The following is a 56365-nucleotide window of genomic DNA, read 5'->3' as shown; positions in this document are numbered from 1 at the left end:
TTTTTCCAGAAGATGGAAGTTATCGCCGGACTGCATTCCGCGACCACCGGAAATTACAATTTTCGCAGAGGTCAGTTCAGGGCGTTCAGACTCGGAAAGTTCTGCTCCGACAAAAGTAGAGAGACCGGCATCCGCAGCAGCACTCGCCGCCTCCACACTAGCCGACCCGCTTGTCGCATCAGCAGCGGCGAAATTAGTAGAACGAACCGTAATCACCTTCTTGGCATCGCTAGACTGAACGGTTGCCATAGCATTACCGGCATAGATCGGCCGCACGAAGGTATCCGGTGAGACAATTTCAACAATCTCGGAAATCTGCGCTACATCAAGGAGTGCAGCAACACGCGGCAAAATATTTTTGCCGGATGTCGTTGCCGCCGCCAAAATAGCATCATAACCATCTGCAAGAGAGACGATCAACGCCGCCATATTCTCAGCCAGAGAATCCGCATAAATGGCGTCTTCCACCAACAATACCTTAGCAACACCTGCGACTTTTGCCGCTTCATCTGCAACTCCGGCACATCCGTTACCAGCAACCAAAACATGGACATCACCGCCCAGTTCAGTCGCAGCGGTGACAGCATTCAATGTGGCAACGCCCAGTGCTTCATTGTCATGATCGGCAAGTACAAGAACAGACATTAGATTACCCCCGCTTCATTTTTCAACTTGTCGACCAGTTCCGCGACAGATTCTACCATTACGCCGGCTTCACGTTTTGCCGGTTCTTCCACTTTCAACGTCGTCAGACGCTGTGCGATATCAACACCAAGATCTTCTGGTGTCTTTTCATCAATAGGCTTTTTCTTGGCTTTCATGATGTTCGGCAAGGACGCATAACGTGGCTCGTTAAGGCGGAGGTCCGTTGTCACAACTGTTGGCATTTTCAAGTCAATCGTCTGCAGTCCGCCATCAACTTCACGTGTGACTTTTGCAGTGCCATTCTCAAGGTTCACCTTGGAGGCAAATGTCCCTTGTGACCAGCCAAGTAATGCGGCCAGCATCTGACCAGTCTGGTTGGAGTCATCATCAATTGCCTGCTTCCCGACAATGATAAGATCCGGTTTTTCTTCTTCCGCAATAGCCTTCATCAGCTTTGCAACACCGAGCGGCTCCACCGTCTCGTCTGTTTTAACCAGGATGCCCCGATCAGCTCCCATGGCGAGTGCCGTACGCAATGTTTCCTGCGCAGCTTGCGGCCCGACGGACATGGCGACAACTTCCGTTGCCACGCCGGCTTCACGCAGGCGAAGCCCTTCTTCGACGGCGATTTCATCAAAAGGGTTCATGGACATTTTGACGTTTGCGAGGTCTACACCAGTTTTGTCCGCTTTAACACGGATCTTAACGTTGTAGTCCACGACACGTTTAACAGCGACGAGAACTTTCATGGGTTGGTCTACTCCCGGGTCATAAATTCATCACATCCGGCGAAAACCCGTTTTCCGACGGCGTGAATTTCAGGTTATAAGATACTTAAATTCGGCAGTGCACAATAAATAGCTAATGACTATCTGTCAATTCGCCGACGCAGGACATTTTAACGCGGTTCAAAGGCCCTGTTATTGGCCAAAAAACTGGCCTTAAACTATCATCTGTTGGCGCCTGGCACCCAAAGAACGTCCTCCGCCCCCTTGTTATTGAGGTAACGGCCCAGAACAAACAGAAAATCAGAGAGCCGGTTAATATAAGCGATAGCATCGGGATTGATAGTATCCGAATCGCCAAGAACAATCATCCGCCGCTCGGCCCGCCGACAAACTGTCCGCGCCAGGTGAAGATAAGCCGATGCTTGTGAGCCGCCCGGCAGGATAAAAGAGTTAAGCGGAGACAATTCCGAATTGAGGCGGTCAATCTCCTCCTCTAGCCACACCACCTGCTCCTTTGTAACTCGAAGAGGTGGATACTTCGGATTTTCCTGTTCCGGCGTGCAGAGATCTGCCCCAAGGTCAAAAAGATCATTCTGGATACGCGCCAGCGTCTCATCCGCCTCCCCCGATACATTTAATCGGACCAGGCCAATCACCGCGTTGGTTTCATCCACATCGCCATAGGCTTCAACTCGCGCATCGGCTTTACTTACCCGCGCGCCATTACCAAGGGAGGTTTTTCCTTTGTCTCCGCCGCGTGTATAGATTTTTGTCAGCTTTACCATGAGGAGCCTATGCCTTTAACGTCTAATTGCCGGAACTCGCAACCCATAAACCAATCATGATGAGGACAACCGCAATTGCCTGCATCAAAATGCGTAGGCGCATCAGCTTGTTACCGTAACGACGGTTAAAGTCGCCGCCGCGCGCAAAAGTCAGCACCCCAACTAACAGGACAAGAGCAGTTGCGATGACGGCGGCGATAATGAAATAATTGATCATAAACGGTCCGATCTGTCATAAAGGATGCAGCCTCCAACGCTACATCGTAACACCATATATGGACAGGAATTTTCATGGAAGCAACCCGGGATGTTGTAATTGTTGGCGGAGGTGTTATTGGCTCCTCCATTGCCTACTTCCTCAAGGCTACGCCCGGGTTTTCCGGAACGGTTACTGTCCTTGAACGGGACCCAAGTTATGAATTTGGGTCGACGGCGCGATCCTGGGGTGGGATCCGGCAGCAATTTTCAACGCCGGAAAACATTCTTGTATCCAGATTTACACAAGAGTTTCTGGGCCAGATCACGCGGTACCTTGGGGTGGATGATGTGCCAGTGGATGTCAGCTACCATGAGCAGGGCTATCTCTTCTTAGCGGAAGACCGCCATATTCCTAGGCTCTACAGCAATAACGCCATCCAACGAAGCCTTGGCGTCAATGTCGGCCTGCTGGACCCGGACGATCTTGCGAGGGGGTTCCCCTGGATGAATGTCGCCGATCTCGCCGGGGGCTCCTTGGGCCTTTCCGGGGAAGGCTGGCTGGATGCCTATAGCCTCAATCAGGCCTTTCGCAAAAAAGCGATTTCTCTCGGAGTCTCCTATCTGGCGAGAGAAGCCGTTGGGTTTGAGTGTGACAGGAACCGGGTATCAGCCGTCCTGCTCGACGACGGCACACGGCTAGGCGCGGGTCATGTCGTGAATGCAGCAGGTCCAGCCGCCGCCATAGTTGCAAGATGGGCAGGCATTGATTTACCAGTTCGGCCGCGGAAAAGATTTGCCTATTCCTTTAGCTGTCGAACGGAAATTACCGGTTGCCCGCTGGTCATTGATCCGAGTGGTGTGCATTTCCGCCCCGAAGGACGGCAGTTTCTGGCGGGTTGCTCCCCCGATCCTAACAACGACCCCGACTGCACGGATTTCGAGATAGATTACGGTTGGTTCGAGGAGCATATCTGGCCAATCCTGGCCCATCGCGTTCCTGCCTTCGAGGCCATTAAACTCGAAAATGCTTGGGCGGGGCACTACGCCTACAATACCTTGGATCAGAATGCCGTTTTGGGACCACATCCGGAGATCAGGAATTTCTATTTCGCCAATGGATTTTCAGGTCATGGCTTGCAACAATCCCCCGCCGTCGGGCGCGCCATTGCCGAGTTGATTACTTATGGTCAATATCGCAGCCTCGATCTCAGCCGATTTTCATTTGACCGGATGGTGACAGGGGACGCCATATCAGAGCATAATATCGTTTAATCAACCAAGAAGGACAGAGAATGCCGATAGTAAGAGTAGAAATGTTCGAAGGACGTGACCGGGAAACCAAGCAGAAGCTCGTTAAATCACTCACTGCGGAAATGGCAAGGGTCACCGGTTGCAGCGAAGCCAGCGTTCATGTGGTCATCACGGATGTCTCCAAAGAAGACTGGGGCATCGGCGGTGAACTCGCCGCAACGAAATTCCCTGACTAGGACGTATAACGTGGGAGTCGAGGTGCAGAAGATTTTCATTGTCGCACTGCTGGGCCGGATCTGGCACCATTTCAAGGATCAGCATTGCCTGCGTATGGCGACAGCGCTCAGTTATCAAACCCTGCTCGCCATTGTGCCTCTGGCGGCCGTTGTCTTTGCCCTCTTCACCGCAATCCCGGCATTCACTCACCTGAAGCAGAAACTGACAACACTGTTGTTCGATAACTTGCTGCCGTCCAAAATATCGACGGTGGACGCCGCCCTTAGTGACTTTGCCGTCAATGCAAGCCAGCTAACCTATTTTGGCCTTGCGGGCATCGCGATTACCGCGCTTATGCTGATGTCCAGTATCGAGGAGATTTTCAGCCAGATCTGGCAAGTCGCCGCCACGCGGAACCCTTTCAAACGATTGATTACCTACATTGTTATCACTCTAATAGGACCAATTGCGGTCGGCACCAGCCTCACGCTCGTAAACTGGATTGTCGATATCAGCGAAGAAGCGACTGGTTTTGAAGTGACCGGAGCGGTGGCGCTGCTAAGTTTTATTATGCCCTTTCTGCTTCCGTTCGCGATATTGTTCATTCTATTTCGCATTGTACCGGCCTGCGATGTGAAGTGGCGTCACGCCTTTATCGGTGCCGCCGTGGCGACCGCACTGTTCCTTCTAGGTAAGCATATGTTCAGGCTCTATCTTGAATATTTCCCGTCTTATGAGGTGGTCTATGGCACCATGGCCGCCATTCCTCTGTTTTTAATCTGGCTCTATGTGAGCTGGGGAATCGTTCTGTTCGGCGCAACCATTGCCGCTGTGCTCGGATTCGAATTCACCGCCGACATGGAGAAAAGATAGGGAATATAAAGGTGATCATCAGTCCGGAAGCTTGACGGCGCCCGACTCATCGATTTCAAATCCGGGGTTCCAAGCGACTTCCCAAAGGTGGCTGTCAAGATCACGAAAGTAGCCAGAATATCCGCCCCAGAAGACTTCTTCCGCTGGTTTGACAATTTTCGCGCCCAAATATTGAACCTGTTTCAGGACCTCATCCACCTCGTCCTTGCTCCGGGCATTATAGGCGAGTGAAAACCCTTCAAAACCGGTACCTTCTTCAGAAATGCCCGCATCTTTGGCAAGGTTACCACGCGGGAAAAGACCTATGGCCATCGAGCCGCACTGAAAAAAGGAAACGCCGGAAGCGTCCTTCACAGAACGCTTCCAGCCGAGAGATTCAAAGAAGGTTGTGCTCCGCGCCAGATCCCGAACGCCGAGCGTTATAAGCGAAATCCGCTGTTCCACCTTCAAGCCTCTTGTTAGTTTGCACCCTCTAGCAGGCGGCGTGCAATTACCTGTGCCTGAATTTCACCGGCGCCCTCAAAAATATTGAGAATACGCGCATCGCACAAAACCCGGCTGATTGGATATTCGAGCGCGAACCCGTTACCGCCGTGAATTTGCAGGGCGTTATCTGCCGTACTCCAGGCTACGCGGGCCCCAAGCAGTTTGGCCATCCCGGCCTCCAGATCGCAACGGCGACCTTCGTCCTTTGCCCGCGCAGACGCATAGGTAAGCTGGCGCGCCATCATGATTTCAACAGCCATCCAGGCGAGCTTGCCGGCAACACGCGGGAATTTGATAATGGGGCGGGCAAACTGAACGCGATCCAATGCATAGCGAAGTCCGAGCTCCATTGCGTTCTGCGCAACACCGAGCGCGCGAGCCGCTGTCTGGATACGGGCACTCTCGAATGTCTGCATCAGCTGCTTGAAACCGTTACCTTCTTCTTCGCCGAGAAGATTTTCCGCCTTGATCTCGAAGTTATCGAAGCCAAGCTCATATTCCTTCATTCCGCGATAGCCAAGAACCTCGATCTCCCCGCCGGTCATACCGTCGGCCGGAAAATCTTCTTCTTCGGTCATATGAGGTTTTTCCGCGAGGAACATGGAAAGACCCTTGTATCCCGGCTCATCCGGATTGGTCCGCACCAGCATGGTCATAACATCGGCGCGTGCCGCATGGGTGATCCATGTCTTGTTGCCTGTCACCTTGTAAACATCACCGTCCTTAACCGCCCGGGTTCTCAGCGATGCAAGGTCTGAACCGGTATTCGGCTCCGTGAAGACAGCAGTCGGCAGGATCTGGCCGGTCGCAATAGGGGAAAGCCATTTTTCCTTCTGTGCCTCGGTTCCACCGGTCAGGATCAACTCCGCTGCAATTTCTGAACGTGTGCCGAGCGACCCCACGCCGATATAACCACGCGAAAGTTCTTCGGACACCACGCACATGGACATCTTACCAAGACCCAACCCGTCGTATTCTTCCGGAACCGTAAGACCGAAAACGCCAAGTTCTGACATTTTCTCGACAACCGGCATGGGAATCAGCTCGTCCTTCAAATGCCACTCATGGGCATAGGGCATAACTTCTTCATTGGCGAAGCGGCGGAACTGATCCCGAATCATCGAGAAGGTCTCATCCAGTCCCGGATCACCGAAATGTCCGGTATCCATTCCTTCTGCAACCAGCTCGGCAATCCGCTCCTTAACCTCTGCGCTGTACCCCGCCTCAATAAGAGCTACAACTTCCTTGGTTTTGAACTTGGCGATTGCCGCGTCATCCAGCCCAAGGTCCTGGGGACGGATAATCTCACCAAGAGACATGGGGATGCCGCCAGTGATCTGGTTGAGATATTCACCGAAACCGGCCTGCAGCATTAACTGCTCCAACTCACCATATTTGCCTTCTGTGGCAAGGTGGCGCGACCAATTCAGTGTTTCGCGCAAAGCTTCTACATAAGTCGCAAGCCAGGCAAGACCATGCGTTGCATATTGATTGGCCTCGACCAGTTCCGCGCTGATCCGTCCATTACTGCCGCGGGTCAGATCCGCGACGGCCATAATCGCCTGTTGCTTGAAAGATTCGGCCGCGCCAAGCGCAGATTCACAAAGGCCGTCCAGGCCATCCAACAGAATTGTGCCGGGCGCCTCAACCATTTCAGACATTGTCATTATTATTCTTTCCTTATTTGATTACGGCTTCTTCTTACTCGTTGCCGGCTTCAATTGCATCCTCGATTGTTCTCATACCCGGATACTTTGCAGAAACCAATACGGCCATGTTGCCTGGTTTATGCTGGTTATTCATCATTTTTGTATGAGCGCGCGGAATATCATCCCAAGAGAAAACCTCTGACATGCAAGGATCAATACGCCGTTCAACAACCAGGTTATTTGCCTGTGACGCCTGTTTCAGATTGGCGAAATGGCTGCCCTGAATACGTTTCTGGCGCATCCAGACAAACCGCGCATCCATGGTCAGGTTGAAACCTGTCGTCCCCGCGCAGAACACCACCATACCGCCGCGCTTTACCACATTGCAGGAAACCGGGAAGGTCTGCTCACCTGGATGCTCAAACACGAAGTCAACATCGTTGCCCTTACCGGTAATTTCCCAAATAGCCTTCCCGAATTCGCGCGTCTTCTTCATATACTCGCCAAACCCTTCGCCATTCACTGTCGGCAGCTGGCCCCAACAATCGAAATCCTTGCGGTTGAGAACGCCTTTTGCACCGAGCGACATGACAAACTCGCGCTTACTCTCATCAGAAATAACACCGATGGCATTGGCACCGGCCGCAGCACAAATCTGGATAGCCATGGAACCAAGACCGCCCGATGCGCCCCAGATCAGAACATTATGGCCAGGACGGAGAATATGCGGCCGATGGCCAAATAACATGCGATAAGCAGTCGCGAGGGTCAGCGTGTAACAGGCGCTTTCTTCCCAGGTTAGATGTTTCGGGCGCGGCATCAATTGACGGTCCTGCACGCGGGCAAACTGCGCAAAGGATCCATCCGGTGTTTCATAACCCCAGATGCGCTGGCTCGTCGAGAACATGGGGTCGCCGCCGTTACATTCCTCATCATCACCATCATCCTGGTTACAATGAACAACAACCTCATCGCCGATTTTGAATCTCTTCACCTTGTTACCCACGGCATAAACGACGCCGGAAGCATCGGAACCCGCGATATGAAAGGGCTGTTTATGATAATCAAAAGGAGAAATGGGCTCGCCGAGAGCCGCCCAGACCCCATTATAGTTGACGCCAGCAGCCATCACCAGAATCAGGACATCATGGCTATCGAGTTCCGGTGTATCAACGACTTCCACCTGCATCGCCTTTTCCGGCTCTCCATGGCGTTCACGGCGGATGGCCCAAGCATACATTTTGGAAGGAACATGACCGAGAGGAGGAATCTCTCCCACTTCATACAGGTCCTTAATTTCGCCAGCAGGCAGTTCGTTTTCCACTTCGGACATCGCAGCAGCTTGCGTATTTGACATCGAAAATATCCTTCGTATTTGGCATGATCCCTATTTTACGGGACGCCTGTCTTTAAAAATCATAAATTCCCGTTTCCCGCCTTCTTATATCGCATTGCATCAAAAAACGAAACGGAGAGCTTTACATTAGTCTAATTTGTGAGAAGATTACTGACCTTTGTTCAGATAACAAGTTTTTTTTGCACCGCAACACAAAGTTATGTTATTACGTGTGGCATCAAGACTACGAAACAACCAATCTTAATTGACTGAGAATACGAAAGAAAATTATGGCAAAAGACAAGACGGAAGCCGTAAAATCCGGCGCCCCGAAGAAAGATCGCCCCTGGTTATTCCGTACTTATTCAGGCCATTCTTCCGCCAAGGCGTCGAATGAACTTTATAAAACGAACCTTGCCCGCGGACAGACCGGCTTATCCGTCGCCTTCGACCTTCCAACCCAAACAGGCTATGACTCAGATCATGTTCTGGCTCGTGGCGAGGTCGGCAAGGTCGGCGTCCCGATTTGCCATCTTGGGGATATGCGAACTCTTTTCGATGATATTCCGCTTGAAAAAATGAATACCTCGATGACGATCAACGCTACATCCGCTTGGCTGCTCGCGCTCTATGTCGCTGTCGCGGAAGAGCAGGGCGCGGATGTAACCGCCCTGCAAGGCACCGTGCAGAACGATATCATCAAAGAGTATCTATCGCGAGGAACCTACATCTTCCCGCCAAAGCCAAGCATGAAGCTTATTACCGACGTGGTAAGCTATACTTACCAGCAAATGCCAAAATGGAATCCGACCAACGTCTGCTCCTATCATCTACAGGAAGCTGGCGCGACACCTGTTCAGGAACTTTCCTTTGCATTGGCAACGGCAATCGCTGTTTTGGATGCGGTCAAGGAAGGGGGACAAATCAGTGCCGAGGATTTTCCCGCGGCAACGGGGCGAATCAGCTTCTTCGTTAATGCCGGCATCCGCTTTATTACCGAGATGTGCAAAATGCGCGCTTTCGTCGATCTCTGGGATGAAATACTGCGCGACCGTTACGGTGTTGAAGATGAAAAATTCCGCCGGTTCCGCTATGGCGTGCAGGTTAATTCGCTTGGCCTGACGGAACAGCAGCCGGAGAATAATGTCTACCGGATTTTGCTAGAAATGCTAGCCGTAGTCCTTTCCAAGAAAGCTCGGGCTCGCGCCGTGCAACTGCCTGCCTGGAACGAGGCTCTGGGCCTTCCCCGCCCGTGGGATCAGCAATGGTCTCTCCGCCTGCAACAGATTGTTGCCTTTGAGACTGACCTCCTCGAGTTTGGAGATATATTTGAAGGCTCGGTCGAGATTGACCGCAAGGTTGAGGAGTTGAAAGAAGCCGCGCGTGAGGAACTTAAACTTATTGAGGAAATGGGTGGCGCCATCGCGGCCGTCGATACGGGATATTTAAAAGAAAGCCTGGTTAATTCCAATACGAACCGTGTTCAGGCGGTAATTGCGGGCGATCTACCGGTCATCGGAGTGAATAAATTCACCGAATCTACGCCCTCTCCACTTACCCAGGAAGCCGACGGGGGAATCATGACGGTCGATCCCGCTGCAGAAGCGGAACAGATTGAACGGTTGCAAGCCTGGCGCGCGAGCCGCGATGAAACGGTCGTGAAAAAGGCACTTGAAGCCCTGGCAAAGGCCGCGAAGGAAGGGCGCAATATCATGCCCTCTTCAATTGCTGCCGCCAAGGCCGGCGTAACCACGGGCGAATGGTCTGAGGCGCTACGTCAGGTATATGGGGAATATCGGGCACCAACCGGTGTCAGCTCCGCTGTTTCCAATGCCGAGAACGATATTCTGGAACCCGCGCGCGAGAAGGTCGCAACAGCGGCTCAGGCACTTGGACGACCCCTCAAAGTCCTTGTTGGCAAGCCGGGACTCGATGGACATTCTAACGGCGCGGAGCAAATTGCCGTGGCCGCCCGCGACAGTGGCATGCAGGTGGTTTATGAAGGCATCCGCCTCACGCCTGATCAGATTGTCAACGCTGCGCGTAACGGCACCGTGGACCTTGTTGGCCTTTCCATCCTGTCTGGCTCGCACGTGCCGCTCGCGACTGAGGTTTGCGAGAAGTTGAGGGCCGCCGGCATTGGCAATATTCCGGTCGTGGTTGGCGGAATTATTCCGCCAGAAGATGCGGACAAACTCAGGAAAGCGGGCGTCAGCGCGATCTATACACCCAAGGATTTCGATATGGCGGGTATCGTTATCGACATGGTCGACATGATCATGAAATATGAGGATGTGGCCTGATCACCAGAGCGGAGAAAGATTCGCGGAAAACTGCCGGAAATTAACCATAATCGATCATTTTCCGCACCTCTTCGGGCTGGTAACCATATTCTCTTAAGGATTTGATTGTTGCATCCTTATCACGTTTTGACAGGCGACGCCCTTTCGCATCCGAGATCAAGCCGTGGTGATAATAGGACGGTGTTGGCAGGTCGAGCAGCGCCTGTAAAAGCCGGTGAATATGTGTCGATGCAAACAGGTCCTGACCCCGGATAACATGGTTAACGCCCTGAATTGCATCATCAAACGTAACCGCGAGGTGGTAGCTGGTCGATATCTCTTTTCGAGCAAGAACGATGTCACCAAAAGGTGCCGGGTTACACTGAATATACCCTTTTCCAACTTCCTGAAACTGCAGCTTGGATACCACTACCCTGGCAAGAGCTTTAACCATATTCAGGCGAAGTGCATAGCCATCGCCACGCGCAAATCTCTCCTGTCGCTCGCTCTCGGTCATATCGCGGCAAGTCCCCGGATATACGGGGCCTTCCGGCCCGTGCGGTGCGGAGTTGCTGCGATTTACTTCAGCTGCAATCTCCTTTCGGGTGCAAAAGCAAGGGTAGATCAAATCCCGGTCACTGAGTTTTTCAAGTAGGGCAGTATAGTCATCAAAATGATCGCTCTGGCGGCGTACCGGCGGGTCCCAGTCCAAACCCAGCCATGCCAGATCTTCATAGACCGCTTCCTCAAATTCCGGACGGCATCTGGTTAGGTCAATATCCTCCATACGGAGCAAGAACTGGCCACCGCTTTCCCTCGCCGCGTGCCAGGCAAGAGAAGCGGAATAAGCATGTCCTAGATGAAGAAGTCCAGTTGGGCTCGGCGCGAAACGGGTTATGGTTTGCATATAGTTAACACGGAAGAGGTTCCGAAAAAAAATATTCAATTACGCTTAAAATTTTATCTGTTTTTCTTGTAAGCCACGGAGTGTGGCGCTAGCCTTTGTTAATAATTTATTAATTATAAAAATTGTCAACGGGCGAGACGAATGTTTAGAAGAATATTGATCGCGTTGAATATATTAATGCTGGTAACGGCTTGTGCGATCCCGATTACCCGAAACCATGATGTCGTTTCGGCAATGGAACGTTATGAGGCTGCATATCGTGAAACCGTCAAGGACGACCCCAGAATGGCCGAGAACATCAGCGTCATGGCCGATGTACTTCAGACTGTGGACCAGCGGTATGTCGATGATGTCAATCCTGAAGATTTGATCGATAAGGCGATTGAAGGCCTGAAATCTGTCCCGATAGAGGGAAAAGGGGAAACCGATCCAACAACACGTGCGCTGAATATGATGCTTGCCTCGATGGACCGCTACACCGGCTATATGGCTCCACAGCGCTTTTCTTCCTACCGTGAAAGCCTGGAAGGCCATTTTGTCGGCCTCGGCATTCATATCAGAATGATTGACGATAATCTCACAATCATGAACCTTCTGCGTGGCTCCGGCGCGGAAGAGGCCGGCCTGCAGGAAAAAGACATCATCACCCATGTTGATGGCACCCCGATCAAGGGCCTTACGCTTTCGCAGGCGCGCGACAAGCTGCGCGGACCAGAGCATACGATCACAACCTTAACATTACAGCGGGAAAATACGCCCTCTCCCTTGCAGGTTGATGTAGTCCGTCGTGATGTGGAGGTAACCGCAGTAGAACACCATATTGACGGCAATATCGGCTATATTCGCATCTTCTCCTTTACCCGGAAGACCGGCCCGGGCGTAGCTACGGCGTTGAAGGACTTTCAATATTCCCTTGGCTCCAACCTTTGCGGCATCGTCCTTGATATGCGAAATAATCCCGGCGGCCTGGTCTCGGCGGCCGAGATTGTCGCGGATGCCTTTCTCGACGGCGGTAATATCTACTCTGTCAGTAATCGTGGCCAGGAAATGATTTCACGAGAGGCGGACCTCGGGGATGAAGTTAAAGGTGCACCGATTGTCGTTATGCTGAACAAAAAATCTGCGTCCTCCTCCGAAATTGTGGCAGGTGCACTGAAATACCAGGCCCGCGCAAAGCTCTTCGGCGAGAAAAGTTTCGGCAAGGGCCTGATGCAGTCACTGATGCCGCTCAGCAACGGCGGAGGTCTCCGCCTGACGACGGGCCGGTTCACAACGGGAGGAGGCCCCACCTTTAATGGGGTTGGGTTGACGCCGGATATTCCCTATACCGGGCAGGAAGGCGAAAGTGATGATGCACAGATCGCCCTTGCCGCGAAAAGCCTGAATTGTTCAACGAATATAAAGACCGCACTTGTCACCACCGAATGAAGAATGACGGGAACATCACGGCTGCCCTTGAATTTATCCGGACCCAGGACCCGGATTTCGCCCATGCACTCACACTGATCCAGCCTCTGCCAGAACGACGGCGCCCGGCGGGATTTGAACATCTGACCAAGATTATCATCGAACAACAGGTATCCCTGGCCAGCGCCGAAGCGATCTGGCAACGACTTTCTGGCGCCGTGACGCCGTTTGTCCCGGAACGGATGCTCGCGCATTCAGAGGAAGCGTTACGCGCCCTTGGCCTAAGTCGTCAAAAAGCACGATATTGTCGGGCTCTTGCGGAAGAAATCCAGAGCAACCGCCTCCTGTTAAAGACTCTTCATGAGCGAGATGACGAGGAAGTTCTCTCTCAGCTGACCTGTGTGAAGGGAATCGGCCGCTGGACTGCGGAGATCTATATGATCTCCTGCCTTGGTCGGACGGATATCTGGCCCGCCGGTGATGTCGCGCTTCAAACCGCTTTTGGCCACCTCAAAAGACTTCCAACACGGCCCGATGCGGCGAAAATGGACGAACTGGCAGAACCGCTTCGGCCCTATCGCACTGTCGCAGCGCGCATTTTATGGCGATACTATGCGGATGTGGTTCAGGCGCCAACCAGGAAAAAAGCTCCAAATAAAGATTAAAATTTTTCGCAAACGCGAGACAAGCGGCTTAGGGCCCTATATTCCTTAAAGAGAATAAATTTGGCATCACGACGCCCCTCAAGATGAGGTGGTGTCATATTTTTTTCACACAAAATACTGTATTAGGATTTGCAATTTGAAGAGCAAAAGGTCAAACTTTCAACGATAACTTCCTGTTTGGAGACAGATTGAGCCTTGCAAACATCTGTGGAAAAATACCCGGCACTGGTTTTAAACGCCGATTACAGGCCCCTTAGCTATTTCCCCTTATCGCTTTGGTCCTGGCAGGATACTCTTAAATCGGTTTTTCTGGAACGGGTCAACATCGTCTCAGAATATGATCGCGTCGTTCGATCTCCGAGCTTCGAAATGCGCATGCCCAGCGTCATCTGCCTTAAGCGCTATGTCAAGCAGAGCAAACAGCCTGCCTTCACCCGGTTCAATGTCTTCCTGCGTGACGGATTTCGGTGCCAGTATTGCGGCTCTCCGGAGGAATTGACCTTCGATCATGTACTGCCGCGCCGTCTCGGTGGCCAGACAAACTGGGAAAATATCACAACCGCCTGCGCACCCTGCAATATGAAAAAAGGGGGCAGGCTTACCCGGGAAGTGAGTATGTTTCCGGAAATCCGCCCTTATATCCCCACGCCACAAATGCTTAACCATCAAGGGCGTTCCTTCCCTCCCAACTATCTTCATAAAAGCTGGCGCGACTACCTCTATTGGGATACCGAGTTGGAAGAATAAACGAAATTCCCCGCCCCCACTTGCCTTTCTCACGTTTCGGCGTCTATATAGAAACAAATTTTTAATCATTCTTTTATTGCTGAAAATGTGACGCACAATGAGTTATGGCCTTGGTCTTTCAGAGAAAAAGCAGGCGCGGCAACGTCGCACCCGATTTTTCAAGTTCGTTTTGTATATTGCGTTGCTCGCTGGTGCCGGTGTTTACGGATACTATGAAGGCCAAGCAAATGCCGAACGGCGAATTGCCGATATCGAGGGACAGGTCATCGTCCTGACCAGTGAAAACGATCGGCTTAACGATCAGGCACGCGCAGCCTTGGACAAACAGAGCGCCGCCCTGGCGGAAGCCCGCCAATGGCGCGACAAGTTCGAGAATGAAATACCGAGCGGTCCAACGCGTGAAATCCTCGACCTTGTGCAAACGCGAATGAAGGAAGGCCTGGAGCCTGAACGCTTGCTTTCCTTGATTACACTCGCCCAGAACAGCCAAAATTGTGACGCAGCGCCGGAAACGAAACGCTTCATCGTCAACACGCCGATCTTCTCGAGCCCTGGAAACTCAATCAGTCTTGGAAATGGCACAATCACGGTTACGGGGAATGGAAAATCAGTCGTCAATTCAGAAGGTAAAGTAGAAGCCTGGTACGACCCTGAACAGCCAGTTGAAATCACCTTCACGCAGCTTGGCGGCCAGAAGGAACTGCTGACAGGCGTTCTGCCACTTCACAAAAGTGTGGTGTTTGGCGCCAATGAATATCGATTCAGTATTCTGGCGGGGAAGCAGAGCTTCGCCACTATTTCCGCAACACGTTGCGATTTTCCGTAAAATAAATCCTGCTCAAATTCGGGAAGAGAGCCAGATCGCCATTTTTGAACCCGCTTTAACAGCGGAGGTGAGAATTTCATAGCCCGGTGCGTCACTCGCCCCTTCTTCACGGGCAATATCGCGATGCTCGATCTCCTCATCGCGAAAATCGGAAATCGTTTCTTTCAGCTCCGCCTCTTCCTCACCGAGGGTCTCGAGTTGATCGCGGTAATGTTCGTCTATAACTTCCTCGACGGCTTCAGTGCAGGCCATCGCTGCCTCTTTCCCCAGCATTGCCGTTCCCGCACCAAGCGCAAACCCGGCGACATGCCAAAGTGGGCTTAACAGGGTCGGGCGAACACGGCGATCTTTGAGAAGTTCTTCAAATTTCTTTTTATGAACCTCTTCCTGCTCCTTCATATGCTGAAGCGTTTCCGCTGACTCGGTTTCTTTCAAAACGGCCAGCTGCCCTTCATATATCCGAACGGCACCAAACTCCCCGGCATGGTCAACACGGATTATTCTCTCCAGTTGCTCACGCGGGCTCAGGTCGCCGGGCTGACGACCGAAGGAAGGTTTCTCATCGTTGGATTTTTTTTTGTCTGGCATCGCCAATCCTTACTTGTTCTTGAAAGAACTTAGTGCAGCAAACAATGAAAAAACAGATAGAATCACCGCAGCAATGACATTATAGCCCGCCATGGAGATGCCAAATAGCGACCATGCGACGTCATTGCAGCGAACAATGGGCGTTGACATGATTTTGGCCTTTAAATCCTGCAGACTGCTGGCTTGGGCAGTATTCCCAACACATTCCGCAGTGCCTTCCCACCATCCCTGCTCAACACCCACATGATAACCGCCGATTGCCGCTGTCACCGCGAAGCCAACCGCACAAAGCATAAGAAACGGACCGGCGCCATAGCGCTTCCTGAAAGCAAGGCCGGCAAGAGAGATGACAATGACGGCGGCATAGGGCCAGCGCTGGTAAAGACAAAGGACGCAGGGCCAGAGGTCAAACACATATTGCGCAATAAACACGGTGCCGAGTGCACCAACACTCGCCAGCAGGGTCAACCACAACGCATTTCTCGTCAGGTAAGTCATCCGGGCTCGCCCTTTCGCATACCCTAGAGCATATACTTAATGGCGACAAATCCGCCAATCAACAGTACGAAAAAGAGCAGGGTCAACAGGCCGAGATATTTCTCGATAAATATCTGGATCGGTGCGCCAAATTTCCACAGCAAACCTGCTACCAGAAAGAACCTCAGGCTTCGCGAAAGAACAGAGGCAACAATAAACACAAGAAGATCGAGATGAGTCACTCCGCTCGCGATCGTGATAACCTTATAGGGAAAAGGCGTGAGACCAAAAAAGGCGACGATCCACCCGCCCCACTCATTATATGCATCGGTAAAGTTGACAAATTTATCCGTATAGCCATAAAAATCGATAATCGGCGCCCCGACCAGATCGAAAAAAAGATACCCGACAAGATAACCGAACAGTCCGCCAACCACAGAAGTAAGGCTGCAAATAAAGGCAAGCCGCCAAGCTTCGCGGCGGTTGGCAAGCACCATCGGTATTAAAAGGACATCTGGCGGAATAGGAAAGAAGGAGCTCTCCGCAAAGGAAATGCCCCCCAGAAACCATTTTGCCCGCGGTTTTGCCGCCAGTCCCATGGTGAAATCATACAAACGTCGCAACATAGAGCGGGCCAGAACCTGAGTAAAAACCAAAAAAAGACAAATCTTTCTTACCCGGTTTTATCAGCCGCCTCAATCTTTATCATTATTTTCATAACTGGTATGCACAAGCCCAGAACACCTATTGACCCGCTCACATTCATCGCTATAGTGCGGATTTTCAACCGCAGCCCCTGTGGCGGAATTGGTAGACGCGACAGATTCAAAATCTGTTGTCCATTGGGCGTGCCTGTTCGAGTCAGGCCAGGGGCACCATTCATAGTTCACCCTCTCCTACAAAGTCAGCGCGACAGACTTCCTTAACCATATGCTAATAACTACTGGTTACGATCTGAACCAGTCTTTAGCTTCGCCATGAGAGAGTGTGTAAAATGCCTGTCCTGATGATGTCGGCCGGTGGCCTGGTACTTCTTGCGGCAATTTGGGATGTATTTTCCCGCAAGATCCCAAATTTTCTGCCGCTGATTATTGCCGCACTATACCTGTTGCAAGCCGTTGTTGTCGGTGACTGGTCGGCGCTTCCCTGGCATCTGCTTTGCGGCGCAGGCGTTCTTGTTGTCGGAATTGTGATTTTCGCGATGGGCTGGCTGGGTGGCGGTGATGTGAAACTACTGGCCGCACTCGCGCTCTGGGCCGGGCCGGATCACCTTACCCTTCTTTTGTTAATGACCTGTCTGGCAGGCGGTGCCCTTGCTGCTATCTATGTCTTACCGATCATATTGACCCGTAATCCGCTAATATCGAACTTCGTCGACTGGTTTTTTATGAAAATATTGAGAAAACCAGCACCCCTTATACAAACAAGCAAGACACTAGGCCTGCAACTTCCCTATGGCGTTGCCATTGCCATTGCCGGTTTCGTCGTGTTCTACCAATTCTTCCGCGTTCTGTAATTTTCAGGCGGCCCTGGCCAGCCAGATACCGAAAATGATACAAACTGTACCAGCGAGAAATCGTAAACTCAGCGGTTCCTTCAGAAAAATATAACTCATGACCGGCACCAGGATAAAGCTGAGGCCCATGAAGAGATATGCCCGGCTGAGTGGAAAATGTTTGAGGATATAAACCCAGAGCAAGGTGGCCAGGCCATAAAGGATCACCGCCATTATGAAATAGGCGTTGACGGATAGTTTAAGCAGGGACTGATGATCAAAAGCGACCACATCCCGGCTGGCAATCTTGAACAGGACCTGACCGGCCGAGATAACGAAAGGCATAATGAGGATAAGGATATCTTTGCTCATTCTATATTTTGTGCCCGAATAGAGGCCGGACCGGCAATGGAGAGATAAGATAGACGTTTTCTTTCGCGACGTCCGCGGGTCACGGAATCCAGAATAAATCCACAAACCAGCAACAAAAATGCCAGCAGCATACAGGCACTTGCCAGAATTACGGTTGGAAACCGCGGTACGAGGCCGGTGTCAAGAAATGTCAGCACCACCGGGATCGCCAGAACAATTGATATGATCGCCAGAATTAGAAACAAGCAACCAAAGAAGGTCATTGGCCGCTCATCTTTTAACAACTTCACAATTAGCTTGGTTATTTTCAATCCGTCCGAGAAGGTGTTGAGCTTACTGTCCGACCCTTCTGGGCGCTTCATATAGGTGCTGGCTATTTCGGCGGCCGGCATGTTCAGCTCAAGGGCGTGGATCGTGAGTTCGGTCTCTATCTCGAATCCCTCCGAAAGGATCGGGAAGGATTTGACGAACCGGCGGGAAAAGACCCGGTATCCCGTCAGAATATCTTCAAACCGACGACCGAATACACTCGCGACAATTTTTGAGAACAGGCGGTTACCCAAAACATGCCCCTTGCGATATGCCGCCTGACCCTTGGCAACACGTTTGGCACAGACCATATCCAGCCGGTTCTGCAAAAGGTGATCAACCAGTGACGGTGCAAGAGAAGCTTCATATGTCGCGTCGCCATCCACCATCAAATATATATCTGCCTCAATATCAGAGAACAGACGACGGATTGCGTTGCCCTTGCCTGGCATATCCTCATAAATGACTTCCGCTCCCGCAGCAGCGGCAACATCGGCTGTTTTATCTGTCGAGGCGTTGTCACACACGACAATTCGCGCCTCAGGCAACGCCAAGTGAAACTCCCGAATAACAGTGCCAATCGTGAGTTCCTCATTAAGGCAAGGTATCATGACGGCAATGGAACCGGTTAGCGGAGTGCTTGGTTCCTCCCGCGTCACGCTTGGCTTATTGATGGACTCGCTCTGGTTCATCTGAATTATTCCTAACCGCGAACAATTTCCATGAAGACGGCACATCAACCTCTACTATGTCATCCGGAAAATTTCCGTCAACTAGGCGATTATAGAGGATATCCGACGCCTTTGACTCCTGAAAATAGGATATTGTCGAAGCATTGGGACATATTAGAATATAGTCAATCCCATATTTTTCGAGAATTTTCCGACTGTGCGAAATATCGGTCGCAGTTAAGAGCGCATGTGTATCGAAAATTGTCTCGCCATTGCGGTGAAAGGGAACAGCAAGAAAATGATGTGGTGTGCGGTAAATAAGTTCTGGGCCAAAATCGAGATTATTGGCAAATCTAAGCATACCACGCTCGCGGATAAACTCTTCATCACTCAGTACGGCAGCAATTTCCGGTATGCTGCACTTCACCGCCTTCGTCCTGGTGGCAGCGATCGCTTCCGAAGACTTCGGGCCATCTGAAATGGTGCCAACCAACAATGCCAGAATGAACGGGCCCAGGACAACGCCAGCACGCACGAACAACCCCGTCGCGCTTTTTCTCCACCCGATGTAATGCAGATTCACGACATTCAATAGATCTTCCAAAAGGGGGCCCGCGGCAATCACACCGGCAACAGCAAGATAAAGCGCGGCACGAACATGAAATAGCGCGAGGGCGCCCGTGCAGATCAATACCAGCACCAGCCAGACCCACATTTGGCGACGTTCCGGATGGTCAGTGCAAAAGACAACAAATCCGCCATAGGCGATGCCAATAAAAGGCAAAAGACAATAAAGAATTGTTCGGCGCGGGCTATCCAGCAAAGGGAGCATTTCGATCACCTTGTCATGCCAGATGGTCCCGATACGTGGATCTGCCTCGGCCAGTGGCCCAACCAAAAGGTCCGGATAATACCGGAGGATCAGGCCAAGACAAAGCAACGAGAATAGTCCGGCCCCGGCAATCCGGAAAAGTATCTTGTCCCCACGATCAAGAAGTCCGCAGAGAACAGACCAGAAGAAAACCGGGCACCCAATCAAGAATATCTGCGCGATAGAAATCCGGTCATAGCGCGCAATCAGCCAGCTCTCGGGGGCGACATCAACAGCTATTGCCGCCAGGCAAACCGAAAAGGCCCCCAATACAAACCCGCGGTTAATGCAGCGCCATTCATCACCCCAGAAAAGCCAGCAAAGACCAAGGCCCACGGTAACGGGAGCAAAGACAATCAGATATTCAAGACTGACCCATAAAGCGAGGCCGCTGATCATCCCGGCAATCAGAGCGAGCCGAGATTTTTTATTGTGGGGGTTAAGCCGGATCAAACAGCCCAGAACGGTGGCGGTTAATACGCCCAGGACCATGTGGTGATCCGCCTGCCCGATGTGGAAATATTTCTGAATGACGGGTTGAACGGCCAATAGGATAGCAATGGAAAATAAATTCCTGGGCTGCATTAAAGGTCTTGCCGCCCAAATACAGACTAGAACAAGCAATAGTGACATTAATGCTGGCAAGGTCACCCCTGCCATTTCAATCGCTTTGGAAGTATCCATAAAGGGCATTAATGGTGCCGCAGCGCCGAGGATCAGCAGATCCATCGGTCGCGTCCAGTGAATATCCGCTCCGTCTGCACCTCCAGCTCGAGCGATATGGCCCTCATACCAGTCCCCGGTCTGCACCAGTGTGTTGACCCGTTCCAGACGCATAAAGGCATCCGGGCCTTCCGGTTGAAGGACATTGGGGCTCGATATGAGCTGCGTCGGCAGGATCACAAAACAGGTCAGCCACAGCAGAAAGAACATAACAACGCGTTCGGCGGTCACGAAAAATCCCCAAAAGTAATCAGCAATTGCGCTTCAATTCTGTTGAAAACTAGCGCAAAAACCTTAACAAAAGGAAGAAAGCCCGAAATATCGACCAATTCCCGCGTTGTCGCATTTCTCAGATAATAGGGAGGGTAACCAAGAAGCTATTTCCTAGGCCGAAGCCCCTCATCCTTGGTCGTTACAGGTCTTAAAACCGTCCGGTCGGTTGCCAGTGCTTCAGAGACTTTTTCGCAAATCTCGTCAAGCGTAAAAGGCTTGGCGATAACATCATGGATCAGCATCTCAAGATTATAGGCTCTCTGCCTCTCAGCGGCGTAGCCCGTCATCATCAATATTTTAAGATTGGGAATGTCCTTGGTCACTTTAAGCGCGAGTGCAATGCCATCCATTACCGGCATCACAATATCGGTGAGCAATAGATCGAACGACTCTCCCTTTTCCAGAGCCGCAAGAGCGTCAGCACCATCTTCCACAGCAACAACTTCGTGACCATGATGGATCAAGGCGCGGCTAATGAATTCCCGAAGGGCAGCCTCATCTTCTGCAATCAAAATCCGCGCCATCTATACCTTCCGTTCAATCCTTGACGATATAGCCTATATAAGGAAGTTCCCTGTAATAATGAGCATAATCAAGGCCATACCCGACAACAAACAAATCGGGACAATCGAAGCCCACAAAGTCTGCTTCGAAGTCCGAAACCCTTTTTCCCTTCTTATCCAGCATCAGGCAGGTCTTCACAATCTCTGCCCCACGATCCAGAAGCTCTTGCTGCGCAAAGGCCATCGTCCTGCCGGATTCGAGAATATCATCAATCAGCAGCACCTTGCGGCCCTTGACCGTGTCCACGATATCACGGGTAATCAGAACATTGCCGCTGCTCACGGTTTTATCGCCGTAGGAGGAAAGCGCCATAAAATCAATTTGCGGCTTCACACCTGCATGATGTAGCGCACGAATCAGGTCTGCGGCAAAAACGAAGCTCCCCTTCAGGACCGCAATGACCAGAATATCCGATCCCATGGTGTTGGCAATTTCTTCCGCCAATTCCTCATTGCGTTTAGCAATATCGGCGCTCGGAAATAAGATTTTGATATTTGATTTCGCCTCGGCGATATTCATTCTAGGCCTTTCAATAAAACTGGTAAATTTCCGCCGATCACTTCCTTGATTGAAGTCGGCGGATCTAATTCTCGGGATCGATCAGGTCAACCTTGACATTCTTTGCGTCTTCAGGCGGTTGATTCATGCTGCTTGAGAACTCCATCTGGCTCAAAGGCTCAATCTCCGGCTCCTCCACCGACGTGGTCCAGCTATAGACGCTTTGCCCCCTATCGTCGAGGAGCGCAATCTTAATCCGTGGCAAGGGTTGCCTAACATCGGTAATGTTCTTGATAAGGCCCGAAACTGTCAGGGTGGTCACACCGTTTTGCAAAACCGACTTTGTTTTCAGATCATGTATTTCGAGCCCAATTAAATTCTCTGTTTCCACATCGATCTGAAGGTACTGGTAGGCTGTCGCAGAGCCGGGCCAGATCTGCACAACATAATTACGGCCAAGATACGCGCCAAAAACAAGTGCCACTAAAACCAGGAGGAGGAGAAGCCAGGCAATCCAACGTCGCTGTTTAACTGAATTACCTGCACTCGGCGGAGCCACCTGCGCGGCTGTCATCTGTTCAATACTCATCCCCTGATCGGGGCCGGCAGAAACCGCTTCCACCACCGGTTTTTCCGGGGGAGTATCAACGACAACTTTCTTCGGCGTATCCTCTGGAGGAAGTTCGCGCCACTTGTGGCCGCACTTGGCGCATTTCACTGCGCGGCCTTCCGGACCAATTGTCGCCGGATCAATTGAATAACGGGTTCCGCAACTTGAACATGTCAAAATCATTGGCCAGGATCACCAGCTCACGAATTAAAGTTTCTTTTTTATAGGCGTTTGCTTGGACATGCACAAGACTGGCTGATAAATCTATCATAGTTTATCTTCTGTCGCGTAATTTTGGGAGGATGGTTTGGTCAGGTTTGAGAATGTCGGGATGCGTTATGGGCTGGGGCCTGAAGTATTGCGCGATATCAGTTTTAACCTGCTCCCCGGCTCCTTTCATTTTTTAACGGGGCCAACCGGCGCCGGGAAGAGTTCCCTGCTAAAATTACTTGCCCTGTCGCATCGGCCAAGCCGCGGGCTGATTACCCTTTTTAACAAGGAAGTCTCCTCCCTCGCCCGCGACGACCTGCCCGCGATGCGACGAAAAATTGGTGTTGTCTATCAGGATTTCCGCCTGCTGGATCATCTCTCCGCACTTGATAACGTCGCGCTGCCGCTCAAACTCGCGGGTGCGAAAAATGACCAGATTTACCAACATGTGGCTGAGTTACTGGAGTGGGTAGGGCTTGGAAGGCAAGTTGACGCGAAACCGCCAACGCTTTCAGGCGGTGAAAAACAGAGGGTTGCTATTGCCCGCGCCGTCATCAACCGGCCACAGCTCCTGATCGCTGATGAGCCAACCGGCAGTATGGACGCAGAAATGGGGCTTCGTCTCATGTATCTGTTACAAGAACTCAACAAAATCGGGACAACGGTCGTCGTTGCGACCCATGATCTCGAGCTTATTAGCCGGTTTGGTAATCCAGTCATGTATCTCAAGGACGGATTACTGACGACCCGCGCCCAGGACAATCCGCCCCCAAAAGAAAGCAAGGATCCGGCATGATACAGTTTTTCGGAAAATCCGCAGAATTGCAGCTGGAAAAGGATGTATCAACCCGCTACCTACCGGTTGTGATCTCGGCAATGATATTTCTTGCCGCCCTATCCATCGGGGGATTATTTTCCTTGAGCAAGGCAATAAGTGATTGGTCGGAAACCCTGACGGGCAACCTGACCGTTGAGATTGCCTTTGATCCCACCGCTGATCTCGATAAGAAAGTCACAGACGCCGTTGAACTGCTTTCGGCAACACCGGGCGTTGCCGCCGCACGGGCAATCGAGCAAGAGGAGACCCTGAAACTTCTGGAGCCATTCCTGGGAAAAAATGCAGCCTTAGGGGAACTGCCTGTCCCACGCCTTATCGAGGTCATCATTGCCGAAGACAGCGCTATCGATCTTGCCGCCCTGAATAAGAAACTGGTGGAAGCTGTTCCGGCCGCGCGGCTCGATATCCATCGACCTTGGCTCGACAAGATGGTTCTTCTCGGTCGCTCCATTCAGCTTCTGGCCGCCGGAATCATGCTGCTGATCGGCTGTGTAACCGTGATTATTGTGATCTTTGCCGTCCGCACTGGATTGATCATGCATTCGGAGGTTATCCAGGTTCTGCACCTGATTGGCGCACGGGATAATTATATTGCCGAACAATTCCAGAATTATTTTTCCCGCCTCAGTTTTCTGGGTGCCTTACCGGGCCTTATCGTTGCCATCATTGTCATGTTTATTTTCAATTTTCTTGTTAGTTCACTGGAGGCGTCGATGCTCCCCCCGCTCTCCGTTGGCATTGAAGGAGCTATTGCATTATTGTTGCTGCCTGTTCTGGTTGCCTTGCTGACGAAATACACGGTGCGGCAGGTCGTCTTAAAGTCACTTCGCCGGATGATGTAAAATGCTTGTATTGCTGGATAGAGACGGCGTGATCAATGAAGACCGGGCAGATTTCGTAAAATCCCCGGCGGAACTGGTTTTCATCCCGAAAGCGCTAGAGGCGATTGCCCGGCTAAACGCCCATGGGCATAAACTGGTAATTGCAACCAATCAATCCTGTATCGGGCGCGGCATTATCAATGAAGAGCAACTGGCGGAAATTCATGGCAAGCTTAAGGATAGCCTGGCAAAACTGTCCGGCCGCTTGGATGATATCCTTGTCGCCCCGGATGCGCCATGGACAGCAACGGACAGGCGCAAACCCGGCGCGGGGATGCTGATCGAGGCGATGCGAAAGTTTAACGTAACGGCACATGAAACAGTTTTTATCGGGGACAGTGCGCGGGATATCGAAGCGGCTAACTCTGCCAACTGCCACCGCATACTCGTCCAGACTGGCAAAGGTAAAAAGACATTGGCTGAGGGAGTCGCGCGGCATCTGATGCCCGTTCATATCGCCAAAGACCTTGACGAAGCGGCCAGTTTTATTCTTGACGGAAGGTTCTGAAACATGCCCTTTCGCTGGAAAATTATTGCGGCCGCAGTCTTTATCTTTCTGTGTCTCTGGACAGGGGCGTTCCTCACTTTCATGGCGGAGGTTGAAAACAGGCTGCCCGCATTGCCCCACGAAATCAACGGGATTGTCGTCCTGACTGGCACGCCAGCGCGGTTGACAGCAGGATTTGACCTTTTGAAAGAGAATGTCGGGGCGCGGCTGCTGGTGTCCGGTGTAAACTCAAAGGTGACGCGCGAGACCTTACGTCAAGCCACCGGGCAAAGCGCGGAATTGATGGATTGCTGCGTTGATCTTGGCCGCCTTGCCCGCAATACAGAAGGCAATGCCTATGAAACCTCTTTATGGGCGAAATCCAATGATTTTAGCAGCCTCGCCATCGTTACCAGTGCCTATCACATGCCACGCAGTCTTGTAGAGCTAAAGCGACAGATGCCCGACATTAATCTAATTGCCTATCCCGTGGCGAGTGATACGCTTGAACTGACAGGCTGGTGGAAAAACCCGAGGGCCTTTATGGTGGTTGCCGGAGAGTTCAATAAATATGTCTTCAGTCTTGTCCGTGCCCGGCTTGACGATTAGGCGCTGAAAGAGAGTCGCGTGACGCAATTAAGATCCCTAGCCTTCTTTATCGGCTTTTTTGTCTGGTCGGTGATCATGAACCTGGCCTTTCTTCCCTTTCTTGCCTTTGACCGGAAGTGGATTGTCCTCGGGCAGCGAATCTGGTCGCGAGGAATTGTCGTTCTCTTGCGCAGCATCTGCGGTCTGCATCTAGAAATCCGGGGAAAGGAATATCTCCCGAGCGGAGCCGCTATTGTCGCTGCCAAGCATCAATCTGCGTTTGAGACCATGATCTTTCACCTGATCACCGACGATCCGGCGATAATCCTGAAAAAGGAACTTCTCAGTATTCCCGTCTATGGCTGGTACTGCCGTAAGACGAAGATGATCGCAGTGGATCGCAAAGGTCATGCGGCGGCGCTGAAATCCATGTTATCGCAAGCTCGGCAAGCCATGGACGATCAACGTCCGATCATTATTTTCCCTGAAGGGACCCGCTCCCCTCTTGATGAGGATCTCCCCTTTCAGCCCGGAATCGCCGCAATCTATACTAAATTGCAGCAGCCAGTGATACCCGTCGCGCTCAACACAGGTCTTTTCTGGCCAAGAAGAAGTTTTTTCTGCCGACCGGGCGTTATGGTGATTGAGTTTCTGCCGCCAATCGAGGCTGGAATGGACCGAAAAGCGTTCATGAAGGAGCTGAAATCCCGAATTGAGACCAAAACCGAGGCTTTGGTCACTGAGGGTCGCACAAAATACATCTCCTGACCGCTGCAGCAGATATTAAATTTTACGTAAGACCCCTTTGTTACTATATTCAGTGGTACATGCTTTTTCGAGAATGAAGGTGTCCAATGTCGCCTGTCGCCCCGATATCGCAGCAGATATGGGATATGAAATACCGCTTCAAATCCGCCGATGATAGCGTCAAGGAACGCTCTATCGAGGATAGCTGGCGGCGTGTTGCCCGCGCCACAGCAGAAGCGGAAGCGGAACAGGACCGAGAAAAATGGGAAGAGCGTTTCTACGCACTGCTTGACGATTATAAATTCCTGCCTGCGGGTCGAATCTTATCCGGCGCCGGTACAAAACGACAGGTCACGCTTTTTAACTGTTTCGTCATGGGTGACATCGGCGATGACATGTCATCGATCTTCGATAACCTGAAGGAAGCCGCCCTCACCATGCAACAGGGCGGTGGGATCGGTTATAATTTCTCCACTCTCCGGCCAAAAGGCGCGCCAGTCCATGGCATGGGCTCCGATGCCTCTGGTCCGCTCAGCTTTATGGATGTCTGGGACAGCATGTGCCGCACGATCATGAGCGCAGGATCGCGCCGGGGCGCCATGATGGCAACCATGCGCTGTGATCATCCGGACATTCTCGATTTCATTAAGGCGAAGCAGGATGCGGGGCGTCTTCGGATGTTCAACCTTTCCGTCCTTGTCTCTGACGCCTTTATGGAGGCCGTCCGAAAGGACGATGCGTGGGAACTTCGTTTCGACGGAACTCTCTATAAGACCGTGCAGGCACGCGAACTGTGGGACGAAATCATGCGATCGACCTACGCCTATGCGGAACCAGGGGTTATCTTTATCGATCGCATCAATGCCCGCAACAACCTCTATTATGTGGAGACCATCACGGGCACCAATCCCTGCGGTGAACAGCCTTTGCCAGCGTATGGGGCCTGCTTGCTGGGTTCCGTTAATCTCACCAAGATGGTTGTCCATCCGTTTGAGAAGAAGGCGGCCGTCGACCTCAAAAAGCTTGATGGCGTGGTGCGTGACGCAATCCGCCTGATGGATAATGTCGTCGATATTTCCGGTTACCCCCTGCCGGAACAGGCGAACGAAGCGCGCGCAAAACGACGCATTGGCCTCGGCATTACCGGTCTTGCCGATGCGTTGATCATGTGCGGCGTGCGATATGGATCAGACAAGGCGCTTGCACTCACACGTAAATGGATGGCGCAGATCCAGCGCTCCGCCTATCTCGCCTCCACCGACCTTGCCGCGGAAAAGGGTACCTTTCCCCTGTTTGATAAGGAAAAGTATCTTGCTGGAGAGACGATCCGTGCGCTGGATAAGGATATCCGTGACGCAATCGCTGAAAAAGGTATCCGCAATGCGCTTGTTACATCCGTGGCTCCGACGGGCACGATTTCACTGCTCGCGGATAATATCTCAAGCGGGATCGAGCCGGTGTTCAGCTTTTCCTACACCCGCAATGTGCTGATGCCTGACGATACCCGCAAATCCGAAGAGGTAACCGATTATGCGCTGCGGCTATTCCGCCGACTAAAGGGCGCCGATACGCCCCTTCCCGACTATTTCGTCGATGCGCAGGTGCTGACCCCGCCAGATCATGTGCGGATGCAAGCAGTGGTTCAGGAATATATCGATAGCTCTATCTCGAAGACCATCAACTGCCCGGAAGATATCAGTTTCGAGAATTTCAAGGATATCTATCTGCAGGCCTATGAACAGGGCTGCAAGGGATGCACGACCTATCGTCCCAACGATGTCACGGGCGCGGTATTGGAAGTGAAGAAGGATACTGCGGCGGAGGAACAGCCCGCTTTGCCCTTGCAGGAACCTTTTACGAAACCTTCTGACAGTTTCGAGGCAGGTGGTATTGTCTATATGACGAAACCGCTCGACCGGCCCGGCACTTTGCCCGGCCAGACCTATAAACTCCGCTGGCCGGAGAGTAACCACGCCATATATATAACGCTCAACGATATCATTCAGGATGGCCGCCGTCGCCCGTTTGAGATCTTCATAAATTCGAAAAATGTTGAGCATTTCGCCTGGACTGTCGCGCTGACGCGCATGATCTCCGCCGTTTTCCGTCGCGGCGGAGATGTCAGTTTCGTGGTAGGCGAGTTGAAGGCCGTCTTCGATCCGCGCGGCGGCGCCTGGGTGAAAGGGAAATATGTCCCCTCCCTCCTCGCGGCAATCGGGGAAGTGATCGAAACCCATATGATCCAGATCGGCTTCCTGCCACCTCCAAAAGACAAGCAGGATGAGACGAACGAGGCGGTTTCGAAAGTGGTCGTGGGCGGGGAGAGCAAGCCGAAGGAAGGGCTGCTCCGGCAGTGCCCACAATGTGGGGAGGCCGGACTCCTTCGGATAGAAGGTTGCGATACCTGCACCACCTGCGGCTATTCCAAATGCAGCTAACTGACCCATTCACATTGGGGATATCGGTCCAGAATCCGCTTTCAAGAGAAGGCAAAAAGCGCTACTAACGTCTCATATTCTGCGATGGAGACAGCTATGACAGAACAAACCATCTTTCCATTTCATCTGGCCTTTCCCGTCGATGATCTGGAAGCGGCACGCGATTTTTATAAAGGCTTTCTGGGTTGTGCAGAAGGCCGTAGTTCCAGCGATTGGGTCGATTTCGATTTCCATGGTCATCAGATTGTCGCCCATCTCGCTCCAGAGGAACTTGGTAAAGCAAAAACCAGCAAAGTGGATGGCCATGGCATTCCCTGCCGTCATTTCGGGCTGGTCATGTCGATGGAGAAATGGCAGGAAGCCGCCGACAGGTTAACTGCCGCTGGGATAGATTTCATTATCGAGCCTTATATCCGCTTCAAAGGTGAAGTGGGCGAGCAGGCGACAATGTTCTTCACAGATCCCGCCGGAAACGCCATTGAACTAAAGGCATTCAAGAATATGGATCAGCTATTCGCGAGTTAGTCGCCCTTTTCGATCAGCTCCATGATACGGTGGAGCGGTCCATCGGCGATGCCAAACTCATCCAGATGCGTAAGCGTGCTTTTCAGATACTCCACATTGGGACCGCCCCGCCCATGGGCGCGGGCAATGATCCGCGCGGCCTCCTCCAGTGACGGCTTGCCACAATATTGCTCATGCGCCGGATCCGCGACAAAGGTCAGGGCGGGCGCCATGACGCCATCTTCGAGAAGCCTGACCCGCACCATCCTTGGCTGGTAAACACTGGTCACCATTTCCCGCCGATAGAGATAATCGATCACCGGCTCACGAATATCTGCGGGGCAAAGAATGCCCTTTCCCCGGCAGGACCCACCACGGTCAAGCCCCAACACCAGGCCCGGATTTTCGGCCGTTCCCCGATGAACGACCGACGTCACACAAAAAGCGCGGTGATATCCGTAGAGCTGGGCATCCTGAACGCCGAGATGATCAAACCCCGGCCGCCACATCAAGGAGCCATAGCCGAAGATCCAGAGATCCTCATCAGGTGGCAGCTTTGGGAGTGGATAATCCACAGACGGCAGGTCCGGCTCCAGTATCAAATCAAACTTTCGCGTCATGTGCTTCCTGCCTTCTTGAACCGGTAATTTACAAGAGCCACGCCAGCCACGGCAATTCCCATCCCGATAAGGGCAAGTGCACCAAGCGTCTCATCAAACAGGAAATAGGCGACGACAGCCGTACAGGGCGGCGTCAGGTAAAAGAGGCTGGAGACGTTCGCCGCGGCCCCTTTCCGCAAGAGCATATAAAGCAGCGTCATGGCGCCAAGCGATAAAATAATGACGAGCCAGAGCAGTGCGAAAACCAGCTCTCCTGACCAAATAACCTCCCCCGTCTCAAACAGGAGCGACATCAGATAGAAATAAGCTCCAGCGACGACGAACTGGATAAGGTTCCCACTTTTAATATTCATATGGGAGCAGAATTTTTTCTGATAGAGGGTGCCTGCAGAAATGCTGATCAGCGCGATAAAGGAAAAGCTCATGCCAAAAAGCGTTCCTTCCCCCACCGAAAGCTTGTTAAAGACAACGAGAAAAACGCCAGCAAGCCCCAGCAAAAGCCCGATCCATTTTTGCAAGGATACATTTTCCTTCAGCAAAACCCCCGCCAGCGCCGCCACGATAAGAGGCTGTATCCCGACAATAAGCGAGGAAATACCTGCCGGCGTTCCTTTTGATATAGATAGGAAAACAAACCCCAAATAGCCGCCATGCATCAAGAGCCCACCAATCGAAATATGAAAATAATCGATCCTGCGCGTGGGCCAGCGGGTCCGGGTCATCAAGACAAATGGCACCATAAATAAAATGCAAACGCCAAATCGTAATGCAAGAAATGTCATCGGCTCGACATAGGGCAGGCCCATTTTCGCACCAATAAAGCCCGTGCTCCATAAAAAGACGAAGATGATCGGCATCGACTTTATGATCAGGGTTTCGGACGATTGTACGGAGTTTTCTGTCATTACACCTATGGGACCCAATTCAGGATTATCTGTAATTACTGCAATTCTTTCTATATAGAGTGCTAAAGCGTTTCACAAGCAATCAACCCGGACCGTCCATGCGTATTCTATTTGGTGGCATATTGGCCCTTATTATCGTTGTCGGCGGCTATATCTTCTGGTGGCATCAAGTTGCGGACCAGTTGGTGGAAGCTGCTGACAGATGGCGAGAAACCCGGATCAGCGAAGGGTATGAAATCAGTCATAATCCACTGATCACTTCTGGATTCCCCTATCGGGTAAAGGTAACAGCGGAGGCGCTTTCGATCGCCAACCCGAACCATATTCGCCAGCCCCACATTGAAATCCCCGTTTTCTGGGCCGTTGTGCAACCATGGCGTATCAATCATGTCATTTTCGGTATAGAGGGTGCGGGCCAGGCTAACTGGACAGAGAAATACGAGCAAAGAACTCTTGATTTTAAGGCTTCCAACGCCCTTGGCAGCGCAACTTTCAGCACCCAGGGCCGGATACGCACCGTCGCCATTGATATCACGGAGTTTGAGGCGAAGCCTTCCTGGAGACCGCCCGTTAAGGCAGGGCGACTACAGCTTCATGGCCGTCCGAACCCGCAAGAAAGTTCCGACAAAAATGCCGAACAAAAGCAAATAGAAGGGCAACAAATTGCGGTTCGTGCCAATAACATGATTATTGAGGGTATGGACGATTTCCCGCTCGGAAAGCAGATCGAGGATTTCGCCCTCTCCTCCATTCTCTATGGGACAATCCGAAATCTGCCCGCCTCTGACACACTCTCCGAATGGCGCGATGCCGGCGGTTTTGTAGATATTGAGGCGCTTAACATTGACTGGGGCCACGGCAGTATTTCAGGCAAAGGGGCACTGACACTAGATGATCGGATGCGGCCCTTGGGTGAGATGAATACCCGCATTTCAGGATATGAGAATATTCTGGAGGCGTTGACCAGTACGCGGCAAATTGATGTAAACGCCGCCCGCACTATCGGGTTCGGGCTTGGGTTACTGGCGAAAGACGGCGAAGATGGAAAACGCTATATCGCGCTGCCCCTCTCGGCACAGGAGGGCGGGGTTTATCTTGGCCCTATCTATTTGATGCGCCTTGGCTCCATAATCGGGAGCAATTAATCCCGTCAGGACTTTGTCGATGTATCGTCCGCTGTATGAACACGGCCAAAATCGGGCTCTGGCGTTTCCTGTCCCGCATCAATAATCTGTCGGCGGATTGCCCGCGTGCGTGAGAAGATATTGAAAAGGGTTTCTCCATCATCCCGTCGGATCGCCCGCTGCAACGCCGTCAGGTCCTCGGTGAAGCGGCCTAGCATTTCTAATACCGCGTCCTTATTGTGCAAGAACACATCACGCCACATGGTCGGATCTGACGCGGCAATACGCGTAAAGTCTCGAAAACCACCTGCGGAGTATTTTATGACTTCTGACTGGGTCACATCCTCCAAATCATCCGCTGTGCCGACAATATTATAAGCGATTAAATGCGGAATATGCGAAGTGATGGCAAGGACAAGGTCATGATGCTCCGCATCCATGATCTCCACTTTGCTGCCCATCGCTGTCCAGAATGCCGTGAGTTTTTCCACCGCCGCATCGCTTGCCTGCCCGCAAGGCGTCAGGATTTGCCAGCGATTGATAAAGAGTTCCGCAAAGCCCGCGGCAGGGCCCGATTTCTCCGTTCCCGCCACTGGATGACCCGGGATAAAATCGACATCCTTTGGCATATGGGGGCCAATAGCTTCGATCACCGCGCTTTTAACCGAGCCGACGTCGGTGACAATGGTACCTTTTTCAAGCGCCGGCGCCGTCTGTTCCGCCAGCTTGCCATAGGTGCCGATGGGCGTGCAGAAAATCACAAGATCCGCGCCCTTGACCGCATCGATCGGGCTCTCAAAAGCCGCATCGACAATGCCGAGTTCCTTGGCAACGCGGCGACTGTCCGCCGTACGCGCCGCACACACAATCTCTTCTGCGAGTTGATGCTGCCGCACGGCGCGTGCGATTGATGATCCGATGAGCCCGATACCGATCAATGCCAGCCGTTTGAATTTCACTTCCGTCATACTCTATTTGCCAAGGAATTCCCTCAGCGCCTCTATCACTGCGTGGTTTTCGTCATCCCGACCGATCGTCATTCGCAAGCAAGTTGGCAGGCCATATCCTGCAACTGCCCGAAGCAACAAGCCTTTTCCCGCAAGATACTGCTCCGCTTCTGCCGCCGGTTTTCCACTTTCCTCAAAATCAATCAGCAGAAAATTTCCAACACTTGGCGTCACGCCCAGCCCCATTCCCCGGAAATTCTGGGTCAGGATGGGTAGCCATTTATCGTTATGCTCACGCGCCTTATCGATATGCGCCTGGTCGCGTACCGCCTCGACACCGCCCGCCTGCGCAAGCGCGTTGACGTTAAAGGGGCCGCGCACTCGATTAAGCACATCGACAACTGCCGGCGGACAATACGCCCAGCCAAGACGCAATGCAGCGAATCCATAAATCTTCGAAAAAGTACGGGTCATAACGACATTGTCATGCGCTTCGACCATTTCCGCGCCCGCGCTATAATCATCGCGGGTCACATACTCGGCATAGGCGGCATCAAGGACGAGCAGGATATCGTCGCGTAATCCGGCGCGCAGGCGCTCAACCTCCGAATGCGGCAGATAAGTACCTGTCGGATTATTTGGATTCGCTAGAAAAACAATCTTCGTCTTATCCGTGACCAACTTCAGCAGGTTATCGACATCAGCCGTACGATCAATTTCCGGCGCCTTCACCGGTGTCGCCCCGGCGGCAGTCGAGGAGATGGCATACATTAAAAAGCCATGCTCGGTGAAAAGAACTTCGTCACCTGAACCCACATAGGCCGTATTCAGCAAGGAAATAAGCTCATCCGATCCATTTCCGCAAACAATGCGCGCCTCATCCAGCTTGTTCATCTCTGCAATGGCCGCTATCAAAAGCTGCGATCCACCCTCGGGATATCGATGCGCATCCGTCAAAACGGCTTCCATCGCGGCAACTGCCTTGGGGCTTGGGCCGAGAGGTGATTCATTCGACGAGAGTTTGGCGACTTTTTGATTCTCGCCGGCCTTGGATTTACCACCGACATATGGCGAGATAGTCATAATACCTGGCTGTGGAACCGGTGTTGTCATGAGACTGCTTTCAACTCAGATAGTATAAGGGCTATTTTATGGGAACGGCGTAGGCGCCAAGAATAACAACTTTAATAAAGCTTTCTCCACTAATCTCACCAAGTTTTACAAGGCGTGGATCAGTTTCCGCAACGAATTCCGGCATCTCAATAAGATGAAGCCAATCACTGTCCCCTGAATCAGGAGACCGCGAGTCTGCGCAATATCCGCTCAAGCCTGCCTTCACGAGATTCTCGTTCAGCCGGGCCCGGCTCACCTCATCACTGGTGGCGAGTGCCATCAAGGTTACATCATCACCGGATGGCTCAGGCTCCGCCTGACCAATCACGAGGGAATTCAGATCTTCAAATTCACCGGATGGGTTATCGAGGAATGGAAGTGCCGCAAGAATCTTCGGTACATTTTCACCGCCCTGGGCAAGGTGCGTCCACCAGGTATCACGCTCCCGCGTCAACCAGGGAAGAACACCCAGGGTCGACGGGTTTTCATAAACCTCCCGCAGAACGACTGACGGCAGTTGATGCAACTTCATTGGCGTCGCGGAGCCAAAATGAAACCGCGCCAAATCCCAGTAACCTACGGATTTATCGGGCGCGGTTATAGAAACCGAGTAGGGCTTTTGCATCCAGCCGACAGCAGCAATCAATTCCCGCCATATTGCCGCAATGACCGTGTCGGGCAACTTACTGGAATGCACTTCGAGTATTTTACGCAGAATGGAGGCTTCCCTGCCCGGACGAAAGGCGAGCGCCTTGCCATCCACTTTTTTTGCTGCAGCTATATCCTCGACGATCGCGATCCTTTTTTCCAGAACCGACAAAAGCTCCGCATCCAGCCGGTCGATTTCAGCCCTCAACGCATCAAGTTTTGTATTTTTTATTGTCACAATAGTTACCTGAACAAACAGACTGTTTCGTCAAAATTGGACCACAAAGCCCGGCATTTGGCAAAGAATATATTGACAGACCTTGCCCCGCCGCACTAGCTAACAGCAAAGTCGTCCAAAACAAAGATTTTTCTAATCCAATAGCGCGAAAAGAGAAGTAAAAGTGTCCATAAATCCTCCAATATCGGATAATCAGACCGTTATCCTCGGAAAGGAGACGCCACTCAAGCTCGATTGCGGGGTGACACTAGAGGCTATCAATATGGCTTATTGCACCTATGGGACACTGAATGCAGACAAATCTAATGCGATTTTGATCTGTCATGCCTTAACCGGTGACCAGTTCGCCGCAAGCCGCCAGCCGGTCACGGGAAAGAACGGGTGGTGGGAAATAATGATTGGTCCAGGAAAGGTTCTGGACACAGACAAATATTTCATTGTTTGCAGCAATGTTCTGGGTGGATGTATGGGAACAACAGGACCATCGGATATTGACCCGAAGACGGGCAAGCCCTATGGCCTGAAATTTCCGATCATCACCATTGGCGATATGGTCCGTGCGCAGGCAATGCTACAGGATTATCTCGAGATCGAAAGCTGGTTCAGCGTAATCGGCGGATCCATGGGCGGGATGCAGACATTGCAATGGGCGAGCGCCTATCCAGAGCGGGTTTTCAGTGCCATTCCAATTGCTTGTGCCGCGCGTCACTCTGCGCAGAATATTGCCTTTCACGAAGTCGGACGTCAGGCCGTAATGGCCGATCCCAATTGGTTAGGCGGCGATTACTACGCGAGTGATAAGAAGCCGACTGCCGGCCTTGCAGTCGCGCGCATGGCCGCACATGTGACCTATCTCTCCGAAGCGGCGTTGCACCGCAAGTTCGGGCGCAATCTGCAGGATCGCGATAACCTGACCTACGGCTTTGATGCAGATTTCCAGGTCGAGAGCTATTTGCGGTATCAAGGGATTAATTTCGTCGACCGTTTTGATGCCAACTCCTATCTCTATATAACCCGGGCGATGGATTATTTTGATCTGGTAGAGGATCATGGCGGCGCCCTCGCAAAAGCGTTCGAGGGAGCGAAAACCCGCTTCTGTGTTGTTTCCTTTACCAGTGACTGGCTGTTCCCCACGTCGGAAAACAAGGATATCGTCCAGGCGCTGATTGCTGCGGCCGCGAACGTAAGCTTTGTTGAGGTAGAAACCGATAAAGGCCATGACGCCTTTCTACTGGATACACCGGAAATGTTCAAAACCATCAACGGCTTCCTGCAATCTAGCGCAAAGAGCCGAGGGCTTCTGTCATGAGCGAACCCATCAAATTTGTACCTAAGCGGGATATTCGCGTTGATTGGCAACTAATTGCGGAAATGATCGAGCCCGGTAGCAGTGTCCTTGATGTCGGCTGTGATGACGGGCAACTTCTTGCCCATCTTACCGAGACAAAAAATGTCGAAGGGCGCGGGCTGGAGCTGAGCCAGCATGGCGTGAATATCTGCGTCGCCAACGGGCTTTCGGTCGTCCAGGGCAATGCGGATACGGACCTTGTCTATTATCCAGATGACAGCTTCGATTACGCGATTTTAAGTAAAACCCTCCAGACCACCCATCAGCCGCATGTCGTACTGGAACAGCTTCTTCGGATCGGTCGGCGAGCAATTGTGTCTTTTCCAAATTTTGCCTATTGGCGTTGCCGGACATATCTTGCGTTCACAGGCCGTATGCCGATGACCAACTCACTGGATATTCCGTGGTACGAAACGCCGAATATCCATTTCTGCACGCTCAAGGATTTCACGGCCTTGTGCGAGAAGATGGAGGTCAAGATCGAGCAATCGGTGATCGTCAAGGCGTCGGGTGAAGTCATGACCCGATCGACCTACGGCAGTTTCGCCAATTTTTTCGGCGCGGACTGCATTTTTATGCTTTCCAAAAAAACCTAGGTTTTTTCCTTGAGTTGCCGAGACTGCCTTCCCGCAATTACAGGGCGAGCCGCCGGCAGGATGACGGGTCTCCGTCGTGTTTTACGCTCCGGCTGTTCGGTTAGGGCATAGACCTGCTTCTCTGCCTCCATAATCCGGACGCCACTGAAATGACTCCACCATTTTTCACCGATATTCTCCCATGCCCGGGCGAGCTTTAAGTTTACGCGCCATTTGCTGGGCGGCATATAAAGAGCCCCCTGCCGGTCTCCTGGTGTAAACATATTGTCTCTTAGCAGGCGGTTAAGCTGCTTATCGCTATACGGATGCCCGTAGCCAAATGGGGTATTCTCCGTTCGAGCCCAAAGACCACGCCGACTTGGCACCACGACCATCAACTTCCCCGTTGACGTCAGAACACGCCAGATCTCCTGGATCGTCGGATCGACATCAGTCGTGTTTTCAAGTCCATGCACCCAAATAATCCGATCGATGGAAGAATCAGGCAGCGGCAACATACGCTCGTCGACAAGGCTGACCAGACTTCTGCTATCGCGCGGCCACTGGATCACTCCCTGCTCTAATGGCATGAAGGAAATAACCCGCTCGGCTTCCGCCCGGAAGGGGTTTAGGTAAGGGGTTGCATAGCCGATACCAAGGACACGAAAATTTTCAAGATCTGGCCACATCAGCCTGATTTTACGGCCAATCGTTCGCCGAACTACCTGTCCGAGAGAGCTGTGATAAAAATTTCGTAAATCAATAACATCAGGTCTGAGCATAATGCTATACTGCCATAAATTATGAGAATGGACACTTAACAAAAAACGGAATGCCGAAAGATCAGCCGATGAGCAAGCTAGAAATTCACCAAATTCCAGTCCTGAGCGACAATTATGTCTATTTGTTCCGGGACGCCAATAGTGGCCTGGTTGGCGTCGTTGATCCGGCGGTTGCCGGTCCGGTCCTCGATAAACTGCAAGAGCTCAACTGGACCCTGACCCATATCATCAACACACACCATCATCCGGACCATACTGGTGCCAACCTGGAACTGAAAGAGAAGACAGGCTGCACGATAGTCGGCGCAAAGAACGATGCATCGCGCATTCCCGGGATTGATATCAAGGTAGAGGAAGGCGATATTTTCGACTTCGGCAGTCAGAGCGCAAAAGTCTTTGAAGTTCCGGGCCATACGGTTGGCCATATCGCCTACTGGTTCGAGGAATCAGACGCGCTTTTCTGCGGCGATACACTGTTTGCTCTTGGTTGCGGCCGCCTGTTTGAGGGTACGCCCGGCCAGATGTGGCACAGTATCAGTAAATTCCGCGACCTACCCGATCAGACGAAAGTCTACTGCGCCCATGAATATACGGAAGCAAACGGTCGTTTTGCCGTCTCGGTAAACCCTGGCAATGATGCCTTAAAAAAGCGCTTTGCAGAAATTGTCGCGATGCGAAAGAAAAAACTGCCAACCGTTCCCTCTACCCTTGGCGAGGAGAAGGAGACTAACCCCTTCATGCGCGCGGATGATCCCGGACTTGCCGCCGAACTTGCCCTTAGCGGCGCTGATCCGGTGGAAGTTTTCGCCGAAACACGTCGCCGCAAGGATAGCTTCTAGACAATGACCCTTTCTGCTGCCGATATCATCCAGTGCCTCAAAATGCAGCCCCATCCCGAGGGCGGCTACTTTGTCGAGACCTTTCGCGATGACCTGACCCTTACGGGTACGAAACGCGCTGTCTCCACGGCTATCTACTACCTGCTTGAAAGAGGTGACCGGTCCCATTGGCACCGTGTCGATGCAATTGAGATCTGGCATCATTACGCGGGAGCGCCGCTCACCCTCTCAATGGCAGCGGACGGCGCCCCTGCCGAAGATTGGATATTGGGGACTGATATTCTTAAAGAGGAGCGACCACAGATCGTCATTCCACGCGGATACTGGCAGGCGGCCCATTCAAACGGGGACTGGACGCTCGTCGGTTGCACTGTCGCGCCAGGCTTTGAGTTTGAAGGCTTTGAGATGGCACCGAAGGACTGGGTTCCGACGATTTAGCCAGGTTATGCGGGCCTCAACAACACACGCAGTATTTTCAGGGAACCTACAAGAGCTCCAGCCGTGATCAGGAGACAGCCAAAAAGCAGTGGCCAGGAAAAGCTCGCCACCCCCACAACCAGCAGGATTAATGTGGAAAGCAGCGGCGAGAGATAGGAAAGCACGCCCAACGTCTGGATATCACCATGCTTCATCCCACGATCCCAGAGGAAAAATGCAGCGCCGACAGGGCCGAGACCTAGACCCAGAACGGCCAGCCATTGCAAAATGTTTTGCGGCCAGAGCGTCACTTCAAAGAACAGGTGACAGCCGAGTGACAGGAGAGCGGTTATTCCGCAGAAAAGTCCGATCACATCGGAAGAAACTGCTGAATATCTCCGGCTTAGAACTGAATAGCTTGACCAGATAAAGGCACAGCAAATGGCCGCGAGATAACCTGTACTGTATTCCGGATTGAAATCAAACGCCGCACCCTTGGTTATCAGCAAACCAGCGCCCAGCAGGCTGATCACCCCACCGACCAGATGGAACCAGTAAAACCGTTCCCCTGGCAATAGCGTCGAGAAAAGGACAATCAGCAGCGGCCAAAGATAGGCAATCAGGCCCGCTTCCGCGGCAGGGGCATTTTTGAGTGCCAGAAAATAGAAGAAGTGATAGCCGAACAGACCCGCAACGCCAAGCACCCAAGCGCCCACCGGTATCTTGAAGTAAGGCCGAACGTCCTGACGATAGAGCAACCATTTCAAGGACACGCCGACGAAGGCAATTGCGAACGTCATGGCGGTGAGCTGAAATGGTGGTATCTCGGCGGTTCCCGTCGTAAACAGGGCGAGAAGCGCCCAGAGCAGAATTGCGCCAAGCCCGCAAAGACTCGCTAACGTTTGTCCTGTCGCCATCTGGCTGTTCACTCGTTTGTGGAATTACCTGAAAAAGAAAATGGCATGACGCCGGTCACCCAACATCATGCCACCTTCAATATTAGCCGTAAAGTTCAGATGATCAGTACATGTGCTGACCGCCGTTAATCGAGAGAGTCGAGCCTGTAATGAAGCCCGCGTCATCCGCTGCGAGGAAGCAAACACCGCGGGCAATTTCAGAGGCTTTTCCAAGACGTCCGACCGGAATGCCGGCAACGATCTTTGCCAGCACATTTTCCGGCACCGCTGCCACCATATCGGTGTCGATATAGCCCGGCGCAATGGCGTTCACCGTGATGCCCTGGCCCGCGCCTTCCTGAGCCATTGCCTTGGTAAAACCATGAATACCGGATTTTGCCGCGGCGTAGTTGACCTGACCATATTGACCCGCCTGACCATTGATCGACCCGATATTGATGACACGGCCGAACTTTGCGGCGCGCATATCATCGATTGTTGCCCGGCACATGTTGAAACAGGAGCCAAGATTGGTATCGATCACCTTCTGCCAGCTATCTTGATCCATCCGGTGCAGCGTCCCATCACGGGTGATTCCGGCATTATTGACTACTATCTCGACCGGACCGAGGTCTGCCTTTACTTTGGCCACCCCTTTGGTGCAAGCGTCAAAATCCGACACATCCCATTTATAGGTGGAAATGCCAGTGCGGTCCGAAAACTCCTTCGCGCGTTCGTCATTTCCGCCATAGTTTGCCGCAACCTTGTAACCTTTTTCATGCAGCATGATGGAAATGGCTTCTCCAATTCCACGGGTCCCACCCGTTACAATCGCTACTCTCGACATTTTCTGCTCCCTTTACGTCATTGGCTTGTTATCTTTCAACACACATCGCGATACCCATACCGCCACCGATACACAATGTTGCCAGTCCCTTATGCGCATCACGTTTCTGCATTTCATGTAGCAACGTGACCAGCACGCGGGCACCCGATGCACCGATCGGATGACCAATGGCAATGGCACCACCGTTCACATTGACCTTACTGGTATCCCAGCCAAGATCCTTATTCACTGCGCAGGCCTGCGCGGCAAAAGCTTCATTTGCCTCAACGAGATCAAGATCATCCGTTGTCCAGCCTGCTTTTTCAAGCGCCGCGCGGCTCGCTGGAATGGGTCCTGTTCCCATAATCGCCGGATCAACCCCGCTTTGCGCCCAGGACACAATACGCGCGAGTGGTTTCAACCCTTTTGCTTCGGCGGCCTCCGCCGTCATCAGTACGACAGCTGCGGCACCATCATTGATACCGGAAGCATTCCCGGCCGTAACCGAACCATCTTTCAAGAAGGCGGGGCGCAGGCCGCTCAACTTTTCAACCGTGGTTCCGCCACGAATATATTCGTCCTGATCGACAACGATATCGCCTTTGCGCGTGGAAATAGTAACCGGTACAATCTCATCCTTGAAGCGCCCGGCAGCCTGCGCCTCAGACGCTTTACGCTGCGACTCCGCGGCAAACTGGTCCTGAGCTTCCCGGGTGATCTGCCATTTAGCGGCGACATTTTCTGCGGTGTTGCCCATATGATAGCCATGAAAGGCGTCGATAAGGCCATCTTTCAGCATGGTATCAGTAAACTCGAGCGGACCCATTTTCTGGCCATTTCGCAGATGGGCACAATGAGGTGCCTGGCTCATGCTTTCCTGTCCACCGGCAACCACTACTTGCGAATCACCATTGAGAATGGCCTGATAACCAAGCGCCACCGCACGCAGGCCGGAACCACAAAGCTGGTTTACACCCCATGCCGGAACTTCATAAGGGACACCGGCATTGACGGAGGCCTGCCGCGCCGGATTCTGGCCCTCACCCGCACTCAGTATCTGGCCCAGGATAACTTCGGAAACTTCAGACGCGTCCGTTTTTGATCGAGCCAGCGATTCCTTGATGACAATCTCACCAAGCTTATGCGCAGCCAAAGGGGCCAAGCCGCCATTGAAGGAACCAACCGGCGTGCGTACCGCACTGGTAATGACAACATCCATGTTCTATTTCTCCTGTTTCGATTGTGTAATTTTAATTCAAAATTCACTTCGTATGAGAAATTTTAAAACAATGTTTTCTACTCATACGAAATAACCTTAGTTTTTCTTCGTCGCAACTCTTTTCTTGGCTCGCGGATCAAAAACTCAATGTGCCGCTATCCAATCCCCCAACTGACGCCATAACCCGTCTTGCGCCTTTCCCCCGGCCATCATGCCTACGTGCCCTGATGGCGGTGTGATCACCGTCGCGGACGGTAAGGCGGATGCCAGCGCGAGCGCGGAGGGACGCGGAACAATCTTGTCGGTTTTTGGAACGGCGATAAGGGACGCAATTGCAATATCCTGCGGCCGAACAATTTCCCCGTCAACCATCCATCGCATCGAAAGCGGCTCGTTCCGACCATACCATTTATCAAAGACATCCGCAGCCACATGTTGTGCGAGAGGGTAGCCGTCGTTCAGCCAATCTTCAATTGCGACAAATTCCTGTGCCGCGTTGGTCGCCATATCCATTTCCGCGAATTTTCTGAATTTCCGAAGCCCCAGGTTAGGGTCGAGGCTGGCGAAGAGAGTTTGCAGCAGATCGACCGGGAGTTCGCCGAAGCCAGCCAGAATATTCGCCCACATTTCCCGCTGATCAAATAGCGCTTTTGCCTCACCGCCAAATTCCGCATGAAAATCCCAGGGCGACGCGATGGCAATAAAGCTACTGATCTTATCAAGCTTTCGTCGTGCGGCGGCCACCGACAGCGTACCGCCCATACAATATCCGGCAAGATGCAGGGGGGCCCTTGAAAAAACATCGGCCGCAAAATCAATCGCAGGGCAGATGCGATTAATTACATAATCGGCGATGTCGAATTCACGCTCATCTTCCCCCGGGGCATTCCAGTCCAGCAGGAGCGGCCGGATCCCCCGCGCAGCGAGGTAATCAACAAGGCTTCGACCGGGCATGAGATCAAGAATATAGGCGCGGTTGATGAGAGAGGGCACCAGCAGAACGACAGGGGCGGTGGTGGCGGCTTCGGGCGCGCCATCAAGTAGCTGGGTAGTTCCCTGTTGCCAGATCACTGGTCGATTTCGCGGCTCCCGCCGATAAGGATGGTTATGATAGAGGCGAATGCCGTCAATCATCTTCTGTACCTGTTCACTGCCCTGATTGGCGAGTTCCTGCAACAGGTCTGCCCCGCCCCTAACGGTCTCGGGATCAAACGGGTCTTTAGGAGACGCCGGGAAATCCGGTGAGGGAGCAGGGACACCGTTCTGAAGAAGAGGGAGAGTCGCCAGAGAACCTGCAACAGTCGTTGTCGCCAACCCTAAATGCAGCGCCAGCGGTCGGGGTCCGATCCGCGACGGTACTGTGCCTATATCCGACGACTTAATGGTCATCCGCCAACACCTGGTCCGGCAGCATTTTTACAGTCTGGGGTCTCATTGTTCCGGCCGTCACTGCATGTCATACTGCTTTATATATACCCAGAATTGATTGGTTGCCACTTTGGAGAAGGTTAATTTCGCATTTGTGATGTATTTTTACCAACGGCAATGCACAATAAACTTGCGCAGCGCAACAATTACAGGTGAAAATGCACGTTAATATATCTTCCAACTAAAGTTAGGAGACGCAGTGGTTGAAAAAACTTCAGATGACAAGAAGCCGATTGTCATAAAAAAATATGCGAACCGCAGGCTGTATAATACAGCCACGTCATCTTATGTCACGCTGGACCATCTGAGCCGTATGGTAAAGGAGGGAACAGAGTTCGTCGTGTTCGATGCCAAGTCAAACGAAGACATCACACGGTCAGTCCTGACCCAGATTATTTTTGAAGAAGAGGCCAAGGGCCAGAACCTTCTTCCCATCAGCTTCCTGCGCCAACTGATCAGCTTTTACGGAGACAGGCTGCAATCGGTTGTCCCGGACTATCTGGAAATGTCCATGCGCTCCTTTTCTGATAATCAGGATAAAATGCGGGATGTATTGCCAGATAACCTGACCACAAACCCCATGTTCCAGCAATTTGAGGAAATGGGACGCAAGAATATGGAGATGTTCAGTCAGGCCGTCCGTATGTTCTCGCCGCCCAGCCTCTTTGGGGGAACCGAAGGCGGAAAAGACCCGGAAAGCAAGAAGGCTTCACCAGAGGAGAAGTCTGATCAGACCTCCGAAATGATGCAGGAACTGAGGGAACAGCTACAATCCATGCAGAAGCGCATAGATGAAATGAGTGAGAAGAAATAATACCAGAAACTGTACTTTCAGCAATATTGTGCTAAATTGTTCCTATAACTATATGTTTAGTTAAGGGTTTATTGTCGAATTTTATGCAATATCTTGGCGATGTCGTTTGAGTTGAGGAAGAACGGATTTCTCCTCACGGTCAATAGCTTCAGAATGAAGACCAATTGCCACTATGTATCAACAGGTCCCGGGACCGGATATAAATGGAAGTAACGCGGCCCATAGCTAGTATTCCTGCGTTGCCATCAAAACGCGATGGCGACGAAGGGCATCTGTATGGGCGAAAAAATCTCCGGAGCGGAGAATCCGGTGAGCGCAATGAAAAGACGCAAGACCTCCCTGCGACCCACCCGCATGTCCTATCCAAAACGGTGGCAGCTGCAAATTCGGCGTCGGTTCCGACCAATCTTCGTGAAATACAGCCAACCTTTACCTCAAACCGTGGGTCAGACACTTACGCTCATTTGCCCTATTCCTCGCAGTTTCTTGCTCAACAACTTGGCCAGCAAGATGAAGATTTTATAGGCCTTGATCCGACGCGAGCGCACGGCCAAGCCACCGCCGCATATAACAACAGTCTTGGCCTTACAGTTACAGTGCTCGGGTTCGACGGGCATGCGGAACGGATTGTCTGACAGGCTCACACCTGTTCCTAGATATGGCAGGTCGCAAGGCCACGTTTTTCCAAATATTGCTGATGATAGTCTTCCGCTGGATAGAAATCGAGCGCCGGTGAAATTTCCGTAACGATTGGCCGACGGAGCAATCCGCGCCGCCCTTGCGCGCCTTTAGACGCTTCGGCAATCATTTTCTGGTCATCATTCCGGTAGAAAATGGCGCTACGATACTGCGTGCCAATATCCGGCCCCTGTCGGTTGAGTGTCGTCGGGTCATGGCTCTGCCAGAACACATTGAGCAGATCCTCATAACTTACCACGGCAGGATCGAAGACCACCTTGACTACTTCGGCATGCCGGGTCTGGCCTGAACAAACATCTTCATAGGTGGGATTGGCGATAGTACCACCCTGGTAACCGGCAACCGTTTCCCGGACACCCTTTACCTGCCGAAAAGCCGCCTCGACACCCCAAAAGCATCCTGCAGCAAAATAGGCAATATCTGTTGCTCCTGTCATCTTTATCTCCTCACATACAAGATCGGCACGCTTCATTATTTCGCGCTTTTTTCAAATATTGCAACCAAGTACAAGAAAACTTGATCGTAAAAAGCACCCGGCCGAAATATGTTTAGGTATTGGTTTATATTCTGCGTAAAATTATGGGCCATTTCAAACCACTTTATAGAGTTGCGATGTCCCGCCGCCTTAAAAATGCTCAGTTGCAAACGCTTACCCTGGATGCCGACAGTCCAGTTTCCCTGCACCAACAGCTTTTTCTGGCTCTGCGCCAGGCAATCCTCGATGGGCGATTAAAACCAGGTACGCGCCTCCCCTCCAGCAGATCTATGGCTATTGATCTCAAGATCTCCCGCAACACCGTGCTGAGCGCTTTTGATCAATTGATGGCAGAAGGGTATCTGGTCAGCCGTGTCGGAGCAGGTTCCTATGTATCGGACCAACTACCCGATGACCTTTTACAGCGCAAAACCGATGGGCATGCGCCTGGATTACACACGCGAGAAATCTACCTTTCCAAAATGGCGGCACCGTTCAAGGGAAAGTCGCTGTCATCACAAAAGAGAAGCCTGCCCTTTTCTCCTGGTCTCCCCGCATTGGAGGTCTTTCCCTTTGATGACTGGGCCCGGTTGCTGGCCCGTCACTGGCGCCGGCCGGATCAGGAGTATCTGGTCGATAATCCCGTCGGCGGTGCGAAAATCCTGCGCGAGGTTCTTGCCTCCTATCTAGGGCAGACCCGGGCCGTTCGATGCCACGCGGATCAAGTGATCATCCTGTCCGGATCACAACAGGCCATTCATCTTGTCGTACGCGCCTTCGCAGAGCCGGGCGATGCTGTCTGGATGGAGGAACCGGGATACCCCGGCATTCGCGATTCCATTCTGTCCGCCGGTGCTGTCCCTATATCAGTGCCCGTTGATGATGAAGGCTTTTCGCTGGAACGCGCAATTGAAAGGGCGCCAGATGCCCGCCTTGCCTGCATTTCGCCATCACATCAATATCCGTTAGGCCAGACAATGTCGCTTGCCAGGCGGCTGGATCTTCTGAATTGGGCCAAAGAGGCAGGGCGGTTTATCCTCGAAGATGATTATGATAGCGAGTATCGTTACTCCGGAAGGCCACTTTCCTCGCTCCAAGGCCTCGATGATGATAACCGGGTTCTTTATGTCGGCACCATGAGCAAGGTCATGTTTTCCGGCCTTCGGGTTGGTTATATGATTGTACCGGAGGATCTGGTGGACGTTTTTCTCGCGCTTCGCCGGAATATAGACAGCCATTCACCCTCCATACCGGAAGCGGCGCTGGCGGACTTTATAAGTGAGGGCTACCTCGCTGGCCATGTCCGGCGTACAAGGTTAATGTACGAGGCGCGCCAGAAATGCCTTGTTTCGCAGCTCCAGGAAAAACTTGGTGATATCATTATGGTTGCACCACAGGAATCAGGAATGCATCTCATCGCTTATCTGCCGCCACATATCAGCGATACGGAAGTGGAGCGGGACGCCGCTGACGCGGGAATGTTGGTCCGGGCCCTTTCAGGGTTTTATAATCTTCCGACCAACAAAACAGGTCTCCTTCTGGGATTCGCCGGCACACCGGAAAAAGAAATGCCACAATTGGTTGATAAACTCGCCAAAATCATTCGCAGCAAGGCGATGTAGTTTACGTATGAAAAAGCAATGGCTCCCCTTCCTCTTAATAATTGTCCTTAACTGCAGCTTTGCAGGCCTTTCTTTTGCGTCGGAAACACGGCACGCCATCGCGATGCATGGAGAGCCGAAATATTCCTCCGGATTTTCGCATTTCGATTACGTGAACCCCTCGGCCCCCATTGGGGGAACTGTCCGGTTGAGTGCCATCGGAAGTTTTGACAGTCTTAATCCCTTTTTATTGAAAGGTGTCAGTCCGCGAGGCCTCGGTGATGTGTATCAATCCTTGCTGGAACGCTCCCGCGATGAACCATTCACCCTATATGCCAATGTCGCCAACGCAATCGAGGTGGCCCCGGATCGCAGCTGGATTATTTTTCATATCAATCCGCAGGCGCGGTTTGCCGATGGCAGTTCAATCACCGCGGAGGATGTCCTCTTCTCCTTCACGACCTTTCGCGATGAGGGCCGCCCGAACGTCCAGAGCTATTATCGAAAAGTGACGGAAGCTGACATCCTGTCCCCTCTCTCGATCCGTTTCGCCTTCGAGGAAGATGGCCGATTTGAGATGCCGCTGATCATGGGATTGATGAGCGTGCTGCCAAAAACCGCCTTTGATGTGGTGGATTTCAAGAAAAGTTCCCTCATTCCCATAATGGGCTCAGGACCCTATCTGGTGGAGAAAGTTGACCCCGGGCGCCGCATTATCTACCGCCGCAACATGAATTTTTGGGGCTGGCATCTGCCGCAAAACAAGGGCCGATTTAATTTCGAGAGAATTATTTACGATTATTTCCGCGATGACGACGTTGCACTGGAGGCGTTTAAATCCCGCAATATCGATGCCCGGTTTGAAAATAGTGCCGCTAAATGGACATCCGCATATGGCTGGCAGTCGGAAACGGCGTATCATAAATCAACACCAAAGATCAGTATTCCAACCCCCATGCTGGCCTTTGTCTTTAACACCCGGCGGGAAAAATTCAAGGATCGACGTGTACGGAAGGCACTCGTCCATGCCCTGGATTTTGAATGGATAAATGCCAATATCCTGCATGGTCTTTACAAGCGCACCCACAGTTTCTTCGAAAATTCCCCGCTCGCCTCAACCGGCCCTATTCCATCTGCGGAACGGGAGTTGCTCAGCGCTTATACCCATGAACTTCCAGAATCATTGTTTGAACAAGATTTCAGCCTGCCTGAAACCGACGGCACCGGCCGCGCGCGTGAAAATCTTATTCAGGCCCAGCAATTACTGTCCGATGCAGGCTACCGCATCAAGGACGGCATTCTCCGCCATCAGAAAACCGGGCGCCCCTTCCGGATCGAGTTCCTGATTAACAATACTGACTACATCAAGCTGATTTCCCCCTATCAGAAAAACCTCAATATTCTGGGAATTCAGAGCAATATTCGGCAGATTGATACGGCCAGTTACCAGAACCGCCTGACTGATTATAATTTTGATATGATCCTTAATAGCTGGGGCCAGTCGCTCTCGCCCGGGAATGAGCAGGCATTCTATTGGAGCCGTGACGCCGCCAAAACCCCTGGCACCCGAAATTATCCGGGAATCGACCTTGCCGCTGTCGACGCGTTGATTGAGCGGATTGCCACAGCCCGGGACCGCGACCGGCTGGTCAATGCGACCCGCGCCCTCGACAGGGTGTTACTTTCCGGACATTACGTCATTCCGCTTTACTATACGGATGAACAATGGTTGGCGCACTGGCCAGAAATAAAGCTACCCTTGACCCCCTCATATTGGGGAACCGGGCCAGACCTTTGGTGGTACCAAAAGAGCGATTGACCTCATCCAAACCGGTTTTTATCGCGGCTATCCCATATATCGCGGGCGCGGCTCTCGGCTTCGCTGATCTTCAGCGTGGGAACCGCCGATTTAAGGGCGAAGGCGAGTGTCCCGATAATCGCAAGTAGTGGCATTTTTAAATCAAGTTTCCCCTGCCACATTCGAAGAAGCTGCGCCGGCGCCAGGTCCTCTTCGCGCCATTTATAAACATTTTCTTCTGTCATTGCAGGCCATTCCAGCTCGGTCACCTCCCCGTCGATCAAGGCGTCGACCAGGGCGGGCTTCATCGGATTGCGCTGCACTTCACCACCGCCCCCCTTGAAAATCAGGCTGTGAGGCTGATGAAGCGCCTTTACTGTCTCAAGATGAAGCGCCTTGTAGGGCGGATGAAAAACACCCTGAAGCTGACGGGGCGCAGCAAAGGGGTTAAGGTCGCGCCCGAACGTATTCACGGCTGTTCGCACACCCAGTAGCGGACGCAGCTCAAAAAGCGTCTGTAACGATGGGCAGAATTTTTCTAAACCAAGGTAAACAAGGTTGGTCTCACCAAACAATGCCGCCGCACCGGACAGGGAATCAGCCTGCGGGATACCAAACACTGCAAGCCCCGGACGTGTCGCGGCATACCCGGCCACATAGCCTTCTATGCCATGCATCAGCACTTTATATCCCTGATCCGCAAGCAGGATAGCAGAGAGTATGAACCAAGGTTGTTGACGGTGACGATCCGCGTAGGAAGGCCAGTCAAAATCAACATTCGCGGTGATATCCTTTTCAAGGAAATGATCGCGGGCCGCAGCCACCATGCCTGCAAGCTCCTCTCCTGTCTCACCTTTTCGCCGGAGAAGCAGCAGGAAGGCACCAAGCTGTAAAGGCTCGACCTCTCCCGAGAACACCATATTCATGGCCGCTCTGGCTTCGTCGAAAGTCATGTCTCGCCACATCTTCGGGCCCTTGCCGAGAATGCGGACATATTGCGCAAATGGATGATCCTGTGTCATGGCGGGGATTTATAACAGACTTTACAATCCACCCTAAAAAATATCGAGCAGTCGTTTCAGATAGTCCCGCTCCAGGTAGTCGCGCGCCGGATCGGAAAGGCGCCGTTGCAACTCGTCACGGATAGACCGGCTCTTGCTAATGCCGTTTGCTTCCCCACGCATCAACGCATTGCCTGCGTTTCTTCCTTCACCACCCTCTTCTGACACCGATCGGCCAAGCGGATCTCGTCCTTGTCCCGGTTGCCCGGGCCCCGCAGACTGCGTGCCTTGCCCCTGCCCGTTCTGCATCATTTGCTGGGCGAGCGATTCGGTTCCCTGACGCAAGCTTTCAAGGGCATTGCTTTCCGATTGCATGGCCGATTGCCCCTGCCCCTGTTGCAGCGCGCCCCGTGCATCATTCATCGATCGTTCCGCGCGCCCTAACGCTTCCGGTATTTCGCCTTCCGCGCCCAGCCGACCCATCAGGTCACCCAGCATCTGACGCAATGCTTCCTGCACTTCAGCGAGATCCTGCAGGCCGCCCCGCTGTCCGGACTGACCTTGTTGTCCCTGTTGGCCAGGCTTTGTTCCATTTTGAGACTGCTGGCCTTGTTGACCGGGCTGGTTTCCCTGCTGCGATTGCCGGTTTTGCGATTCCCGGAAAGTCTGGTCCAGCAACTCCTGTTGCTTTTGCATTAATTTTCCAAGTTCATTGAGCATTTCCTGTGCGGCCTGCTGACCGGCGGACGGCTGCCGCGCTTCGGCCATTTTCAAATTCTCCATGATATCCTGGAGTTCACTCAATAACTGCCGTGCGGCGTCCCGGGCGCCGCCGCGCGCAAACTGGTCAATACGGTCCAGCAACTTTTGCAGGTCCTGCGATTCGATAAACTGATCTCCGCTGTTCGGATCACCCGTGGCTTGATCTTCCCTTGGCTGTGCCTGTTGAGCGAGGGCTTGGAGGAAATTCTCCATAGCAGCACGTAATTCTTCAACAAGGCGTTTGATCTCGGCATCACTGGCATTGCTATTCAGCGCCTCCATCAGAGCTTCCTGAGCCTCTCGCAGAGCGGCTTCCGCAAGAGACAGATCACCATTTTCAAGGCGAAGCGCTGTATCCCAGAGGATATCAACCACATCATCGACAGATTTCTGGCTTTTTCCGTTTAAGAGGGTCGACTGTGCCGTCGAGAGGGCCAATATTACGGTCACATCATTATTGAAACTATCGGGAAGGCTGGCGATGGTTTGCAGGACAAGAGCGACGCCGGCCTTGCTTTCTTCAGGATCAGTCACCAGGTTCTTGCGCTGCTCAATCAGAGCCCGGGCTACCGGATGCGTAAAATGCCGCTCAGGCAGGACAAAGGTCATTGCATCTGAATATCCGCGCTGCCCGATCTGGTCTTCGGCAAAGAGTATCATATTCACCGAGAGGCCGGCCCAGGGGTGCGCCGTCAGGTCATGGTAACTTTTACCGGTCACCTGTTTTGAACCACGCCCTGGTGTGGGCAGGGCAAGCTCGATCTTTTTGTCGGAACTATCGCGGGTAATTTCTCCGCCAAGCTGCTGGACACCATAGTCATCCCGTGCCTGATACTGAAGCTTGAACGCAGATCTTTCCGTGACCTCCGGATTATTGATAAACATGGCCGTCGGCACCTCATCCACGACAACGTTCAATTGCCAGTTGGCAATGACCTCGCCATCTTTCTCGATCTTCACGCTTGTGGATGTGTCGAAGGCCGCCTCGATCTGGAAATTCCGCATGTCGGTGGCAGCAAAATCCTGCCGCTCATCGCCAACGATCAGCACAGGAACTTCGCGCTCGCCTCCGAATACATTTGCAATGAAGCTGCTTTGCGCCGGAACAATATAAGTCTGTACTGCTTCTTTATCCGTATTTGTATTGGTGAGCAGGATTGGGGCCTGACCGGTATAGATAGGGGGGGTAATCCAAGCCGTTACGTCAATTGGAACCGCCGCCGTACCGACACGGGGTGTCATCGCTGCATACAACCGGTCCGCCGAGCTGGAACCCGCAATCACAAATGCAGCCACCAGAAGAAGGATCACGAACGCCCGAAAGCCATAACTGTCCTCCATTCCCATATCAAGGCGTGGAAACCCGATTTTGAGCCCGACAACGCTTCGGCGCAAAGATTTCTGGTAAAGACGCCACATTGTGTTGCCTGGCGTATTGTTGTTCTTTTCCGCTTCAGAATGCGCACCAAGAGATTGCAATGGCCTGTGACGCAGCTGATTTCGCCGTTCCAGATAGCGAAGCGCCCGGCTTCGCGTCGGTGCCTCCAGGTCCCGTGCCAGCTTATAAAGGCTGTACAGGATCGCACCCAAAAAAAGGATCAGCGCAAGAACATGGACCCAGCCTGGCGTAAAAGACCAGATATCAAGCAAAGACAGACCGACAAACAACCCGACAAGACAAAAAAACAGCCGCCCGTGCCGCCAAATCCCTTCCAATAGAAAGTTGGCTTTCGCAAGCAGGATACGGATTTCGAACCCTAACCCATATCCTCTGTCACTGGTGTCGTTGCGACGCTGCATTCATCCTCGATTCACCCCTCGAGCCACGCTGGCAGTATATCAAGTTTCAACAGAGCCTCCAAGCTCGGTCGTTCCCTGATCACCGCATATTGATCGCCTTTCACCAGAACTTCCGGTACCAGCGGTCGGGTATTGTAGGTTGAGGCCATTACGGCACCATAGGCTCCGGCGCTGCGAAAGGCGACAAGATCGCCCCGTGCAAGATCCGGCATATCTCTCTCCCGCGCAAAGGTATCGCCGGTCTCGCAGACCGGCCCCACCACATCGGCAGGGGAATATTCGCCAAGCTTCTGGTCTTCCCGGATCGGGTCGATCTGATGATAACCGTCATACATCGCCGGGCGAATCAAATCATTCATGGCGGCATCGAGAATAACAAATTTCCGCTGCGTCGCCTGTTTCACATAGACGACTTCAGAGACCAGCACGCCCGCGTTCCCGACGATCAGGCGACCCGGCTCGAATACAATCTGGCAGCCAAGATTACCGATCGCCTCCAGCGCGACGGCGGCATAGGCAGACGGCGCAGGCGGAATTGTCGCATCGTAGGGAATGCCAAGCCCGCCGCCAAGATCGACACGAGAGATGTCATGCCCCTCGCTCCGCAGTTGCTGAACCAGCTCCCGCACGCGGTTAAACGCGTTTTTGTAGGGTTCAAGATCGGTGAGCTGAGATCCGATATGTACATCAACGCCCTTGATCTCGATCCCCGGGAGGGCCGCTGCCTCCGCATAGATGCGGGACACATCCTGCCAAGGCACGCCAAACTTGTTCTCCGCCTTGCCGGTCGAGATTTTGGCGTGGGTTTTCGCATCCACATCCGGATTGACGCGAAAGGTAATGGGTGCTTTCAGCCCCATACTACTCGCAACTTCGCTCAATAGATGAACCTCGGGCTCGGATTCCACATTGAACTGGTGAATACCGACCTCAAGCGCATAGCGCATTTCCGCCGGCTTCTTGCCAACACCGGAAAAAACGATCTTTTCGGGTGGAATGCCCGCCTCAATCGCGCGGCGAAGCTCCCCTTCAGAGACCACATCCGCCCCGGATCCGAGATCCGCGAGGGTGCGGATCACCGCCTGGTTGGAGTTGGCTTTCAGCGCATAGCAGACAAGTGCATTCGCCCCGTCAAACGCGCCGGAGAAAACCTTGTAATGCCGCTCCAGGGTTGCGGTGGAATAACAATAAAAGGGTGTGCCCACCGTTTCGGCGATCGTCCGTAAGGAAACATCCTCGGCATAGAGTTCGCCATTTTTATAGGTGAAATGGTCCATATGTCGGCAATCTTTTCTAAAACTAGCTTTTCTTCTGTTCAGACTTTTGCGTATCCGGTGAATATTTAGGCGGGCTTTTCACGCCGCAGCCCGAGAGAAACCCGACAGTAACCACCATCATGATTGCACCAAGAAGCACCCGTTTCATTTTCCGCCTCCTTCCTGGTCCAGCTTTTGGCGCCAGCGTGCGATTTGCTCTCGTACCCTGGAAGGGGCCGTGCCACCATAGCTTATGCGGCTGGCAACGGAATTCTGAACACCGAGTACCTTGTATATTTCTTCAGTAATGCCGCCTTCCACCGATTGCATCTGCGAAAGGGACAAATCTTCAAGTCCACATGTGTTCTCTTCCGCCAGCTTTACAAGAGCACCCGTCACATGATGGGCCCGACGGAATGGCATATCCAGTTTCTGCACAAGCCAGTCCGCAAGGTCTGTCGCGGTAGTGAAACCCGCGCCCGAGGCGGCGGTCATCACCTCGCCATTGACCTTGATATCACGGATCATCCCGCTCATGGCAGCAAGGCAAAGCTGAAGATTGTCAGCGGCATCGAAGACCGGCTCCTTATCTTCCTGCATATCCTTGCCATAGGTCATGGGTAGACCCTTCATCATCATCAGGAGGGAGGTAAAAGCACCTGCACTGCGTCCGGCCTTGCCGCGGATCAGCTCCGCCGCATCGGGGTTCTTCTTCTGCGGCATGATGGAAGAACCGGTCGAGAAGCTATCGGAACACTCAACGAAGCGGAATTGCGCACTCGACCAGATGACAATCTCTTCAGCCAGCCGGGAGAGATGCATCGAGCAGATGGAGGCAAAGCTCAGGAACTCCAGCGCGAAATCCCGGTCCGACACACCATCGAGGGAGTTCGCGGTGGGCCGATCAAAGCCTAGCTCCTTCGCCGTCATTTCCCGATCAATCGGGAAAGACGTGCCCGCAAGCGCCGCCGACCCCAGAGGGCTTTCATTCAGGCGCGAACGCGCGTCTGCAAGTCGTCCGCGATCGCGCGCGAACATCTCGACATAGGCCAGCATATGATGGCCAAAAGTCACCGGCTGTGCTGCCTGCAGGTGGGTGAAGCCCGGCATAACGGTATCCGCCTCGGCATCCGCCTGATCGAGAAGGGCATCCACCAGATCAGCCAGCTCTCCGTCCAGATGATCCATGGTATCGCGTACCCAGAGCCGGAAATCCGTTGCCACCTGGTCATTGCGGGAGCGTGCGGTGTGGAGCCGCCCTGCGGCATCACCAATCAGCTCACGCAGACGCGCCTCCACATGCATGTGGATATCCTCAAGCGCCGGGTCTGTCTTGAAATTCCCCGCCTCAATCTCACGAAGAATTGTCTGCAATCCGTCCTGAATTTTTTTACCATCTGCCTCGGAAATGATATTGCAGGCCATTAACATACTGGAATGTGCCATCGAACCCCTTATATCTTGGGCATAGAGCCGACGATCAAAGTCAATGGAGGCATTAATCCGTTCCATAATTTCGGCGGGGCCTTTGGCAAATCTGCCACCCCAAAGCTCGTTTGCGCTCATATTCGGGCTCGCTTTGTAACAATTGGACGTTTAGCAACTATGATAATAAAACCCATGAAATTCACAGGCCTGCTGTTCTTGCTTACATTTACAGGGCTTGTAGCAGGAACATCAACAGCTTTCTCTGAAAATCTGAGCGCTTTGCTAACGGGGGAGATGCAGAATTTTGCCCCTTACGACTCTCCGCGCCCGTTTAAGGATTTCACCTTCCTGAACGCCAAGGGAGAAGAGGAACGACTCTCGGATTATCAGGGTAAGGTCATTCTTGTGAATTTCTGGGCAACCTGGTGTGGCCCCTGCAAGAAGGAAATGCCAAGTCTCGACCGGCTGCAGGGTGAGCTTGGCGGTGAAGATTTTGTAGTGCTGGCTATCGGTCAGGACCTGCAAGGCATGGAAAAAGTGAAGGGTTTCTTTGAAAGGCGCAAGATCAGAAACCTGGCTGCGCTCAACGATAAAACAGTAAAGTCAGGTCGCAGCGCTGGGGTTTTTGGCCTGCCGGCAAGCATTTTGTTAAATGCAAATGGAGAGGAAATCGGTCGCCTTGTCGGGCCGGCGGAATGGGATGCCCCCGAAGCCAAAGCATTGATCAGTCACGTGGTGGCCGGGTCATGACGATGGTGGCGAGCGGTCATTTTTGCGCTTGAGGAGATAAAGACGGAATAGCCGCTCGACCCCCCAACTGATTGCGAGATAAAAGACGGCGTTGAGGAAAGTGACCATCATCAGGTCCATCCCAAGCCGGTAATCATGCGTTTTAACACCGATATAGAACTGGAATCCGAGAATCGAGAGAAGGCCCGCCCCTGCCACCAGAGCTACAATCAACCGGGCTTTACCGCCTGTCCAGGGAATTGCCATAAGGCAGAGAAATGACATTGCCTGAAACACAGCGCCCCAAAGATCAACGCCGAGTTCGGTCATTTTCCGTCCAAAACCGTCAGTGCGACATCCACCATGGGACGAAGCACAGCCTCATCCTGGTTGACCTTGCCGATAACCCGCATTCCCTGCATGACACCGACAAAAAAGGCCGCCAAGCTGGCGGCATCGCGTTTTGTCCTGAAGGTTCCATCGCGTTGACCGCGGGCAATCAGCTCTTTTAACGCATCTTCCATGTCATCGAAGAAAACGCGCACTTTTTCCGCACATTCATCGTCGCGGGAGCATAGCTCTACCGCAGCATTGGTCATGAAACAGCCCCGACGCTTCGGGTCCATCACCTGTTTCTGCATGAAGACATACATAAACTTTGAGAGAATTTCGCGCGCATCGCCTTTTTGTCGCAGCACATCCGTCCGTAGCAGCGCCCCGGTACCATATTGATCAAGGGCCTCCAGAAATAGGCGGTGCTTGTCGCCGAAAGTATCATAAAGGCTGCCACGATTGATGCCCATGCAATCAACGAGGTCCTGAACAGAGGTCGCCTCATAGCCTTTAGCCCAGAAAGCCTGCATGGCTTTTTCCAGCGCCTCATCGCGATTAAAGCATTTCGTTCGTGCCATTTACCAATCCGTACGGCTGTC

The 56365-nt window shown here is 52.5% G+C and carries 61 protein-coding genes and 1 tRNA gene (1 of these 62 running past the window's edge); 27 read left to right on the top strand and 35 right to left on the bottom strand.

Going from position 1 to position 56365, the window contains the following annotated elements; genetic code table 11:
* From GQE98_RS04975 to GQE98_RS04960, 4 genes are all read right to left on the bottom strand, one after another.
* On the bottom strand, nt 1-645 hold the 5' portion of the coding sequence (locus tag GQE98_RS04975; RefSeq protein ID WP_161314524.1) for an electron transfer flavoprotein subunit alpha/FixB family protein. 285 nt of this gene lie to the left of the window's left edge; only the first 645 of its 930 coding nucleotides appear in the window; it begins with the start codon at nt 643-645; the stop codon falls past the left edge of the window.
* On the bottom strand, nt 645-1394 hold the full coding sequence (locus GQE98_RS04970) for an electron transfer flavoprotein subunit beta/FixA family protein (protein ID WP_161314523.1): 750 nt from the start codon (nt 1392-1394) through the stop codon (nt 645-647). The genes GQE98_RS04975 and GQE98_RS04970 overlap by 1 nt, the downstream gene beginning before the upstream one ends.
* A gap of 200 nt (nt 1395-1594) precedes the next feature.
* Complete coding sequence (locus GQE98_RS04965) at nt 1595-2158, bottom strand: cob(I)yrinic acid a,c-diamide adenosyltransferase (RefSeq protein WP_161314522.1); 564 nt, start codon at nt 2156-2158, stop codon at nt 1595-1597.
* Between the two features lie 22 nt (nt 2159-2180).
* On the bottom strand, nt 2181-2375 hold the full coding sequence (locus tag GQE98_RS04960; protein WP_161314521.1) for a twin transmembrane helix small protein: 195 nt from the start codon (nt 2373-2375) through the stop codon (nt 2181-2183).
* Nucleotides 2376-2449: 74 nt separating this feature from the next.
* Here GQE98_RS04960 and GQE98_RS04955 point away from each other — a divergent pair, with 74 nt between their 5' ends.
* The 3 genes from GQE98_RS04955 to GQE98_RS04945 are packed head-to-tail and all read left to right on the top strand — an operon-like array spanning nt 2450 to nt 4696.
* Nucleotides 2450-3628 carry an NAD(P)/FAD-dependent oxidoreductase gene (locus GQE98_RS04955; RefSeq protein ID WP_161314520.1) on the top strand — a complete coding sequence of 393 codons (1179 nt, stop codon included), beginning with the start codon at nt 2450-2452 and terminating at the stop codon, nt 3626-3628.
* A 20-nt stretch (nt 3629-3648) separates the two neighbouring features.
* Nucleotides 3649-3843 (top strand): 2-hydroxymuconate tautomerase, encoded by a 195-nt coding sequence (locus GQE98_RS04950; protein WP_161314519.1) that lies wholly within the window; start codon nt 3649-3651, stop codon nt 3841-3843.
* Nucleotides 3844-3865: 22 nt separating this feature from the next.
* Nucleotides 3866-4696 carry a YihY family inner membrane protein gene (locus GQE98_RS04945; RefSeq protein WP_161314518.1) on the top strand — a complete coding sequence of 277 codons (831 nt, stop codon included), beginning with the start codon at nt 3866-3868 and terminating at the stop codon, nt 4694-4696.
* An 18-nt stretch (nt 4697-4714) separates the two neighbouring features.
* Here GQE98_RS04945 and GQE98_RS04940 read toward each other — a convergent pair whose 3' ends face one another.
* Genes GQE98_RS04940 through ccrA form a run of 3 tightly spaced genes read right to left on the bottom strand, consistent with a single transcriptional unit; the run spans nt 4715 to nt 8188 of the window.
* Nucleotides 4715-5140: a VOC family protein gene (locus GQE98_RS04940; RefSeq protein WP_161314517.1), complete on the bottom strand. Its 426-nt coding sequence runs from the start codon at nt 5138-5140 to the stop codon at nt 4715-4717.
* A 14-nt stretch (nt 5141-5154) separates the two neighbouring features.
* On the bottom strand, nt 5155-6843 hold the full coding sequence (locus GQE98_RS04935; protein WP_343044159.1) for an acyl-CoA dehydrogenase family protein: 1689 nt from the start codon (nt 6841-6843) through the stop codon (nt 5155-5157).
* 40 nt (nt 6844-6883) lie between these two features.
* Complete coding sequence (ccrA, locus tag GQE98_RS04930) at nt 6884-8188, bottom strand: crotonyl-CoA carboxylase/reductase (RefSeq protein ID WP_202526081.1); 1305 nt, start codon at nt 8186-8188, stop codon at nt 6884-6886.
* Nucleotides 8189-8457: 269 nt separating this feature from the next.
* Between ccrA and GQE98_RS04925 the strand changes: the two genes are divergently transcribed.
* Nucleotides 8458-10470 (top strand): protein meaA, encoded by a 2013-nt coding sequence (locus tag GQE98_RS04925; RefSeq protein WP_161314516.1) that lies wholly within the window; start codon nt 8458-8460, stop codon nt 10468-10470.
* A 40-nt stretch (nt 10471-10510) separates the two neighbouring features.
* Here GQE98_RS04925 and gluQRS read toward each other — a convergent pair whose 3' ends face one another.
* Nucleotides 10511-11356 (bottom strand): tRNA glutamyl-Q(34) synthetase GluQRS, encoded by an 846-nt coding sequence (gene gluQRS, locus GQE98_RS04920; protein ID WP_161314515.1) that lies wholly within the window; start codon nt 11354-11356, stop codon nt 10511-10513.
* Between the two features lie 141 nt (nt 11357-11497).
* On the opposite strand from gluQRS, the gene GQE98_RS04915 reads away from it, so the two are divergent.
* The 4 genes from GQE98_RS04915 (at nt 11498) to GQE98_RS04900 (ending at nt 15001) form a co-directional block, all read left to right on the top strand.
* Entirely contained in the window at nt 11498-12784 is a 1287-nt protein-coding gene (locus GQE98_RS04915; RefSeq protein WP_161314514.1) for a S41 family peptidase, read from the top strand.
* Nucleotides 12781-13428, top strand: coding sequence for a DNA-3-methyladenine glycosylase family protein (locus GQE98_RS04910; RefSeq protein WP_161314513.1), 648 nt, complete (start codon nt 12781-12783; stop codon nt 13426-13428). The genes GQE98_RS04915 and GQE98_RS04910 overlap by 4 nt, the downstream gene beginning before the upstream one ends.
* 195 nt (nt 13429-13623) lie before the next feature.
* Entirely contained in the window at nt 13624-14175 is a 552-nt protein-coding gene (locus GQE98_RS04905) for an HNH endonuclease (RefSeq protein ID WP_161314512.1), read from the top strand.
* Between the two features lie 97 nt (nt 14176-14272).
* On the top strand, nt 14273-15001 hold the full coding sequence (locus GQE98_RS04900) for a hypothetical protein (protein ID WP_161314511.1): 729 nt from the start codon (nt 14273-14275) through the stop codon (nt 14999-15001).
* A gap of 12 nt (nt 15002-15013) precedes the next feature.
* On the opposite strand, the gene GQE98_RS04895 is transcribed toward GQE98_RS04900, so the two are convergent.
* From GQE98_RS04895 to GQE98_RS04885, 3 genes are read right to left on the bottom strand one after another with little or no spacing between them, the layout of a single operon-like run.
* Nucleotides 15014-15589, bottom strand: a complete 576-nt coding sequence (locus tag GQE98_RS04895; RefSeq protein ID WP_161314510.1) for a demethoxyubiquinone hydroxylase family protein — start codon at nt 15587-15589, stop codon at nt 15014-15016.
* A gap of 9 nt (nt 15590-15598) precedes the next feature.
* Nucleotides 15599-16087 (bottom strand): disulfide bond formation protein B, encoded by a 489-nt coding sequence (locus tag GQE98_RS04890; protein WP_161314509.1) that lies wholly within the window; start codon nt 16085-16087, stop codon nt 15599-15601.
* 23 nt (nt 16088-16110) lie between these two features.
* On the bottom strand, nt 16111-16692 hold the full coding sequence (locus GQE98_RS04885; protein ID WP_161314508.1) for a YqaA family protein: 582 nt from the start codon (nt 16690-16692) through the stop codon (nt 16111-16113).
* Between the two features lie 166 nt (nt 16693-16858).
* Between GQE98_RS04885 and GQE98_RS04880 the strand changes: the two genes are divergently transcribed.
* Nucleotides 16859-16944, top strand: a tRNA-Leu gene (locus GQE98_RS04880).
* Nucleotides 16945-17060: 116 nt separating this feature from the next.
* Entirely contained in the window at nt 17061-17582 is a 522-nt protein-coding gene (locus GQE98_RS04875; protein WP_161314507.1) for an A24 family peptidase, read from the top strand.
* A gap of 3 nt (nt 17583-17585) precedes the next feature.
* Here GQE98_RS04875 and GQE98_RS04870 read toward each other — a convergent pair whose 3' ends face one another.
* From GQE98_RS04870 to GQE98_RS04845, 6 genes are all read right to left on the bottom strand, one after another.
* On the bottom strand, nt 17586-17933 hold the full coding sequence (locus GQE98_RS04870) for an EamA family transporter (RefSeq protein WP_202526080.1): 348 nt from the start codon (nt 17931-17933) through the stop codon (nt 17586-17588).
* A complete protein-coding gene (locus GQE98_RS04865) occupies nt 17930-18934 on the bottom strand; it encodes a glycosyltransferase family 2 protein (RefSeq protein WP_161314506.1) in 1005 nt (334 codons plus the stop codon). Before GQE98_RS04865 ends, GQE98_RS04870 begins: the two co-directional genes overlap by 4 nt.
* Nucleotides 18909-20738, bottom strand: a complete 1830-nt coding sequence (locus GQE98_RS04860) for a hypothetical protein (RefSeq protein WP_161314505.1) — start codon at nt 20736-20738, stop codon at nt 18909-18911. Before GQE98_RS04860 ends, GQE98_RS04865 begins: the two co-directional genes overlap by 26 nt.
* 146 nt (nt 20739-20884) lie before the next feature.
* Nucleotides 20885-21304, bottom strand: a complete 420-nt coding sequence (locus tag GQE98_RS04855; RefSeq protein ID WP_161314504.1) for a response regulator — start codon at nt 21302-21304, stop codon at nt 20885-20887.
* Between the two features lie 13 nt (nt 21305-21317).
* Nucleotides 21318-21857: a hypoxanthine phosphoribosyltransferase gene (hpt, locus tag GQE98_RS04850; protein ID WP_425501093.1), complete on the bottom strand. Its 540-nt coding sequence runs from the start codon at nt 21855-21857 to the stop codon at nt 21318-21320.
* Between the two features lie 70 nt (nt 21858-21927).
* A complete protein-coding gene (locus tag GQE98_RS04845; protein ID WP_161314805.1) occupies nt 21928-22635 on the bottom strand; it encodes a DUF3426 domain-containing protein in 708 nt (235 codons plus the stop codon).
* Between the two features lie 124 nt (nt 22636-22759).
* On the opposite strand from GQE98_RS04845, the gene ftsE reads away from it, so the two are divergent.
* The 7 genes from ftsE (at nt 22760) to GQE98_RS04810 (ending at nt 29166) form a co-directional block, all read left to right on the top strand.
* Entirely contained in the window at nt 22760-23458 is a 699-nt protein-coding gene (ftsE, locus tag GQE98_RS04840) for a cell division ATP-binding protein FtsE (RefSeq protein WP_161314502.1), read from the top strand.
* On the top strand, nt 23455-24342 hold the full coding sequence (locus GQE98_RS04835) for a cell division protein FtsX (RefSeq protein WP_161314501.1): 888 nt from the start codon (nt 23455-23457) through the stop codon (nt 24340-24342). The genes ftsE and GQE98_RS04835 overlap by 4 nt, the downstream gene beginning before the upstream one ends.
* A gap of 1 nt (nt 24343) precedes the next feature.
* Nucleotides 24344-24889 carry a D-glycero-alpha-D-manno-heptose-1,7-bisphosphate 7-phosphatase gene (locus GQE98_RS04830; protein WP_161314500.1) on the top strand — a complete coding sequence of 182 codons (546 nt, stop codon included), beginning with the start codon at nt 24344-24346 and terminating at the stop codon, nt 24887-24889.
* A gap of 3 nt (nt 24890-24892) precedes the next feature.
* Nucleotides 24893-25477 carry a YdcF family protein gene (locus GQE98_RS04825; RefSeq protein ID WP_161314499.1) on the top strand — a complete coding sequence of 195 codons (585 nt, stop codon included), beginning with the start codon at nt 24893-24895 and terminating at the stop codon, nt 25475-25477.
* An 18-nt stretch (nt 25478-25495) separates the two neighbouring features.
* Nucleotides 25496-26224, top strand: coding sequence for a 1-acyl-sn-glycerol-3-phosphate acyltransferase (locus GQE98_RS04820; RefSeq protein WP_161314498.1), 729 nt, complete (start codon nt 25496-25498; stop codon nt 26222-26224).
* Nucleotides 26225-26310: 86 nt separating this feature from the next.
* The gene (locus GQE98_RS04815; RefSeq protein ID WP_161314497.1) at nt 26311-28641 is read left to right on the top strand and encodes an adenosylcobalamin-dependent ribonucleoside-diphosphate reductase; all 2331 of its coding nucleotides are present in this window, start codon (nt 26311-26313) and stop codon (nt 28639-28641) included.
* A gap of 96 nt (nt 28642-28737) precedes the next feature.
* Nucleotides 28738-29166: a VOC family protein gene (locus GQE98_RS04810; protein ID WP_161314496.1), complete on the top strand. Its 429-nt coding sequence runs from the start codon at nt 28738-28740 to the stop codon at nt 29164-29166.
* Here the strand turns inward: GQE98_RS04810 and GQE98_RS04805 are convergent.
* The gene (locus GQE98_RS04805) at nt 29163-29765 is read right to left on the bottom strand and encodes a gamma-glutamylcyclotransferase (protein WP_161314495.1); all 603 of its coding nucleotides are present in this window, start codon (nt 29763-29765) and stop codon (nt 29163-29165) included. The genes GQE98_RS04810 and GQE98_RS04805 overlap by 4 nt on opposite strands.
* Entirely contained in the window at nt 29762-30670 is a 909-nt protein-coding gene (locus tag GQE98_RS04800; RefSeq protein ID WP_161314494.1) for a DMT family transporter, read from the bottom strand. Before GQE98_RS04800 ends, GQE98_RS04805 begins: the two co-directional genes overlap by 4 nt.
* Nucleotides 30671-30768: 98 nt before the next feature.
* Between GQE98_RS04800 and GQE98_RS04795 the strand changes: the two genes are divergently transcribed.
* The gene (locus tag GQE98_RS04795) at nt 30769-31815 is read left to right on the top strand and encodes a DUF2125 domain-containing protein (RefSeq protein ID WP_161314493.1); all 1047 of its coding nucleotides are present in this window, start codon (nt 30769-30771) and stop codon (nt 31813-31815) included.
* Nucleotides 31816-31820: 5 nt separating this feature from the next.
* Here GQE98_RS04795 and GQE98_RS04790 read toward each other — a convergent pair whose 3' ends face one another.
* From GQE98_RS04790 to GQE98_RS04780, 3 genes are read right to left on the bottom strand one after another with little or no spacing between them, the layout of a single operon-like run.
* On the bottom strand, nt 31821-32762 hold the full coding sequence (locus tag GQE98_RS04790; RefSeq protein ID WP_161314492.1) for a prephenate/arogenate dehydrogenase family protein: 942 nt from the start codon (nt 32760-32762) through the stop codon (nt 31821-31823).
* A gap of 3 nt (nt 32763-32765) precedes the next feature.
* Complete coding sequence (hisC, locus tag GQE98_RS04785) at nt 32766-33854, bottom strand: histidinol-phosphate transaminase (protein WP_161314491.1); 1089 nt, start codon at nt 33852-33854, stop codon at nt 32766-32768.
* Between the two features lie 31 nt (nt 33855-33885).
* A complete protein-coding gene (locus tag GQE98_RS04780) occupies nt 33886-34740 on the bottom strand; it encodes a chorismate mutase (protein ID WP_161314490.1) in 855 nt (284 codons plus the stop codon).
* 163 nt (nt 34741-34903) lie between these two features.
* On the opposite strand from GQE98_RS04780, the gene metX reads away from it, so the two are divergent.
* The gene (metX, locus tag GQE98_RS04775; RefSeq protein WP_161314489.1) at nt 34904-36049 is read left to right on the top strand and encodes a homoserine O-acetyltransferase MetX; all 1146 of its coding nucleotides are present in this window, start codon (nt 34904-34906) and stop codon (nt 36047-36049) included.
* On the top strand, nt 36046-36684 hold the full coding sequence (metW, locus tag GQE98_RS04770; RefSeq protein WP_161314488.1) for a methionine biosynthesis protein MetW: 639 nt from the start codon (nt 36046-36048) through the stop codon (nt 36682-36684). Before metX ends, metW begins: the two co-directional genes overlap by 4 nt.
* On the opposite strand, the gene GQE98_RS04765 is transcribed toward metW, so the two are convergent.
* Nucleotides 36681-37445: a class I SAM-dependent methyltransferase gene (locus GQE98_RS04765; RefSeq protein WP_161314487.1), complete on the bottom strand. Its 765-nt coding sequence runs from the start codon at nt 37443-37445 to the stop codon at nt 36681-36683. The genes metW and GQE98_RS04765 overlap by 4 nt on opposite strands.
* Before the next feature lie 68 nt (nt 37446-37513).
* Here GQE98_RS04765 and gloB point away from each other — a divergent pair, with 68 nt between their 5' ends.
* Both gloB and GQE98_RS04755 read left to right on the top strand, forming a co-directional pair.
* Nucleotides 37514-38284 carry a hydroxyacylglutathione hydrolase gene (gene gloB / locus GQE98_RS04760; protein WP_161314486.1) on the top strand — a complete coding sequence of 257 codons (771 nt, stop codon included), beginning with the start codon at nt 37514-37516 and terminating at the stop codon, nt 38282-38284.
* A gap of 3 nt (nt 38285-38287) precedes the next feature.
* Nucleotides 38288-38722, top strand: coding sequence for a cupin domain-containing protein (locus tag GQE98_RS04755; protein WP_161314485.1), 435 nt, complete (start codon nt 38288-38290; stop codon nt 38720-38722).
* Between the two features lie 5 nt (nt 38723-38727).
* On the opposite strand, the gene yddG is transcribed toward GQE98_RS04755, so the two are convergent.
* The 4 genes from yddG to GQE98_RS04735 form a co-directional block, all read right to left on the bottom strand.
* Nucleotides 38728-39618 carry an aromatic amino acid exporter YddG gene (gene yddG / locus GQE98_RS04750; protein WP_161314484.1) on the bottom strand — a complete coding sequence of 297 codons (891 nt, stop codon included), beginning with the start codon at nt 39616-39618 and terminating at the stop codon, nt 38728-38730.
* A gap of 103 nt (nt 39619-39721) precedes the next feature.
* Nucleotides 39722-40444 (bottom strand): acetoacetyl-CoA reductase, encoded by a 723-nt coding sequence (gene phbB / locus GQE98_RS04745; protein WP_161314483.1) that lies wholly within the window; start codon nt 40442-40444, stop codon nt 39722-39724.
* A gap of 28 nt (nt 40445-40472) precedes the next feature.
* Entirely contained in the window at nt 40473-41642 is a 1170-nt protein-coding gene (locus tag GQE98_RS04740) for an acetyl-CoA C-acetyltransferase (protein WP_161314482.1), read from the bottom strand.
* Nucleotides 41643-41786: 144 nt separating this feature from the next.
* Entirely contained in the window at nt 41787-43031 is a 1245-nt protein-coding gene (locus tag GQE98_RS04735) for an alpha/beta fold hydrolase (RefSeq protein WP_161314481.1), read from the bottom strand.
* Between the two features lie 238 nt (nt 43032-43269).
* On the opposite strand from GQE98_RS04735, the gene phaR reads away from it, so the two are divergent.
* Nucleotides 43270-43884 carry a polyhydroxyalkanoate synthesis repressor PhaR gene (phaR, locus tag GQE98_RS04730; RefSeq protein WP_161314480.1) on the top strand — a complete coding sequence of 205 codons (615 nt, stop codon included), beginning with the start codon at nt 43270-43272 and terminating at the stop codon, nt 43882-43884.
* A 203-nt stretch (nt 43885-44087) separates the two neighbouring features.
* The gene (locus tag GQE98_RS04725; RefSeq protein ID WP_161314479.1) at nt 44088-44519 is read left to right on the top strand and encodes a hypothetical protein; all 432 of its coding nucleotides are present in this window, start codon (nt 44088-44090) and stop codon (nt 44517-44519) included.
* A 17-nt stretch (nt 44520-44536) separates the two neighbouring features.
* Here GQE98_RS04725 and msrA read toward each other — a convergent pair whose 3' ends face one another.
* On the bottom strand, nt 44537-45019 hold the full coding sequence (gene msrA, locus GQE98_RS04720; RefSeq protein ID WP_161314478.1) for a peptide-methionine (S)-S-oxide reductase MsrA: 483 nt from the start codon (nt 45017-45019) through the stop codon (nt 44537-44539).
* A 176-nt stretch (nt 45020-45195) separates the two neighbouring features.
* On the opposite strand from msrA, the gene pdxR reads away from it, so the two are divergent.
* On the top strand, nt 45196-46680 hold the full coding sequence (pdxR, locus tag GQE98_RS04715) for a MocR-like pyridoxine biosynthesis transcription factor PdxR (protein ID WP_161314477.1): 1485 nt from the start codon (nt 45196-45198) through the stop codon (nt 46678-46680).
* 7 nt (nt 46681-46687) lie between these two features.
* Nucleotides 46688-48478 carry an extracellular solute-binding protein gene (locus tag GQE98_RS04710; RefSeq protein ID WP_161314476.1) on the top strand — a complete coding sequence of 597 codons (1791 nt, stop codon included), beginning with the start codon at nt 46688-46690 and terminating at the stop codon, nt 48476-48478.
* A 2-nt stretch (nt 48479-48480) separates the two neighbouring features.
* Here GQE98_RS04710 and GQE98_RS04705 read toward each other — a convergent pair whose 3' ends face one another.
* From GQE98_RS04705 to argH, 5 genes are read right to left on the bottom strand one after another with little or no spacing between them, the layout of a single operon-like run.
* Complete coding sequence (locus GQE98_RS04705; RefSeq protein WP_161314475.1) at nt 48481-49479, bottom strand: glycosyl transferase family protein; 999 nt, start codon at nt 49477-49479, stop codon at nt 48481-48483.
* A 33-nt stretch (nt 49480-49512) separates the two neighbouring features.
* Entirely contained in the window at nt 49513-52020 is a 2508-nt protein-coding gene (locus GQE98_RS04700; protein WP_161314474.1) for a TIGR02302 family protein, read from the bottom strand.
* Between the two features lie 11 nt (nt 52021-52031).
* A complete protein-coding gene (gene lysA / locus GQE98_RS04695) occupies nt 52032-53297 on the bottom strand; it encodes a diaminopimelate decarboxylase (RefSeq protein ID WP_161314473.1) in 1266 nt (421 codons plus the stop codon).
* A gap of 22 nt (nt 53298-53319) precedes the next feature.
* Complete coding sequence (locus tag GQE98_RS18115) at nt 53320-53445, bottom strand: lipoprotein (RefSeq protein ID WP_237687945.1); 126 nt, start codon at nt 53443-53445, stop codon at nt 53320-53322.
* Nucleotides 53442-54842: an argininosuccinate lyase gene (gene argH / locus GQE98_RS04690; RefSeq protein ID WP_161314472.1), complete on the bottom strand. Its 1401-nt coding sequence runs from the start codon at nt 54840-54842 to the stop codon at nt 53442-53444. Before argH ends, GQE98_RS18115 begins: the two co-directional genes overlap by 4 nt.
* A gap of 54 nt (nt 54843-54896) precedes the next feature.
* On the opposite strand from argH, the gene GQE98_RS04685 reads away from it, so the two are divergent.
* Nucleotides 54897-55454, top strand: coding sequence for a TlpA family protein disulfide reductase (locus GQE98_RS04685; protein ID WP_202526078.1), 558 nt, complete (start codon nt 54897-54899; stop codon nt 55452-55454).
* Here GQE98_RS04685 and GQE98_RS04680 read toward each other — a convergent pair.
* A complete protein-coding gene (locus GQE98_RS04680) occupies nt 55449-55763 on the bottom strand; it encodes a hypothetical protein (RefSeq protein ID WP_161314470.1) in 315 nt (104 codons plus the stop codon). The two genes, GQE98_RS04685 and GQE98_RS04680, sit on opposite strands and share 6 nt — an antisense overlap.
* Entirely contained in the window at nt 55760-56344 is a 585-nt protein-coding gene (locus tag GQE98_RS04675) for a TetR/AcrR family transcriptional regulator (protein WP_161314469.1), read from the bottom strand. The genes GQE98_RS04680 and GQE98_RS04675 overlap by 4 nt, the downstream gene beginning before the upstream one ends.
* Between the last annotated feature and the right edge of the window lie 21 nt (nt 56345-56365).

This window comes from Sneathiella litorea (assembly GCF_009882915.1).
Lineage (GTDB): Bacteria > Pseudomonadota > Alphaproteobacteria > Sneathiellales > Sneathiellaceae > Sneathiella > Sneathiella litorea.
Note: the sequence above shows the minus strand (reverse complement) of the source record. Positions and strands in the feature narration are given on the sequence as shown.

Bases quoted from the DNA above. Each gene is read 5' to 3' on its own strand.
- GQE98_RS04935 (WP_343044159.1), bottom strand. From the start codon at position 6,843: ATGTCTGAAATGGTTGAGGCGCCCGGCACAATTCTGTTGGATGGCCTG.
- GQE98_RS04685 (WP_202526078.1), top strand. From the start codon at position 54,897: ATGAAATTCACAGGCCTGCTGTTCTTGCTTACATTTACAGGGCTTGTA.
- GQE98_RS04790 (WP_161314492.1), bottom strand. From the start codon at position 32,762: ATGACGGAAGTGAAATTCAAACGGCTGGCATTGATCGGTATCGGGCTC.
- GQE98_RS04795 (WP_161314493.1), top strand. From the start codon at position 30,769: ATGCGTATTCTATTTGGTGGCATATTGGCCCTTATTATCGTTGTCGGC.
- gloB (WP_161314486.1), top strand. From the start codon at position 37,514: ATGAGCAAGCTAGAAATTCACCAAATTCCAGTCCTGAGCGACAATTAT.
- GQE98_RS04835 (WP_161314501.1), top strand. From the start codon at position 23,455: ATGATACAGTTTTTCGGAAAATCCGCAGAATTGCAGCTGGAAAAGGAT.
- GQE98_RS04885 (WP_161314508.1), bottom strand. From the start codon at position 16,692: ATGTTGCGACGTTTGTATGATTTCACCATGGGACTGGCGGCAAAACCG.
- GQE98_RS04900 (WP_161314511.1), top strand. From the start codon at position 14,273: ATGAGTTATGGCCTTGGTCTTTCAGAGAAAAAGCAGGCGCGGCAACGT.
- GQE98_RS04970 (WP_161314523.1), bottom strand. From the start codon at position 1,394: ATGAAAGTTCTCGTCGCTGTTAAACGTGTCGTGGACTACAACGTTAAG.
- GQE98_RS04675 (WP_161314469.1), bottom strand. From the start codon at position 56,344: ATGGCACGAACGAAATGCTTTAATCGCGATGAGGCGCTGGAAAAAGCC.
- GQE98_RS04705 (WP_161314475.1), bottom strand. From the start codon at position 49,479: ATGACACAGGATCATCCATTTGCGCAATATGTCCGCATTCTCGGCAAG.
- GQE98_RS04725 (WP_161314479.1), top strand. From the start codon at position 44,088: ATGGAAGTAACGCGGCCCATAGCTAGTATTCCTGCGTTGCCATCAAAA.
- pdxR (WP_161314477.1), top strand. From the start codon at position 45,196: ATGTCCCGCCGCCTTAAAAATGCTCAGTTGCAAACGCTTACCCTGGAT.
- GQE98_RS04915 (WP_161314514.1), top strand. From the start codon at position 11,498: ATGTTTAGAAGAATATTGATCGCGTTGAATATATTAATGCTGGTAACG.
- GQE98_RS04875 (WP_161314507.1), top strand. From the start codon at position 17,061: ATGCCTGTCCTGATGATGTCGGCCGGTGGCCTGGTACTTCTTGCGGCA.
- GQE98_RS04765 (WP_161314487.1), bottom strand. From the start codon at position 37,445: ATGCTCAGACCTGATGTTATTGATTTACGAAATTTTTATCACAGCTCT.
- argH (WP_161314472.1), bottom strand. From the start codon at position 54,842: ATGAGCGCAAACGAGCTTTGGGGTGGCAGATTTGCCAAAGGCCCCGCC.
- GQE98_RS04800 (WP_161314494.1), bottom strand. From the start codon at position 30,670: ATGACAGAAAACTCCGTACAATCGTCCGAAACCCTGATCATAAAGTCG.
- phbB (WP_161314483.1), bottom strand. From the start codon at position 40,444: ATGTCGAGAGTAGCGATTGTAACGGGTGGGACCCGTGGAATTGGAGAA.
- GQE98_RS04710 (WP_161314476.1), top strand. From the start codon at position 46,688: ATGAAAAAGCAATGGCTCCCCTTCCTCTTAATAATTGTCCTTAACTGC.
- GQE98_RS04830 (WP_161314500.1), top strand. From the start codon at position 24,344: ATGCTTGTATTGCTGGATAGAGACGGCGTGATCAATGAAGACCGGGCA.
- GQE98_RS04755 (WP_161314485.1), top strand. From the start codon at position 38,288: ATGACCCTTTCTGCTGCCGATATCATCCAGTGCCTCAAAATGCAGCCC.
- lysA (WP_161314473.1), bottom strand. From the start codon at position 53,297: ATGGACCATTTCACCTATAAAAATGGCGAACTCTATGCCGAGGATGTT.
- metW (WP_161314488.1), top strand. From the start codon at position 36,046: ATGAGCGAACCCATCAAATTTGTACCTAAGCGGGATATTCGCGTTGAT.
- GQE98_RS04740 (WP_161314482.1), bottom strand. From the start codon at position 41,642: ATGGATGTTGTCATTACCAGTGCGGTACGCACGCCGGTTGGTTCCTTC.
- GQE98_RS04855 (WP_161314504.1), bottom strand. From the start codon at position 21,304: ATGGCGCGGATTTTGATTGCAGAAGATGAGGCTGCCCTTCGGGAATTC.
- GQE98_RS04845 (WP_161314805.1), bottom strand. From the start codon at position 22,635: ATGATTTTGACATGTTCAAGTTGCGGAACCCGTTATTCAATTGATCCG.
- GQE98_RS04950 (WP_161314519.1), top strand. From the start codon at position 3,649: ATGCCGATAGTAAGAGTAGAAATGTTCGAAGGACGTGACCGGGAAACC.
- GQE98_RS04825 (WP_161314499.1), top strand. From the start codon at position 24,893: ATGCCCTTTCGCTGGAAAATTATTGCGGCCGCAGTCTTTATCTTTCTG.
- GQE98_RS04735 (WP_161314481.1), bottom strand. From the start codon at position 43,031: ATGACCATTAAGTCGTCGGATATAGGCACAGTACCGTCGCGGATCGGA.
- GQE98_RS04895 (WP_161314510.1), bottom strand. From the start codon at position 15,589: ATGCCAGACAAAAAAAAATCCAACGATGAGAAACCTTCCTTCGGTCGT.
- GQE98_RS04955 (WP_161314520.1), top strand. From the start codon at position 2,450: ATGGAAGCAACCCGGGATGTTGTAATTGTTGGCGGAGGTGTTATTGGC.
- GQE98_RS18115 (WP_237687945.1), bottom strand. From the start codon at position 53,445: ATGAAACGGGTGCTTCTTGGTGCAATCATGATGGTGGTTACTGTCGGG.
- GQE98_RS04890 (WP_161314509.1), bottom strand. From the start codon at position 16,087: ATGACTTACCTGACGAGAAATGCGTTGTGGTTGACCCTGCTGGCGAGT.
- GQE98_RS04925 (WP_161314516.1), top strand. From the start codon at position 8,458: ATGGCAAAAGACAAGACGGAAGCCGTAAAATCCGGCGCCCCGAAGAAA.
- GQE98_RS04805 (WP_161314495.1), bottom strand. From the start codon at position 29,765: ATGACGCGAAAGTTTGATTTGATACTGGAGCCGGACCTGCCGTCTGTG.
- GQE98_RS04810 (WP_161314496.1), top strand. From the start codon at position 28,738: ATGACAGAACAAACCATCTTTCCATTTCATCTGGCCTTTCCCGTCGAT.
- yddG (WP_161314484.1), bottom strand. From the start codon at position 39,618: ATGGCGACAGGACAAACGTTAGCGAGTCTTTGCGGGCTTGGCGCAATT.
- gluQRS (WP_161314515.1), bottom strand. From the start codon at position 11,356: ATGCAAACCATAACCCGTTTCGCGCCGAGCCCAACTGGACTTCTTCAT.
- hisC (WP_161314491.1), bottom strand. From the start codon at position 33,854: ATGACAACACCGGTTCCACAGCCAGGTATTATGACTATCTCGCCATAT.
- GQE98_RS04865 (WP_161314506.1), bottom strand. From the start codon at position 18,934: ATGAACCAGAGCGAGTCCATCAATAAGCCAAGCGTGACGCGGGAGGAA.
- ccrA (WP_202526081.1), bottom strand. From the start codon at position 8,188: ATGTCAAATACGCAAGCTGCTGCGATGTCCGAAGTGGAAAACGAACTG.
- GQE98_RS04680 (WP_161314470.1), bottom strand. From the start codon at position 55,763: ATGACCGAACTCGGCGTTGATCTTTGGGGCGCTGTGTTTCAGGCAATG.
- GQE98_RS04965 (WP_161314522.1), bottom strand. From the start codon at position 2,158: ATGGTAAAGCTGACAAAAATCTATACACGCGGCGGAGACAAAGGAAAA.
- GQE98_RS04815 (WP_161314497.1), top strand. From the start codon at position 26,311: ATGTCGCCTGTCGCCCCGATATCGCAGCAGATATGGGATATGAAATAC.
- GQE98_RS04910 (WP_161314513.1), top strand. From the start codon at position 12,781: ATGAAGAATGACGGGAACATCACGGCTGCCCTTGAATTTATCCGGACC.
- GQE98_RS04700 (WP_161314474.1), bottom strand. From the start codon at position 52,020: ATGCAGCGTCGCAACGACACCAGTGACAGAGGATATGGGTTAGGGTTC.
- GQE98_RS04960 (WP_161314521.1), bottom strand. From the start codon at position 2,375: ATGATCAATTATTTCATTATCGCCGCCGTCATCGCAACTGCTCTTGTC.
- GQE98_RS04870 (WP_202526080.1), bottom strand. From the start codon at position 17,933: ATGAGCAAAGATATCCTTATCCTCATTATGCCTTTCGTTATCTCGGCC.
- msrA (WP_161314478.1), bottom strand. From the start codon at position 45,019: ATGACAGGAGCAACAGATATTGCCTATTTTGCTGCAGGATGCTTTTGG.